At 39.6% G+C, this 57,671-nt stretch carries 50 protein-coding genes (1 of these 50 running past the window's edge); all 50 read right to left on the reverse strand.

Annotated elements, in window-relative coordinates; all coding sequences use genetic code 11:
• Positions 1-36: 36 nt before the first annotated feature.
• On the reverse strand, positions 37-759 hold the full coding sequence (ymfI, locus tag ACI48O_RS10625) for an elongation factor P 5-aminopentanone reductase (protein ID WP_435561779.1): 723 nt from the start codon (positions 757-759) through the stop codon (positions 37-39).
• A gap of 103 nt (positions 760-862) precedes the next feature.
• The gene (yfmH, locus tag ACI48O_RS10630) at positions 863-2,155 is read right to left on the reverse strand and encodes an EF-P 5-aminopentanol modification-associated protein YfmH (protein WP_435561833.1); all 1,293 of its coding nucleotides are present in this window, start codon (positions 2,153-2,155) and stop codon (positions 863-865) included.
• The gene (yfmF, locus tag ACI48O_RS10635) at positions 2,155-3,435 is read right to left on the reverse strand and encodes an EF-P 5-aminopentanol modification-associated protein YfmF (protein WP_435561780.1); all 1,281 of its coding nucleotides are present in this window, start codon (positions 3,433-3,435) and stop codon (positions 2,155-2,157) included. The genes yfmH and yfmF overlap by 1 nt, the downstream gene beginning before the upstream one ends.
• A 712-nt stretch (positions 3,436-4,147) precedes the next feature.
• A complete protein-coding gene (locus ACI48O_RS10640) occupies positions 4,148-5,101 on the reverse strand; it encodes an ABC transporter permease (RefSeq protein WP_435561781.1) in 954 nt (317 codons plus the stop codon).
• Position 5,102: 1 nt separating this feature from the next.
• Positions 5,103-6,179, reverse strand: coding sequence for an ABC transporter permease (locus ACI48O_RS10645; RefSeq protein ID WP_435561782.1), 1,077 nt, complete (start codon positions 6,177-6,179; stop codon positions 5,103-5,105).
• Positions 6,176-7,699: an ABC transporter ATP-binding protein gene (locus tag ACI48O_RS10650; RefSeq protein WP_435561783.1), complete on the reverse strand. Its 1,524-nt coding sequence runs from the start codon at positions 7,697-7,699 to the stop codon at positions 6,176-6,178. The genes ACI48O_RS10645 and ACI48O_RS10650 overlap by 4 nt, the downstream gene beginning before the upstream one ends.
• Before the next feature lie 161 nt (positions 7,700-7,860).
• A complete protein-coding gene (locus ACI48O_RS10655; protein WP_435561784.1) occupies positions 7,861-8,970 on the reverse strand; it encodes a BMP family lipoprotein in 1,110 nt (369 codons plus the stop codon).
• A 76-nt stretch (positions 8,971-9,046) separates the two neighbouring features.
• Entirely contained in the window at positions 9,047-9,772 is a 726-nt protein-coding gene (locus ACI48O_RS10660) for a GntR family transcriptional regulator (protein WP_435561785.1), read from the reverse strand.
• A 556-nt stretch (positions 9,773-10,328) separates the two neighbouring features.
• A complete protein-coding gene (locus ACI48O_RS10665; RefSeq protein ID WP_435561786.1) occupies positions 10,329-12,698 on the reverse strand; it encodes a DNA translocase FtsK in 2,370 nt (789 codons plus the stop codon).
• A 139-nt stretch (positions 12,699-12,837) separates the two neighbouring features.
• The gene (locus tag ACI48O_RS10670) at positions 12,838-13,047 is read right to left on the reverse strand and encodes a YlzJ-like family protein (RefSeq protein WP_435561787.1); all 210 of its coding nucleotides are present in this window, start codon (positions 13,045-13,047) and stop codon (positions 12,838-12,840) included.
• Positions 13,044-13,799, reverse strand: a complete 756-nt coding sequence (locus ACI48O_RS10675) for a ClpP family protease (protein WP_435561788.1) — start codon at positions 13,797-13,799, stop codon at positions 13,044-13,046. Before ACI48O_RS10675 ends, ACI48O_RS10670 begins: the two co-directional genes overlap by 4 nt.
• A gap of 138 nt (positions 13,800-13,937) precedes the next feature.
• Entirely contained in the window at positions 13,938-15,605 is a 1,668-nt protein-coding gene (locus tag ACI48O_RS10680; RefSeq protein WP_435561789.1) for a ribonuclease J, read from the reverse strand.
• Positions 15,606-15,796: 191 nt separating this feature from the next.
• Complete coding sequence (gene dapA, locus ACI48O_RS10685; protein ID WP_435561790.1) at positions 15,797-16,663, reverse strand: 4-hydroxy-tetrahydrodipicolinate synthase; 867 nt, start codon at positions 16,661-16,663, stop codon at positions 15,797-15,799.
• Positions 16,664-16,684: 21 nt separating this feature from the next.
• The gene (gene dapG, locus ACI48O_RS10690; RefSeq protein WP_435561791.1) at positions 16,685-17,917 is read right to left on the reverse strand and encodes an aspartate kinase; all 1,233 of its coding nucleotides are present in this window, start codon (positions 17,915-17,917) and stop codon (positions 16,685-16,687) included.
• 96 nt (positions 17,918-18,013) lie between these two features.
• On the reverse strand, positions 18,014-19,063 hold the full coding sequence (gene asd, locus ACI48O_RS10695) for an aspartate-semialdehyde dehydrogenase (protein ID WP_435561792.1): 1,050 nt from the start codon (positions 19,061-19,063) through the stop codon (positions 18,014-18,016).
• Positions 19,064-19,251: 188 nt separating this feature from the next.
• Positions 19,252-19,845, reverse strand: a complete 594-nt coding sequence (dpaB, locus tag ACI48O_RS10700; RefSeq protein WP_435561793.1) for a dipicolinate synthase subunit B — start codon at positions 19,843-19,845, stop codon at positions 19,252-19,254.
• Positions 19,842-20,744 (reverse strand): dipicolinic acid synthetase subunit A, encoded by a 903-nt coding sequence (gene dpaA / locus ACI48O_RS10705; RefSeq protein WP_435561794.1) that lies wholly within the window; start codon positions 20,742-20,744, stop codon positions 19,842-19,844. Before dpaA ends, dpaB begins: the two co-directional genes overlap by 4 nt.
• 839 nt (positions 20,745-21,583) lie before the next feature.
• A complete protein-coding gene (locus tag ACI48O_RS10710) occupies positions 21,584-21,832 on the reverse strand; it encodes a YlmC/YmxH family sporulation protein (protein WP_435561795.1) in 249 nt (82 codons plus the stop codon).
• 470 nt (positions 21,833-22,302) lie between these two features.
• On the reverse strand, positions 22,303-23,538 hold the full coding sequence (locus ACI48O_RS10715) for a M16 family metallopeptidase (protein ID WP_435561796.1): 1,236 nt from the start codon (positions 23,536-23,538) through the stop codon (positions 22,303-22,305).
• 205 nt (positions 23,539-23,743) lie between these two features.
• Positions 23,744-24,688 (reverse strand): polysaccharide deacetylase family protein, encoded by a 945-nt coding sequence (locus ACI48O_RS10720; RefSeq protein WP_435561797.1) that lies wholly within the window; start codon positions 24,686-24,688, stop codon positions 23,744-23,746.
• A gap of 154 nt (positions 24,689-24,842) precedes the next feature.
• On the reverse strand, positions 24,843-26,963 hold the full coding sequence (gene pnp, locus ACI48O_RS10725) for a polyribonucleotide nucleotidyltransferase (protein ID WP_435561798.1): 2,121 nt from the start codon (positions 26,961-26,963) through the stop codon (positions 24,843-24,845).
• A 319-nt stretch (positions 26,964-27,282) separates the two neighbouring features.
• Positions 27,283-27,552: a 30S ribosomal protein S15 gene (rpsO, locus tag ACI48O_RS10730; protein WP_435561799.1), complete on the reverse strand. Its 270-nt coding sequence runs from the start codon at positions 27,550-27,552 to the stop codon at positions 27,283-27,285.
• A gap of 121 nt (positions 27,553-27,673) precedes the next feature.
• Entirely contained in the window at positions 27,674-28,621 is a 948-nt protein-coding gene (gene ribF, locus ACI48O_RS10735; protein ID WP_435561800.1) for a bifunctional riboflavin kinase/FAD synthetase, read from the reverse strand.
• A gap of 27 nt (positions 28,622-28,648) precedes the next feature.
• Complete coding sequence (gene truB, locus ACI48O_RS10740) at positions 28,649-29,572, reverse strand: tRNA pseudouridine(55) synthase TruB (protein ID WP_435561801.1); 924 nt, start codon at positions 29,570-29,572, stop codon at positions 28,649-28,651.
• 86 nt (positions 29,573-29,658) lie between these two features.
• A complete protein-coding gene (gene rbfA / locus ACI48O_RS10745) occupies positions 29,659-30,030 on the reverse strand; it encodes a 30S ribosome-binding factor RbfA (protein WP_435561802.1) in 372 nt (123 codons plus the stop codon).
• A 198-nt stretch (positions 30,031-30,228) separates the two neighbouring features.
• On the reverse strand, positions 30,229-30,510 hold the full coding sequence (locus ACI48O_RS10750) for a DUF503 domain-containing protein (protein WP_435561803.1): 282 nt from the start codon (positions 30,508-30,510) through the stop codon (positions 30,229-30,231).
• Entirely contained in the window at positions 30,510-32,732 is a 2,223-nt protein-coding gene (gene infB, locus ACI48O_RS10755) for a translation initiation factor IF-2 (RefSeq protein ID WP_435561804.1), read from the reverse strand. Before infB ends, ACI48O_RS10750 begins: the two co-directional genes overlap by 1 nt.
• 19 nt (positions 32,733-32,751) lie before the next feature.
• A complete protein-coding gene (locus tag ACI48O_RS10760) occupies positions 32,752-33,051 on the reverse strand; it encodes a YlxQ family RNA-binding protein (RefSeq protein WP_435561805.1) in 300 nt (99 codons plus the stop codon).
• Entirely contained in the window at positions 33,051-33,332 is a 282-nt protein-coding gene (gene rnpM / locus ACI48O_RS10765) for an RNase P modulator RnpM (RefSeq protein ID WP_435561806.1), read from the reverse strand. The genes ACI48O_RS10760 and rnpM overlap by 1 nt, the downstream gene beginning before the upstream one ends.
• A 17-nt stretch (positions 33,333-33,349) precedes the next feature.
• The gene (nusA, locus tag ACI48O_RS10770; RefSeq protein ID WP_435561807.1) at positions 33,350-34,471 is read right to left on the reverse strand and encodes a transcription termination factor NusA; all 1,122 of its coding nucleotides are present in this window, start codon (positions 34,469-34,471) and stop codon (positions 33,350-33,352) included.
• A 103-nt stretch (positions 34,472-34,574) separates the two neighbouring features.
• Complete coding sequence (gene rimP / locus ACI48O_RS10775) at positions 34,575-35,045, reverse strand: ribosome maturation factor RimP (RefSeq protein WP_435561808.1); 471 nt, start codon at positions 35,043-35,045, stop codon at positions 34,575-34,577.
• Between the two features lie 237 nt (positions 35,046-35,282).
• Positions 35,283-39,599 carry a PolC-type DNA polymerase III gene (locus tag ACI48O_RS10780; protein WP_435561809.1) on the reverse strand — a complete coding sequence of 1,439 codons (4,317 nt, stop codon included), beginning with the start codon at positions 39,597-39,599 and terminating at the stop codon, positions 35,283-35,285.
• A gap of 152 nt (positions 39,600-39,751) precedes the next feature.
• A complete protein-coding gene (locus ACI48O_RS10785) occupies positions 39,752-41,455 on the reverse strand; it encodes a proline--tRNA ligase (RefSeq protein ID WP_435561810.1) in 1,704 nt (567 codons plus the stop codon).
• A 93-nt stretch (positions 41,456-41,548) separates the two neighbouring features.
• The gene (gene rseP / locus ACI48O_RS10790) at positions 41,549-42,808 is read right to left on the reverse strand and encodes an RIP metalloprotease RseP (protein ID WP_435561811.1); all 1,260 of its coding nucleotides are present in this window, start codon (positions 42,806-42,808) and stop codon (positions 41,549-41,551) included.
• Positions 42,809-42,825: 17 nt separating this feature from the next.
• Positions 42,826-43,968 (reverse strand): 1-deoxy-D-xylulose-5-phosphate reductoisomerase, encoded by a 1,143-nt coding sequence (locus ACI48O_RS10795; RefSeq protein WP_435561812.1) that lies wholly within the window; start codon positions 43,966-43,968, stop codon positions 42,826-42,828.
• Positions 43,969-44,011: 43 nt separating this feature from the next.
• Complete coding sequence (locus ACI48O_RS10800) at positions 44,012-44,806, reverse strand: phosphatidate cytidylyltransferase (protein WP_435561813.1); 795 nt, start codon at positions 44,804-44,806, stop codon at positions 44,012-44,014.
• Between the two features lie 35 nt (positions 44,807-44,841).
• A complete protein-coding gene (locus tag ACI48O_RS10805) occupies positions 44,842-45,618 on the reverse strand; it encodes an isoprenyl transferase (protein ID WP_435561814.1) in 777 nt (258 codons plus the stop codon).
• 239 nt (positions 45,619-45,857) lie between these two features.
• Positions 45,858-46,415 carry a ribosome recycling factor gene (gene frr / locus ACI48O_RS10810; RefSeq protein ID WP_435561815.1) on the reverse strand — a complete coding sequence of 186 codons (558 nt, stop codon included), beginning with the start codon at positions 46,413-46,415 and terminating at the stop codon, positions 45,858-45,860.
• A 2-nt stretch (positions 46,416-46,417) separates the two neighbouring features.
• Positions 46,418-47,140, reverse strand: coding sequence for a UMP kinase (pyrH, locus tag ACI48O_RS10815; protein ID WP_435561816.1), 723 nt, complete (start codon positions 47,138-47,140; stop codon positions 46,418-46,420).
• A gap of 198 nt (positions 47,141-47,338) precedes the next feature.
• Positions 47,339-48,220, reverse strand: a complete 882-nt coding sequence (gene tsf / locus ACI48O_RS10820) for a translation elongation factor Ts (protein WP_435561817.1) — start codon at positions 48,218-48,220, stop codon at positions 47,339-47,341.
• Positions 48,221-48,480: 260 nt separating this feature from the next.
• The gene (gene rpsB / locus ACI48O_RS10825) at positions 48,481-49,179 is read right to left on the reverse strand and encodes a 30S ribosomal protein S2 (RefSeq protein WP_435561818.1); all 699 of its coding nucleotides are present in this window, start codon (positions 49,177-49,179) and stop codon (positions 48,481-48,483) included.
• A gap of 212 nt (positions 49,180-49,391) precedes the next feature.
• Entirely contained in the window at positions 49,392-49,898 is a 507-nt protein-coding gene (locus ACI48O_RS10830; protein WP_435561819.1) for a chemotaxis protein CheD, read from the reverse strand.
• The gene (locus ACI48O_RS10835; protein WP_435561820.1) at positions 49,888-50,526 is read right to left on the reverse strand and encodes a chemotaxis protein CheC; all 639 of its coding nucleotides are present in this window, start codon (positions 50,524-50,526) and stop codon (positions 49,888-49,890) included. Before ACI48O_RS10835 ends, ACI48O_RS10830 begins: the two co-directional genes overlap by 11 nt.
• Positions 50,513-50,995 carry a chemotaxis protein CheW gene (locus tag ACI48O_RS10840; protein ID WP_435561821.1) on the reverse strand — a complete coding sequence of 161 codons (483 nt, stop codon included), beginning with the start codon at positions 50,993-50,995 and terminating at the stop codon, positions 50,513-50,515. The genes ACI48O_RS10835 and ACI48O_RS10840 overlap by 14 nt, the downstream gene beginning before the upstream one ends.
• Before the next feature lie 100 nt (positions 50,996-51,095).
• Positions 51,096-53,108, reverse strand: a complete 2,013-nt coding sequence (locus ACI48O_RS10845) for a chemotaxis protein CheW (RefSeq protein WP_435561822.1) — start codon at positions 53,106-53,108, stop codon at positions 51,096-51,098.
• 211 nt (positions 53,109-53,319) lie between these two features.
• On the reverse strand, positions 53,320-54,099 hold the full coding sequence (gene codY, locus ACI48O_RS10850; protein WP_435561823.1) for a GTP-sensing pleiotropic transcriptional regulator CodY: 780 nt from the start codon (positions 54,097-54,099) through the stop codon (positions 53,320-53,322).
• Between the two features lie 99 nt (positions 54,100-54,198).
• Entirely contained in the window at positions 54,199-55,608 is a 1,410-nt protein-coding gene (hslU, locus tag ACI48O_RS10855; protein WP_435561824.1) for an HslU--HslV peptidase ATPase subunit, read from the reverse strand.
• A 19-nt stretch (positions 55,609-55,627) separates the two neighbouring features.
• Positions 55,628-56,170, reverse strand: coding sequence for an ATP-dependent protease subunit HslV (gene hslV, locus ACI48O_RS10860; protein WP_435561825.1), 543 nt, complete (start codon positions 56,168-56,170; stop codon positions 55,628-55,630).
• A 22-nt stretch (positions 56,171-56,192) separates the two neighbouring features.
• The gene (gene xerC, locus ACI48O_RS10865; protein WP_435561826.1) at positions 56,193-57,098 is read right to left on the reverse strand and encodes a tyrosine recombinase XerC; all 906 of its coding nucleotides are present in this window, start codon (positions 57,096-57,098) and stop codon (positions 56,193-56,195) included.
• Between the two features lie 61 nt (positions 57,099-57,159).
• A protein-coding gene (trmFO, locus tag ACI48O_RS10870) for an FADH(2)-oxidizing methylenetetrahydrofolate--tRNA-(uracil(54)-C(5))-methyltransferase TrmFO (RefSeq protein WP_435561827.1) crosses the window boundary here: on the reverse strand, positions 57,160-57,671 show its end. It continues 793 nt past the right edge of the window; 512 of the gene's 1,305 nt are visible here — the last part of the coding sequence; the start codon falls outside the window, past its right edge — the gene reads right to left on this strand; its stop codon occupies positions 57,160-57,162.

Below are 57,671 nucleotides of genomic sequence, written 5' to 3' on the forward strand. Positions count from 1 at the left end.
TCAAAAAATCAACAATATTCTATATCACAATCATCATTATATGTACCATCCGCCATTTATTGAAAGGATTTGGCCGGTGATGTAGGAGGAATTATCGGAGAGCAGGAAAGATACGCCATCTGCGATATTTGCCGGTGTCCCGAGTTTCCCTAGCGGAATTTCTCCGCTTAGTACTTCTAGTTCCTCCTCAGTAAAGCGATTCATCATGTCCGTTTTAATAGCCCCTGGTGCAACGGCATTTACGCGGATTCCATTAAGGGATACTTCCTTGCTTAATGCTTTAACAAAAGCAATCTGTGCTCCTTTTGCAGTCGAATAAGCCACTTCACAGGCTGCACCTGTCTGCCCCCAAATTGAGGATATGACGACAATATTCCCCTGTCTTTTAGCCACTAATTTCGGCAATAACTCTTTCGTTAACAGCAGTGGAGCTTTAACGTGTAAGTTGATCAATTGCTCTAAATGGCTTTCTTCTAAATCCATGAGCAGTCCATAGTGACTTGTGCCGCTGTTGTGAACGATAGCATCAAGGGAAAAAACATTCGCTGCAACCTTTTTATAGCCTTCAGGTTCGGCCAGATTTGCCTGAATCGGTATATATTCCCCTTGAAACTCTTGTAAGCGGGCAAGAAGCTCCTGAATCGCAGCCTCGTTTTGGTAATAATGTAAATATAACGAATATCCCTCGGCAGCAAGTTTAAGCGCAGTGGCTTGGCCAATTCCCCCGCTTGCTCCGGTTATCAGTACAAATTTTTTCATTTTAAATCTCCTCTACAAAAATAGATCTGTCTAAAGGAAAAAGCGTCGAAGGCTCGACGCTTTAAGTTTATCCCACTTTTTCTGGTCAGTAAAACCGTTTCTGTTATTTCGATTTCGGAACAACCTGACAAACAGTAAAACGATCTTCGGAAATCAATTCCGCTCCAGCTTGTTTTACATCTTCAAGCGTTATTTGTTCTAGGGTCGGTACAACTGAGAATAAATCCATTTCATTAAATGCATATCTGGTAAATTGGTTGGCTATATACTCAGGTGAATTGACCGCTCTTAAAAAGGCCCCGATTTTTTTCTTTTTCGAGCGATTGAGTCCATCTTCTGTAAATGAACCCCCGTTAATCGCTTCAAAAAACATCCCTTTAATCGTTTCGGCCAGCTTATTAGGATCGCTTGTATCGCCGCCTACCATAGCAAAACCAAATCCTTTTTCAAGTGTATAATCAAATGAAAAAGTTTCGTCAATTAATCCTTCACTGTAAAGCTTATTATAGTTCTCAGAGCTTTTACTAAATAATAAATCAAGTAAAACATTGACCGTCAGCTCCGCTTTTAACATCTCTGGACCTGAAAGGTTCGTATTCAAAGCTTTTATACCCACTAAGCATTTTGAGGTTTGGACATTCATGTTTAGGATTTTCGTTTTTTCAGCAACAGAAACTGGCTCTTCATCATATTTCCGTTTAATTTCTGACTGGTCATTGTATTGCTTCTTACCTTGATTATCAATAATCTGCTTCATAATGGCATCAGGATTAACCGGTCCGACAATAAACAGCAGCATATTACTCGGATGATAGAATGTATGGTAGCATTCATAAAGCATATCTTTTGTAATTTCAGTAATGGATGGGATTGTACCCGCAATATCAATTTTAACCGGGTGCGTATGGTACATGTTTTCAATCAGTCCAAAATACAGGCGCCAATCAGGATTATCGTCGTACATCGTAATTTCCTGGCCGATGATTCCTTTTTCCTTTTCAACTGTTTGTTCGGAGAAATAAGGCTCCTGGACAAAATCCATTAATGTCTCAAGATTTTTTTCCACATCAGCTGTACTGGAAAATAAATAGGCTGTCCGTGTGAACGAAGTAAACGCATTTGCCGACGCGCCTTGACGACTAAACTGCTGAAAAACATCGCCATCTTCTTTTTCAAACAGTTTATGTTCCAGAAAATGGGCTATCCCATCTGGGACCTTCACATAATCAGATTTCCCAAGCGGAACAAAATGATTATCAATTGAACCGTACTTTGTTGTAAAAGTCGCATACGTCTTGTTGAACCCTTTTTTCGGCAGGATATATACGTCTAAACCGTTATCCATTTTTTGATAAAATAATTCTTCTTGAAGCTGGTCAAAGGTTATTTTCTCCATCAATTGCCCGCCTCCGTTCCAGTAAGAAAGTAAATGGTATCTAAGTCGATTTTTTCGGCAACCTTCACAATTTGATCTCGATTGGTTTGTTCCATTTGTTCGAGCCATTGCGTGAGGGAAATCTTTTTGTGTGAGACAACATTGTGATAAAGAATTTCTACCATGCCTCTTGCGGTATCAATGGTTTCTAGCAATTGGTTTTTAATTACCGCTTTAGTCTGTTCAAGCTCCTGATCCGTAAAATCACCGTTTTTCATTGCTTGCATCTGTTCTTTGATAATCGAAATGGCCTGATCGTAATTTTTATTATCGATTCCTGACATAACCATCATAAGACCTTTATGGCTTTCAAGTCTGCTCGCAGCGTAATAGGCTAAGCTTGCTTTTTCACGGACATTAATAAATAGTTTTGAATGAGAGAAGCCTCCATAAATTCCATTAAACACTTGCAGAGCGAAATAATCGGCATCTCCATACACAACATGGGTCCGATACCCGATATTTAGCTTTCCTTGCTTAACATCCTGAACCTCTTTGACTTCTTTTTCTTCTTTACTCTGTCTGTTTTGATTGACCTCCGCAGTCTTAGGGGTACGAGGCGTAAAGTGAAGCAATTCATCAGCAATGGATTGAACCTCGTATTCGTTTACATCCCCTATTACATAAAAGTCCAATTCATCTTCAGCAAAAGCTTGTTGATAATATTGATATAATATTTCCGGGGTAATTTTATCAACATCCTCCATTTGTCCATGAACATTCAATGCGTATGGTTCATCTTTGCACATTTCTTCCACTAATCTGAAGCTTGAGTAGCGCATTTTATCATCAAAAAGGGATTGAATGCGTTGCTTTAACGTCCTCTTTTCGCTGTCAACGGTTGTTGGATCAAACGAAGAATTTGCGACATTTGGATTGGTTAGTATTTCCGAAAAAAATTCAATCGCTTTTCGTAAAAGAGGGGTCGGATCAGATAGGAATTTTTCATTTGCCACTTCTAATGAAAAGCTGACAATATGGTATTCACCTTTTTTGGCTAAATCGACAAAGAGGGAGGCACCATATAAATCATCTAAATAGGACCGTAAAATGGTTGTAGAAGGGAACTTCTTTGAATTGCTTTGCAGAACATATGGTAATAGCGCTCTTACCGTATTGTTTTCCTTATGAAGGGGGGCTTTCATTTTCCAAACAAACGTATTGGTTTTGAATTTATCTGTTTTTACGATATGCAGGTGATAGCCTTTCATTTCTTTAACAGTTTCTGTTAGTACAGTCATTTCCATCCTCCTGACACTAAAAGCTATGTCTAATCTTATGTAATTGCATGTTCTGTTATTTTTCCCAAAATAAATTTATTCAAGCCATTTTAAAAAAATTTGCCAAAGATGACTATTCTTTTACTATACCTGCGAAAGGCACCGATGTCCAAAATGTACCTTTTCTTATACTTAGGCTGGTTGCGTTAATATCCCAGGAGTGACATTTTTTTATTGATTTTGCTTTATCTAGACCCTTCTATTAGCCATTTTTCTCTAAAATTCCTGCATTTTGGTCGATTGGACTTTTTAATTGACCACTTTGGCAGTTTCTCTTCTCTATTTTGGCCAGTTGGACCATTCTATGAACCACTTTGGCAGTTTCTCCTCTCCATTTTGGCCAATTGGACACGTCTATGAACCACTTTGGCAGTTTCTCCTCTCCATTTTGGCCAATTGGACACGTCTATGAACCACTTTGGCAGTTTCTCTTCTCCATTTTGGCCAATTGGACCCGTCTATGAACCACTTTGGCAGTTTCTCTTCTCTATTTTGGCCAATTGGACACGTCTATGAACCACTTTGACATTTTCTCTTCTCTATATTGATCAATTGAGACTAGTCAGCCAAGTTCACTCACCGCTCAAAAACCTTGACCTTTTAAGCACTCCTCTAAAAAAAACTGCCCCAACCGATTAATCGATTGGGACAGTCAATAAATGTTTTTAAAGATTTAACGTTTACCTGAATCAAACGGTTCACCAGCGGCTTTAGGAGCTTGAGAAGACTTCGAGAAAACAACTAAAGCTAGTAAAGTCACTACATAAGGGAAAATCTTAAGAATAATTGGCGGAATTACCGCAAATTCCGGGATAACTTGAGAAACGTTGGCAATCGTACTGGCAAAACCGAAAAAGAATGTAGCTGCTAATACGCCATAAGGTCTCCATTGACCGAAAATTAATGAAGCGAGAGCTAAAAAGCCCAAACCTGAAACGGTACCTGTAAATTCCCCGGCATACGTAACAATGATGAGCGCACCACCTAAGCCAGAGAATGCACCAGAAATAATGACACCGCTGTATCGGATCGCTCTAACGTTCACGCCCGCTGCTTCAGCAGCCTGTGGATACTCCCCACAAGACCGTAGGCGAAGGCCATACTTCGTTTTATATAAAATAAATGTACTTAATACGAGAACAGCTAAAATGAACCATGTTGTCGGATAGGTTTTTGTAAAAAACAAATCACCTAAAATGGGAATCGATGATAGAACAGGAATATCCATTGGTGCAAATCCACTAGTTATACGGATGTTCCCACTTCCTGTAATATTTCTAGCTAGAAATACGGTTAGGGCTGTAGCAATTAAGTTAATAGCTGTACCGCTAATAATTTGATTTGCACTTAGATTAATACTCGCAAAAGCATGTAACAACGAAAACAAAATTCCTGCAACCATTGCTGCCAATAAACCAATCCATAATACAAATGTACTATGAGGCCATGTCCCTTGAAGGTAGTAAATCGTTAGCGCTCCAGAAAAGGCACCAATGACCATTAAGCCTTCAAGTCCAATATTGACAACTCCACTTCTTTCACTAAAAAGACCGCCCAATGCTGTAATAAGAAGAGGAATAGTAAAGATAATTGCGTAAGGAAAAATTTGCTCAATGATTGTCCACATCTTATGATTCCCCTTTCTTAACATCAGGGACGACTATTTCTTTACTAGAACGTGTTTTCCAAAACCTTTTTATTAAACGTTCAATTAAAATACTTGTTGCAGCAAAATAAATGATAATGGCAATAATCGTGTTAGCCAGTTCAGGTGGAATTTCCGTCATCGCGTTCATAAAGCCTGTACCGGAATAAAGAATTCCAAAGAGGATTGCTGCAAAAAATACACCGATTGGTGTGTTCGCACCCAGTAATGAGACGGCAATTCCGTCATAGCCTGCGGTCGGTAATATCCCAATCTGAATACTTGAAGCATTTCCTGTATAAAGTGCTACTCCACCTAGGCCCGCAAGACCGCCAGAAATAAGCATGGAAAGGATAATGTTCCGGTTAACACTCATTCCTGCATACTCTGCTGCATAGCGATTGAAGCCAACTGCCTTTAACTCAAATCCTAATGTTGTCCGATTGATGATAAATGAAATGATGATGACAGCAATCACAGCAATAAATAAACCTAAATTAATATAGGAACCATCAAACATGTCCGTTAAAAACGGAACCCGTAAAGTCGCTGCTTCCGGAAGCTTACGAGATTCGGTTTCAAGGAATTCTCCTTTAAAGTAAGCCGGCACCACATAATATACAGTCCAATAGGCAATCCAGTTCATCATGATCGTGGAAACCACCTCATGAACATTAAATCTAGCCTTGAGCAATCCCGGAATAAATGCCCAAAGTGCTCCACCTACTAGACCTGCAAAAATCATAAATAAAAGTAAAACTGGTCTTGAAAAATCATAGGTTAACCCAACAGCCGAAGCAAGCAAACCGCCGATTAACATTTGACCGGACGCGCCAATATTGAACAATCCTGTTCGAAACGCAAAGGCAACAGAAAGTCCTGTAAAAATTAACGGAGTTGCAGTGGCCAAGGTATCCCCGATACGAGCAATATTTTTTAACGCCCCTTGAAATAAATATGAATATCCTTCAATAGGGTTACTTCCGATGAAGAGCATTAATATTCCGCCAGCAATCAATCCCAAAATTATGGCGATTAATGATACGATGGTATTTCTCATACGCTTCTCTCCTTACCTACGCCTGCCATCATTAGACCTACCTCATTTTGATTGGTTTCAGAAGCTTTAACAACCCCTATGAGTTCACCATTATTTACAATGGCAATCCGGTCGGAAAGCTGAAGTACTTCATCCAGTTCTAATGAGACTAATAGGACAGCGTTCCCTTTATCTCGATGTTCAATTAATCTTTTATGAATGTATTCTATCGATCCTACGTCCAATCCCCGCGTTGGCTGAACAGCTATAAGCAGCTTAGGGTCTAATTCAATTTCACGTCCAATAATCGCCTTCTGTTGATTACCTCCAGAAAGTGTTCTGGCAACGGATGCTGCCCCTTCACCCGAGCGAACGTCAAAATGATCTAATATTTTTTTTGCATAGTTGCGAATGGCAGCTCTGTTTAATAAGCCGTTTTTTGCAAAAGGTGGTTTATTATAAACTTCTAAAACCATATTTGATTCTAACGTGTAGTCTAATACTAATCCCCGCTTTTGTCTGTCTTCAGGGATATGTCCGACCCCTTTTTCAATTCTTTGACGAATCGGGATATTCGTGATTTCATCACCATTTAAAAAGATATGGCCTGATTCAACCTTACGAAGGCCGGTAATCGATTCAATCAGTTCTGATTGTCCATTTCCTTCTACCCCGGCAATCCCGACAATTTCACCTTCCCGAACTTCAAGAGAGAAATTCTTTAGTCCCATAACATTTCTGTTGCTTTTTGCAGAAACCGAATCTATTTTAAGTACAACTTCACCAGGTGCACTTTCTTTCTTATCCACTTTAAATGAAACATGACGACCTACCATCATTTCAGCAAGGCTTGCTTCACTTGCTTCCGCTACGTTTACTGTTCCGATTGATTTACCACGTCGAATAACTGTGCAACGATCTGCAACTGCTTTAATTTCCTTTAATTTATGGGTAATGATAATAATAGACTTTCCTTCTTTAATAAGATTCCGCATAATTTTCATTAATTCTTCAATTTCATTTGGAGTTAAAACCGCAGTTGGCTCGTCAAAGATGAGAACCTCTGCTTCACGATATAGCATCTTCATAATTTCGACACGCTGCTGCATACCAACTGAAATGTCTTCAATTTTGGCATATGGGTCTACATTTAATCCGTAATGTTTTGATAACTCAGCAATTCTTTTTGCAGCTTTCTCGATATCAAGGACCATTCCTTTTAAAGGTTCACTGCCTAAAATAATATTTTCTGTCACAGTAAAATTATCTACTAGTTTAAAATGTTGATGGACCATTCCAATCCCCAGGCGATTCGCGACATTAGGATTAGAGATACGAACTTCTTTACCATCTACTTTGACTATCCCTTTTTCGGGTTGGTACATACCGAACAATACACCCATTAAGGTAGATTTTCCTGCCCCGTTTTCCCCTAGAAGTGCATGGATTTCCCCTTTTTTTAATGATAGGGAAATATTATCATTCGCAACAATACCCGGGAATTCCTTCCGAATATTCAGCATTTCAACAACATAACTCATAGTAGCACTCACCTTTTTATATAGACTTGATCAATAGGGAGTCCCCTATCACTACACCAACCTGGTAGGATATGAAATTTAATCCATTTTATCTATTTATTGGGCCTAACAATATAATTTGCAAAAGAGACGGAAAAAACCGTCTCTTTTGCAATATCGTTTTACTTTAATAAACTTCCTTGTTCAGAAGAAACTTTAATCTCACCAGATTTAATTTTTGCGAATACTGCATCTACTTCACTAATTGTTGCTTCACTTAAGTTCGGGTTTTTCTCAGGTAAGCCAATACCATCGTTTTTCGCATCAAATGTTAGCGATTCTCCACCAGGGAATTTTCCATCTAGCTCACGTTGAACCATATCAAATGATACTGCATCAACCTTTTTCATTGCGGATGTTAAAACAACGGATTTGTCACCTTCGTATTTACCGTCATCATATTGGTCTACGTCAACACCGACCATCCAAACTTTTTCTCCCGCTTTAACACGAGTTTTTGCTTCATTAATTGCTCCTACACCAACGCCACCGGCTGCTGCGAAAATTACGTCAACACCACGGTCAAACATTTGAGCTGCAATTTGTCCACCAGCTGCTGCATTATCAAAAGATCCTTGATAGATTACGTTTTCAGCCTTAATGGTGATCTTCGTGCCTAAATTGTCATTGGCATATTTTAATCCTTGTTGGAAGCCCCAGTTGAACTTTTGTACCGCTGGAATTTCCATACCGCCGATAAAGCCTGCTTCACCTTCTTTTAACTGAAGTGCCGCGGCAACTCCAGCTAAGAAGCCTGATTCATGCTCGGCAAAGAAAACAGCGACTGTATTATCCTTAATTACTGGCTTAAAATCACCTTTATGTGGATTTCCGTCAATAATGACAAATTTAGCATCTTTATATTTATCCTGTGCTTGGTATACTGCAGTTTCGAATTTGAAGCCTGGTGTTACGATAAACTTATATCCAGCGTCATATAAGTTTCCAATTTCTTTTAAGTATTCTGCTTCTGTTGTTCCTGCTGGTTTGAGGTATTTTGCTTCAACCCCAAGCTCATCTTTCGCTTGAAGGATCCCTTCCCATGTACCTTGATTAAACGATTTGTCGTCAATGGTTCCTGCATCGGTAACCATACCTACTTTTAGATCTGTTTTTGCACCTTTATCACCGGCGTCATCTTTTCCTTCATCACCGCCGCCACCACAAGCTGCTAACATCGTGCTTGCTGCCAAAAGCAATGACATAACAAAACCAAATTTGCGCTTTTTCAAGGTCTTACCCCCTATTTGTTTGATTTAGTAAGAATGCTTTAAAGAATATAAGTTTAGAATGTCCTAAAAAATTTTTTTAAATTCTTTTTCTTAGAACATGAAACTTAAACTTATCTGCTTTAAAATAATTTACTGAATACAAGATTGGTTCATCAGATTCGTCAAAATGCATTTGCCGTAAAACAAGCAATGCTGCTGTAGGGTCACATTGAAGAATCGGAGAAACTTTCTCATGATAACCAATCGGCTCAATGTTGGCTACAGCGTATGTAACTCTCCGATTAGAAACAGATTCTAGGATAGAGAAAATAGATTCTTGCCCAGCCGTGTAAGACTCGGGTAATATTGCTTCAGGTATCTTATCAATGCAATACACTACTGGTTCCCCGTTTGCAGTCCTAACCCTTTCACTGACCACTATTTTTTCATCCTTGGAGAAAGAGAATCGATGAACATCTGCTTCAGTTGGTTCTACTGTCTGGGAATTTAAAAAAATGGTTCCTGGAGTCATTCCTGCTTGTTCAATCATACTAGTGACACTGCTAAGTTGCTCGATTCCTGATGTGAACAGAGGCTTCGCGTTAATAAATGTACCTACGCCATGACGCCGAATGATAACGCTTTCTTCTTCTAAGATACGTAATGCTTCTCTTAGAGTCGCCCTACTCACTCCAAGCTGTTTTGCAAGTTCGAATTCGGACGGAAGCTTTTCCTTCTCTTGATAAATTCCATTTTCGATATCTTGCTTTAATCGATCGATAACTTGTAAATATAAGTGTCGACTATCTGATTTTATTGACATGCTGGTTCCTCCAACCGTTTTTTGCTCAGACATCAGACCTCTGATGTTTAATCATTCCTACTAATCGAAAATACTATAACATACTTTTCTGGTATAAATAAATAGAGTTTTTAGTTTTAGAAAAAAAAGATTGAAAAGCTATTTTATTCCCTTTTTAAAACTTGACAAAGTCTGAATTGCTATTTTTAATTAAAGCCTTGTTTTTATTATATTTAACAAGTATTTTTATAATTCTTGGATGATTTTATGCAATGCTATTTCTACTGAATTTTGTCAATTACCCCCACACAGAAAGCGTTTTCAATAGTATGTCACATCTAAAATCAAGGCATTGTTAAATTAGGCTGTTGATTTCCGCTCCAGGTGCTCCCTTTCCGCGGGGGAGTCCAGAAGCCTCCTCGGCGCCATAGCGCCTGTGGGGTCTCCCGTGACACCTTCTCCCGCAGGAGTCTCGCACCTTCCGCTCCAATCAACAGTGTGCTCAAAGTTCTTTATACACAGCCAAAATTAAAAAAGCTAATCCTTAAATATGGTTAAGGATTAGCTTTTGATGTTATTATGCGTCTTTTTCGGTATCTGCATTCATTTTTCCAATTAGGACCGCTCGGGGTTTGCTTCCTTCATATGGGCCAACTACGCCTCGGACCTCCATCTCATCAATCAACCTTGCTGCTCTCGTATAACCAATTCTAAATCTTCGTTGAAGCATGGAAACAGATGCGGTTTGCATTTCAACAATAAGCTGCACCGCCTCATCGTACAGTTCATCCTCTACTTGCGAAAAAGTAGCTGGTTGATCATCAGGAATCATTTCCTCTTGGTACTGAGCTTTTTGTTGAGAGATAACAAAATCAACCACTTCTTCTACTTCTTCATCTGATAGAAAAGCCCCTTGCACTCGAACCGGTTTCGATGCCCCTACTGGAAGGAAAAGCATATCGCCTCGTCCTAGTAATTTCTCGGCACCACCCATGTCCAAAATAGTGCGTGAATCGGTGCTAGATGAAACAGCAAACGCAATTCGAGATGGAATATTGGCTTTAATGACTCCGGTAATTACGTCGACTGAAGGACGTTGAGTTGCAATAATAAGGTGGATTCCTGCCGCACGAGCCATTTGTGCTAAGCGCGTAATTGCATCCTCAACATCGGAAGAGGCAACCATCATCAAGTCCGCCAGCTCGTCGACGATAACGACGATATATGGCAATAACGGCTGTTTAGCCTCTTCTTCCGCATTATATCTCTTTATATAATCATTATATCCTTCAATATTTCTTGTCCCTGTATGAGAGAACAACTCGTAGCGCCGTTCCATTTCATTAACGACTTTTTTCAATGCCTGTGACGCCTTTTTTGGATCCGTTACGACAGGTGCTAATAAATGAGGAATTCCGTTGTATACGTTTAATTCCACCATCTTTGGATCGATCATCATCATTTTTACTTCATGTGGTTTGGCCCTCATTAAGATACTGGTAATAATGCCGTTGATACAAACACTCTTTCCGCTCCCTGTTGATCCCGCAACTAGTAAATGCGGCATTTTATTCAGTTCTGCGAGCTTCGCATCACCGGTTATATCTCGTCCAAGTCCAATTAATAGTTTTGCATCAGGACGATCGTTTTGCTTAGACTCTAACACCTCGCGAAGGGAAACAATTGCGACCTCTGAATTCGGTACTTCAATTCCAATGGCCGATTTCCCCGGAATGGGAGCTTCAATCCGAATATCTTTAGCAGCCAATGCTAATGCTAAATCATCACTAAGGCTAACAATTTTACTTACCTTCACCCCTACATCTGGGTGCACTTCATATTTTGTAACGGCCGGGCCTAGATGAACCTGAGTAACCCTCGCTTTTACTCCAAAACTTTGGAATGTTCTTTCAAGCTTGGCAGCATTAGCATGGATTAATTCGTACTCACCGCTTTGGTCGGTTTGCCTTGGAAATTTCAACAGTTTTAATGGAGGTAGCTCATACGCTACATTTTCAACCTCGGTAAAAGTGATAATCGGTGCAGCTTCCTCAGTTTCATCATGATTATCCGCTGCTGTTTGATGATTTTCTGAAGGAGCAGCCTTTTTTTCTTCACCAGCAGGATAAGCACGTTCTGCAAAACTTGAAATAATAGGCTCTGGCGTTGGCAGAGGCTCCAACTCCGGTATTGGAGTCGAAGAAATCGGCACAATTACCTCGTCCTCTTCCTTTTGCTCCGGCTTTGATTTTTTCTTTTCCTTCTGTTGTTTTTGTTTATCTGCTAATTTTTGTTTACGGGACTCGCCCCAGCCTTTCATGTCATTAATAAATGCAGCCCATTGGTTTTTAATGAATTCCCACAGTTTAGGCAAGAGCTTTCCTAGCACCGCACCTAGGGGCTTGCCGGTAATGAGTGTTGTCCCAATAATAATTGAAACAAAGGCCACAATCTTTGTTCCAGCCTCCGCGAATAGGAAGTTTGATAATGCGTAGAGAACAGCACCAATCATACCACCGCCCAATTCACGCGTACTGGTTTGATTCCTAACTTCACCGTTCCACCAAATATCGAATGTTTTCTCAATTACGCTAGGATTTTTAAATTGACCATTGTTTGATAGAATTTCAATAAAACTAATATGATCTAATAGTAAAATGGCCCCCATTACGATGTATAGGCCTATTAACTTTGTTCCAAACAAATATGGTAGTTCACGCTTGATCATCATGTATAAACTAAAAACAATTAGTCCAATTAAACTAACGATATACCATTCACCCATAAAGAAGCGGAAGAAGAGGATGAAGGCATCCCCAGCTTTCCCCCCCAGGTCGGCAATAGTAATAATAGAAAGGGCAATGATAATGAGCCCATATAATTCAAATTTGACCGTCTTTTTTAATTCAGTTTTTTTCTTTGTCATTCGTGTTTTTTTCTTAGCCATATAATCACCTAGGAGTATTTTATAGTAATAAGCATTCTCGTATATGTAAGAAATAAAGCAGCCTATTATTGGCTGCTCATTCATAATAATCCTTATTATACCATAATCTTAATCCAAACTGGTGTTTGTAGTAAATAGATCAAAAAGAAATTTTTGTTCCTGGACAGAGGCGGTCATTTAGATAATGCTGAGGGTCCGTGCTTACAATCCGAACGACTCGATATTGATTTTCTTCAGTCTTTTCAACTATGATTGGAACGCCTTGATATGTTATTAGTTTTGCTTGAGAGTCTTCATACGTTTCAACTGGGAAAACTAGTTCATGAGGCATCATCGTATATAAAATCATTGAACTAACCCCTTATTCTCATTTTCCTTCTTTTTCAAGTCTATTAGTTCGTTTAGTTTTTTCATCGCCTGACCGATGCCGCCGACTTCATCGATTAAACCGTAATCAACAGCGTCCGCTCCAATCACGTTTGTTCCAATATCCCTTGTTAAATTCCCTTTTGCAAACATTAAATCTTTAAACTTCTCCTCGGTAATGTGTGAATGCTTTTTCACGAAATTGACGACTCTTTCCTGCATTTTATCCAAGTATTCAAATGTTGCAGGAACACCAATTACCAGGCCTGTTAAACGGATCGGATGAATGGTCATCGTAGCTGTTTCGGCAATAAATGAATAATCGCATGATACGGCAATTGGAACACCGATAGAATGCCCGCCCCCTAATACAATCGAAACAGTTGGCTTTGATAAAGACGCAAGCATTTCTGAAATAGCCAAACCTGCCTCTACATCACCACCTACTGTATTCAATATAACGAGCAGCCCTTCAATTTTGGGATTTTGCTCAATCGCTACTATTTGTGGGATAAGGTGTTCATATTTAGTTGTTTTATTTTGTGGAGGCAATTGCAGGTGCCCTTCTATTTGACCGACAATGGTCAGACAGTGGATAGTCGAATCCTGTGATAATTGCGGTACATTGGTCTGCCCCAATTGCTGTATCTTTTCTAAAAGACCTGAAGTCTTCTCTTCGTTTGGTTGATCCGATTCTTCCTGCATACCTAAGAATTGTTTAAAGTTATGATCCATCCTGCTTTCTCCCTTCAAACATGATAGTGTTAGTATGAACAAAGGAATTTATTTCATTCTGAAAAAAAAGAAAAGCGGCTCGGTATTACAGGCAAATAAATAGAGCCTGATAAGCAGTCAACTTATCAGGCTCTATTATTAAACTTCCATAATGATTGGCAAAATCATTGGCCGTCTTTTTGTTTTCTCGAATAAATATTGATTTAACGTATCTCTCATATCCTGCTTTAAAGTTGTCCAATCAAAGGATTCCTTCGCAATACTCTTTTCAACAACCTCACGGACACGGGCTGTTGATTCCTCCATTAACTTTTCCGATTCGCGGACGTATACAAATCCACGAGAGATGATTTCTGGACCTGCGGCAATCTTTTTATCAGACTTGTTTAAGGTAACGACTACAATTAAGATACCGTCCTGTGAAAGGAGTTTACGATCTCTTAAAACGATGTTTCCAACATCTCCAACCCCAATACCATCGATCAATACATTACCTGCCGGAACCTTAGCTCCTGGCTGTAGTTTTCCATCCTTAATTTCAACAACTTCCCCTTTTTCCGGGATATAAATGTGATCATCTGGAATTCCACAAGCCTTTGCCACTTTTAGGTGAGCCTTTAACATTTTGTACTCACCATGTACTGGAATAAAGAATTGAGGCTTCATCAAATTGATCATAAGCTTTAATTCTTCCTGACTGCCGTGGCTGGATACTTGAACCGTTTCTCGCCCTGAAACTACATTGGCCCCCGCCCGATACAGCATGTCAATCGTTTTTGATAACAGTAATTCACTACCACGTAAAGGGGATGCGGCAAATAATACTGTATCTCCTGATTGAATATTAACGTATTTATGGGCTTGCTTCGCCATTTTTTGCAGTGCCTCAAGCGGCTCTCCCTGGCTTCCTGTAGTTAATACGACAATTTGTTCATCAGAGTATTTCTTCACTTCAGAAAGAGGGATGATGACATCTTCAGGAACTTGGATGTATTCAAGTTTTAATGCGATTTCAAAAACACGCTGCAAGCTTTTTCCGACAACTGCTACCTTTCGGTTTGTTAAATAAGCGGCATCGAACAAATGTTGAATCCGATTTAAATCGGAAGCAAAACAAGCGGCAATGATTCTTCCTTTTGCATTATAAAAAACATCATTCATTTCACGGACAACCTTAGCTTCTGAGGTTGTGTATCCTGGTTTTTCAGCTTCCATACTATCAGACAAGAGACAAAGAACACCTTGATCTCCGATCGTAGCCATTTTTCCTATCTCCGGTTTGTATAGTTCAGCCGCTGCTTGGTCAAACTTAAAATCCCCTGTATGGACGATTGCACCTTGAGAGGTATGAAAGCAAATTCCTACAGAATCCGGAATACTGTGATTAGTCTTAAAGAAAGACACTTTTGTCGTTGGAAACGACAAGATCGTGTTAGAATTTACTTCGCGAAAATCTGCCTCACCAACAAATTCCTGTTCTTTTAATTTTGCTTCTGCCAATGCTAATGTTAATTTTGTCCCATACACTGGAATCGGTATGCTTTTTAATACATAAGAAAGTGCTCCAATATGATCCTCATGACCATGTGTTAAGAAACACGCTTTCACTCTCTCCTTATTAGTTAACAAATAAGTGATTTCCGGAATAACGATATCTATCCCTAACATTTCATCCTCAGGGAACATTAACCCTGCATCAACGATATAAATATCCTCGTCTATTTCAACTAGATACATATTCTTGCCAATTTCTCCTACTCCTCCGAGAGCAATGAGCTTAATACTTTCTTTTTTGCTTTTATTCAAGATTGTTTCCTCCTAAAGTCTTTCGCCCGACCGTAATATATTAACGTTATTATACTTGAAGAAAGAAAGCCTTTACAACATTTATTCATTAGGGAAACTTTTAGGATCCTACTTGACAATCCGCTCATTTCAAGCATTCAAAAACATGGCAAAGAAAAAGAGACTGCTTAGAACAGTCTCTTCGTTGAAAATTATAAGATTAATTTTGCCAATGTTACTCGTTCTTGTTCGGATAATGGAACAAGTGGGAGCCTTACCGAACCTACATCAAGCCCTTTTAACTGCAACGCTGTTTTGACAGGGACTGGATTTGGTGCGGCAAACAGGCCTTGCATAATTGGGAGCAACTCCTGATGAAGCTTTGCTGCTCGTTTACTGTCACCGTTCAGGAATGAGTGTACCATTTCCTGCAACTGATTTCCGATCACATGGGAAGATACGGATATGACTCCCGCACCACCAATCGCCAAGACTGGCAGGGCTAAGCTGTCATCCCCACTGTACAATACAAAATCTTCATCCGTCCCGGAAATGATTTTGGTCATTGCACTAAGGTCCCCGCTTGCTTCTTTAACTGCTACGATATTAGGAATGGCTGATAGGCGTATAATCGTTTCCGGCAGAATATTTACAACTGACCGGCCAGGGATATTATAAAGCATGACAGGTAGCTTTGTACTTTCCGCAATTGCCTTAAAATGCTGAAACAACCCTTCTTGGTTCGGCTTATTATAGTACGGCCCAACAAGCATTACAGCATCTACACCAAGTTGTTCTGCCTTTTTGGTTAAATCAATTGATTCATAAGTATTATAGCTTCCTGTTCCAGCAATTACAGGGACTCTGTTTTTGACAACTTGAACAACGTGTTGAAATAAAGCCAATTTCTCTTCTTTTGAAAGGGTTGGCGATTCACCAGTTGTTCCAGCAACTACTAGCGAATCCGTTCCATTATCAATTAAATAATTAACAAGTTGTGTCGTTTTTGCAAAATCAATATGTCCGTTCTTATCAAATGGGGTTACCATTGCTGTGGAAACCCGACCGAAAATAGTCATCTTGCCACTCCTTTTAAATACCTATTCAAAATCAACCAATTCTTTTTCCAATTGAAACGCATCATGCAATGAATTTACTGCCTTCACCAAATCGTCTTGCTTTACGAGGACCCAAATGGTGGTATGACTATCGGCTGATTGTAAGATGCGAATTTCCCGCTCCGACAGCGCTGTGACAATTTTTGCTGTAATACCGGGAACTCCGGCCATTCCAGCCCCAACAACGGATACCTTCGCGCATTGACGTTCAATCGTTGGCTCATGGCCTAACCCCTTCAATACTGAAACAGCTCGATCGGCCATTTCATCTATGACGGTGTACACTACACCATTAGGAGAGATATTAATAAAATCCACGCTGATGTTTTCATTTGCCATCGCCTTAAACACTTCAGCTTGAAGATTATACTGATCCTTTTTAGCAAAAACTTTAATTTGAGTTACATTTGTAACGTGAGCAATTCCGGTTACTGGACGTTCCCTTAAGTCACTGCCGTGTTTATCTCGATTCGCCGATGTAACCAGCGTCCCTGTCCCATCGCTGTAGGTTGACCGAATCCGAATCGGAACTTTTGCTTGCATGGCAATTTCAACTGCACGCGGATGAATCACTTTAGCCCCCTGATAAGCCATGTTGCAAACCTCGGTATAGGTTACAACAGATAATGGACGAGCATTTTCAGCGACGCGGGGATCGGCTGTCATAATCCCTTCAACATCAGTGAAAATATCGATCATTTCAGCATTTAAAGCCGCCCCAAGTGCCGCTGCAGACGTATCACTTCCGCCGCGGCCGATCGTTGTAACGTCTCCATTTTTAGCTGTCCCTTGGAAACCAGCTACAACTACAACATCAACATCCTGAAGCTCTCGCAACAGGCGGTCACATTTCATTTCTGCGATTTTGGCATTCGTATGGTCGTTGTTTGTTCTAAATCCTGCCTGGGCTCCGGTTAGGGCCACAGCTTTAATACCATGTTCTAAAAGCATGTTGGTGAAAACAACACTTGAGATTGTTTCCCCGCAGGATAACAGCAAGTCTTGCTCTCTCTTCGAAATTTTACTTGAACTTCCACCAATTAACGAAAGGAGTGTATCTGTAGCATAAGGTTCACCAGAGCGACCCATTGCCGAGACTACAACAATGACCTTATACCCTTCAGATAGAGCTTTTTCGATATGGCGTTTGGCATTTTGGCGGGATTCGTCATCACGGACGGATGTGCCCCCAAATTTTTGGACGATCATCTTCATCGTAACACCTTCTAGGTTGAATTAATCAAACCAAACCTTTAGCGCCTTAATCTATGAAAAAGGTTTTCATGCTAGTGGTTTGGTTTTAAACATTGATTATTTTACTAATCCTAATTTAATTAAGCTTTCGGCAATTTGGACTGAGTTCCATGCTGCACCTTTTAATAAGTTATCAGAAACTACCCACATATGGAAGCCTTTTTCATTATCTAAATCGTTGCGAATACGGCCAACAAATACATCGTTTTTGCCAACACAGTCTGCAGGCATTGGGTAAACTTGCTCACTTGGATCGTCTTGAAGAACTACACCTGGGGCATTTTCTAGCAATGCTTTAATCTCAGAAGCATTAACACCTGGTTGGTCAATCTCGAAATAAACGGATTCAGAGTGTCCAGTTGCTACTGGAATACGAACACAAGTTGCGGCAACGGATAGCTCAGGCAAATGCATAATTTTCTTTGTTTCGTTAATCATTTTCATTTCTTCATATGTGAACCCATTGTCTTGGAATTTATCGATTTGCGGAATCGCATTAAACGCAATTTGATAATGCTTTTTATCTGATTTAACTGGAAGAATCTTTGGTTCAAAATTCTCTCCATTAACGATTGCTTTTGTTTGCTCAGCTAATTCTTCGATTGCAACCGCACCTGAACCTGAAACAGCCTGATAAGTGGAGACAATCACTTTGTTTAAACCGTATTTTTGTCTAACCGGTTCTAAAGCAACCACCATTTGAATGGTTGAACAGTTTGGATTGGCAATAATACCATTGTGCTGATGAAGATCTGCTTCGTTTACTTCAGGAACCACTAGAGGTACATTAGGATCCATACGGAACGCACTAGTGTTATCAACACAAATAGCACCACGCTTAGCAGCTTCTGGAGCTAATTCTAATGATACACTGCCCCCAGCACTAAATAACGCAATGTCAATGCCTTCGAAGCTTTCTGGTTTAGCTTCTTGAATGGTAATTTCTTCCCCTTTATAGGTAACAGTTTTACCTGCAGATCTAGCTGAAGATAATAATGTTAATTTTGCGATTGGAAAATTTCTGTTTTCTAATGTTTGGATCATTTGCTGCCCTACGGCACCTGTCGCGCCAACAACCGCGACATTAAAACCTTTTGCTTGGCCCATGGATAGAGTCCCCTTCCGTGTCAATAAGTATGTTTTCTCTAGCATTTAACTGCATAATAGTAAGACGGCACCTTTTATTCCCTTAATGTGGAGCCGTCATATTGTATATTATCATTTATTTTAACATAATGAGTTCATTAAGGAATCATCTTTTTTATAGGTTTACTAGAAAAAGCATGAAGATTCAGTTAATCACGGAATCTTTCTACTAAAACGGGTTGAAGTTGACGGCCATCCATAGCTGCTAAAATCGTTGAATCGAGCATCGACATCCGAGCCACCATTGAGTTGGGTTTTTTGACCGGGTCATCTTGACCGAATGGGATAAAATAGATATTTTTCGTTGTCATTAATCTCATTAAATTTACCCCATTTAATCCTAGTGCATCATTGGTCGAAATCCCTAATACAACCGGTTTTCCATTTCTTAACGTTGCTTTCGCCGCCATAAGCACCGGTGAATCTGTCATCGCGTTGGCAAATTTACTCATTGAATTTCCCGTTAAAGGAGCAATAACCATGCAATCCAACGGGATTTTCGGACCAAGTGGTTCAGCTTTCACAATTGAATCGATCACTTTGTTTCCGGTTAAGGTTTCAATTTTGGAGATCCAATCTTCTCCTTTCCCAAACCGTGTATCTGTATTTTTCACAGTAAAGGTAACAACCGGAAGCACCTCTGCACCTGCATTAACAAGCTTTTCTAACTCCGGAAAGATTTCTTCATATGTGCAATGTGAGCCAGTTATCCCAAAGCCGATCCTTTTTCCTTTCAAACTCATTGTGTTTTCCCCTTCCGTTTCATAAGGTCATCTTTTAGAAGTTGGGTAAGAACGTTGGCCAAGATTTGTCCAGCTGATTTCGGAGCGACAATTCCTGGTAAGCCTGGGGCAAGAATGGCTTTAATTCCCCTTTTCTCTGCATAACGAAAATCGGTTCCGCCTGGTTTGGATGCCAGATCGATAATTAATGTATGAGCAGGCATCTTCGAAATAACAGAGGCGGTTACGATAGGATAAGGGATGGTATTGATGCAAATATCTGTATCCTTTACTGATTGTTCTAAATCATTTAATAAAAAAGGGGTTAAGCCCATTTCGGTAATTCGAGCAATATGCTCACTTCTTCTTGCACCTACTTTTACTTTTGCTCCAAGGGCATGGAATGTTCGTGCGACACTCATTCCAACCCTGCCCAATCCTAAAACGACAATATTTGAACCATGAATCGTAAAATCAGTGTGTTGAATCGCTAACATAATCGTTCCCTCAACAGTGGGAATCGAATTATAAATCGCCACATCATCCCGTTCAAACAATAGAACTAAGCGGCGGTTTGCCTTCTTTGTTATTCCTGTAAGATAGTTATTTGAGATCCCTGAATAAATGGTGCAATGACTAGGTGTGTTGGATATCATTTCCTCCGTCAAGACTACTTTTTCATTTGAGAAAATTGTTTCTACTTTGCCTTCTAAGCTGGTCCCGGGAACCGGGAGAATAATCGCGTCTACGAGTGAGAAGTCTAAGTCTTCGATTTTTTCTTTTATTGCTCCTGTGAAGGCATGGTCTAGCTGTTCGAAACCAACTAACGAGAGCTTCGCATCCATCTCAGTAAGCTTTCTGATGATCTCGAGCTGTCTTGCATCGCCGCCCATGACTGCGATTTGCAACCCTGTCAGCATGAGAATAATCACCTTCTTTTTCTGAAAATCAAACGGGAATTGGTTTAGCTTCAGTATTTTATGATAAAAGGAGCCATTCGGTGATTTATCCTTGCAAAGACATTGAAAAATCATTTCTTTGCAAAAAAAAATGGCCTGAACGGCCATTTATGCTGTCGAAAAACTTTCGGTAGCCATTTTTAATTTACACCTCTTAATAATTCCCCGCTTTTTATTATTAATATAGCCTGTTAAATAGGTCTGTTGATTTCCGTTCTAGGCGCTTCGCTTTCCGCGGGGCGGGCGGTGAGCCTCCTCGTCGCTAACGCTCCTGCGGGGTCTCACCTGTCCCGCTGCTCCCGCAGGAGTCTTCACGCCTTCCACTCCAATCAACAGGCGGTATCAATAAAAACCTTCATTTCAAAATATAAATGATAAAAACAATGGTAATATCAATGTTTAAACCAAATAAGGCCAGCCAAAGTGAATATGAATTTGTTTCTAGTGATATGTTAGTACCGCCTAACAAAATAACAAGATTGCAACACATTTATGGGGCTGAAAAGAGTGTGTTGCAATACTCTTGTTGATTTCCCTTCCAGTTGATTGTAGCGGAGGGCACTTGACTCCTGCGGGATGGAGAGGTCACCGGAGACCCCGCAGGCGCTACAAGCGCCGAGGAGGCTCCGGGAGCTCCCCTAAGGTGCGCGAGTGCCCGGAGTGGAAATCAACAGGCCCATTTGCAGGGACAATCCCTAAATTAGGTATTTTCATTCTCTCAAATAAAAAAATGCCGAGAAAATGCCACTTCTCGACAATCTAAATGGCCCGCTTTGGCCATTTTTCATTTTGTTCCTTATTTAATCCATTTCATTTTCTGGTATATCTATAATGATCATATCGTTGCCGATTTTTTTTATATGCCGCCATGGAACCCTTACTTCATTACCTTGTTTTCGTAAACCAAACCATTTTAAGGTTGGGATTAGAAGGGCTTCAATTTGACCGGTGTGCTCGTTTATTTCCAAATCTGTCTGACCTAGTACTCCTAGGCGTTCAGCACGCTTAACATCAACGATTTCTTTTCCGCTTAACTCGCTTAGTTTCATCCTTCTAGCCTCCGTTTCATTGTCCTCTTTATATATGTATCGAAAATGAAACGGTTTTAGAATCAAGAAAAACTGAGAGTCGTTTTGCTAGGTCGATAATCGAAAAGCATGGGTATTACTTACTAATAGTATCGTATTGTTGATTTCCGCTCCAGGCGCTCGCGCACCTTAGGGGGAGTCCGGGAGCCTGTCTAGCTGCAGCGGCTAGGGGCTCGGGGTCATAAGCCAATCCGTCAAGAAGGTCAAAGAACGACCTTCATGCCGGCTCGACTTATGCCTGTCGCCCCTGGGCAAGCCACTTCTGCTTTTCCTTCTCCTCGGCGCCGTAGCGCCTGTGGGGTCTCCCGTGACACCTTCTCCCGCAGGAGTCTCGCACCTTTCTCTCCAATCAACAATACGAGTGAGCATATACCTATGCCTGCCAATAAAATAAGGCTGTCGTGACGATTCACGACAGCCTGGATGTGTTTTTATTTACTTTTCGGCAACTCGCCATCTGGACTGACTAATGCTAATGAATATTGATCAGAGAAAATAGAAGTAGCCATAGAATCTACACTTCGCTTTGTTACTTGGTCAATTTGCTCCACTATTTCATCAAGAGAGCGGTGACGTCCTAACATTAGCTCGTTTTTCCCATTTCTGCTCATTCGGCTATTTGTACTTTCTAAACTCAACATTAAGCTGCCTTTTAATTGTTCCTTACTATTCGTTAGTTCTTTTTCGGTGATTCCATTTTGTTTAAGTTTTTTAAGTGTTTCTTGAATCGTCTCAAACAGGACATCAAGCTGACTTGCGCCCGTTCCCCCGTAAATAGTAACCATTCCACTATCTTGATAAGCGGAGTGATAGGAAAATACAGAGTAAGCTAAACCACGCTGCTCTCTGACCTCTTGGAATAAGCGGCTGCTCATGCTTCCGCCCAAAATATTATTTAAGACAATTAAATTATATATATCATCATGGCCTACTTTTAATCCGTTATATCCAATACATAAATGCGCCTGTTCGGTTTCTTTTTTTCTAGATATTTGATTGGAATTAAATTCCGGCTTTTGATTTTCTCTTACCGCTTGTTGTCCTTGGTAAGATCCAAAAAAGGCTTCAACTTCTTTAATGAAGGATTCAGAAATATTTCCCGCGATTGAAACAACAACATTTTCAGGAGTATAAGCATCTTTCATATATTGCCTTAACGTTTCTCCATTAAAGGTCTTTAATGTATGTTCTGTCCCTAAAATAGGGTATCCAAGCGGATGACTCTCATAAACCGCTTTACTCAGAAGATCGTGAACGATATCATCCGGTGTATCTTCGTACATTTTAATTTCTTCATAAACAACGTTTTTCTCTTTAATCAACTCTTCTTCATCGAAAGTTGAGTTGAAAAACATATCTGCTAAAACTTCTAATGCAAAAGGGGCATGGGTATCCAACACCTTTGCATAGTAACAGGTATATTCTTTAGAGGTAAACGCATTCACCTGACCGCCGATGCTATCAAAAGATTCAGCGATTTCTCTTGCGGTTCTTGTTTTAGTCCCTTTGAAGAACATATGCTCTAAAAAATGGGATATCCCGTTTAATTCTGGGGTTTCATTTCTTGATCCTGTACCGATCCAAATTCCAATCGCAACGGAACGAACCGTAGGGATATTTTCTAATACAACTCTTACTCCATTTTGACAAGTATATTTAATAATCAAAGAAACTCCTCCAGTTCTCGAAAAGCATAAGCAGTCCACGCAGCCCCGACGAGCTTCTAACCCGGTATAGTTAGAAAGCTGTACCTTAACGTTCTTGACGGATTGTCGAGAGGCTAACTGCTGATGCTAGAGCTCCAACTAATGATTGCTTAATAAGTATAACTTATTATTGATTATTTTTCCAAAATGATGTTTTTCAGGTAAATTAATCAATCCGTTGTTCACCGAGTGTATCTGAAACCGTGCCAATTTTTAAATTCTTTTGTTCGATTTTCGTAATCATTCGGTCCAGTGCTTTTGCGGTAGAGTCTGTAGGATGCATTAATATTAGAGCACCCGGGTGGACCTTTGCTTCCACTCGGTGAATAATTGTTTCCGGTGCTGGTTTTTGCCAATCAATCGTATCCACGCTCCAAAGAATCGTCCCTAGACCCAGTACATCGGCAATTTTAACCACCTCATCACGATAGCTGCCACTCGGTGGTCCAAACCATTTACAAACCCGTCCCGTTGTTGCCTCAATGACGGCATTGGTCTTTTCAATTTGACTTTTTATTTCTGCGGCTGATAATTTTTTCATATCAGGGTGTGTGAACGAATGGTTTCCAATTTCATGTCCTGATTCTGAAATCATTTTAGCAAGATCAGGATTTTCCTTGACCCATCTTCCTTCAAGAAAAAAGCTCGCCTTTAGATTGTGTTTTTTTAATGTCGCAAGCATATCTGGTAAATATTCATTACCCCAGGCCACATTAATGATAAATCCAACCATAGGTTTGTCCGGATTTCCACGATAAATAGGCGAGGCTGGTAAATTTTCAAGGTGAACCTTTGGTTGGACCTGCTTATAAATTAGTTTTTCTTCATTAAAGGCATTTTCACCCTTCATATTTTCAAAGGAAGCTTTTACATCGACTTCAAGCCCATTATATCCCGGTGTAGCTTTCCAGATAGGATCAATACGAGCATCCACCGCTTCCACTTTATATAATTTACTTTTTCTTAGTATTTCCTCATATATGGGATTACTATGTTTACCAACCGATACGGTTTCAGCTTTTAAGTAGGACACATATTGTTCGGAAATAGGATTTATTATAATGCACAATACCGTCACTCCAATGACGGCGAACAGTTTAATTTTTTGCATGTCTCTGCCCCCTCCTCTAAAGATTATGAAAAGGGGGGACAAGGTAGAACATGCGAATTTACTTAGATTTTTATGTTTGTTCAATAGAAAAAGTCAGGGTGATTACCCTGACTTTTTCATGAATGCCTTAATCTGAGGCACTCTAGCTTTTGGGTTATTGCTGTGCTTTTTCCTGTTGTTCACGCTGTTCTTTTAATACGGCTTTGCGAGAAAGGTTAACACGACCCTGTTTATCAATTTCAGTTACCTTTACAAGGATCTCATCGCCGATTGAAAGTACGTCCTCCACTTTTCCAACACGCTCTTCAGCAAGTTCGGAAATATGAACAAGACCGTCTTTTCCTGCAAAGATTTCTACAAACGCACCAAATTTCTCAATACGTTTTACTTTACCTAAGTACATTTGCCCGACCTCTACTTCACGGACAATATCTTCGATAATTTTCTTTGCCTTTTGATTCATTTCTTCATTAACAGAGGAAATGAAAATTGTTCCATCTTGCTCTATATCGATTTTAACGCCAGTTTCTTCAATAATTTTATTAATTTGCTTTCCGCTTGGTCCAATTACATCGCGGATCTTGTCAGGATTGATAGCCATTGTTAAGATTTTTGGAGCATATTTTGAAAGCTCTGCCTTCGGCTCAGCAATTGTGCTAAGCATGGATTCCAAAATGTGCATCCGGCCTTTTTTGGCTTGTTGCAAGGCTTCTTCTAAAATTTGACGGGAAAGTCCGTCAATTTTGATGTCCATTTGTAAAGCTGTTACACCTTTAGCAGTTCCTGCAACTTTAAAGTCCATATCCCCTAAATGGTCTTCCATACCTTGAATGTCAGTCAAAATCGTATAATGTTCACCTGATTTAACAAGACCCATTGCAATACCAGCAACTGGAGCTTTAATTGGAACACCGGCATCCATCATCGCCAAGGTACTTGCACAAATACTTGCTTGTGATGTCGAGCCATTTGATTCTAATACTTCTGAAACAAGACGAACTGTATAAGGGAAATCTTTTTCATTTGGAATAATTGGTTCTAATGCACGTTCACCTAATGCACCGTGTCCAATTTCACGACGACCTGGTCCACGCATCGGTCCAGTTTCACCAACGCTGAAGTTAGGGAAATTATAATGGTGCATAAAACGTTTTTCTTCTTCAATTCCAAGGCCATCAAGAATTTGTACATCTCCTAACGCCCCAAGCGTACAAATACTTAATGCCTGAGTTTGTCCACGTGTAAACAAACCAGAACCATGTGTACGCGGCAATAAGCCAACTTCTGAAGATAGAGGACGAATCTCATCCGGCTTACGACCATCTGGACGAACCTTTTCAACTGTAATTAAACGGCGAACTTCACCTTTAACCATTTTATCAAGGATTTGTTTCACCTGTTTAAGGTCATCAGCTTCAGCTTCTTCTTCCTCAAATTTAGCGATGACTTTGTCTTTAACTTCTTTTATAGCAGCTTCACGAGCATGTTTTTCCTGAACTTGAATCGCTGCAACCATGTCAGTCTCACACAACTCACGAATTTCTGTTTCAAGATCTTTATCTAATTCGAATAAAGTAATTTCGGTTTTTGCCTTACCAATCTTCGCTACGATTTCCTCTTGGAAAGCGATTAAGCGCTTGATTTCCTCATGACCGAACATAATTGCTTCCAGCATTACTTCTTCTGGAACCTCTTTCGCGCCAGCTTCAACCATGTTGATCGCATCTTTTGTTCCGGCAACAGATAAGTGCATATCACTTTTTTCTGCTTCTTCAACTGTTGGGTTAATCACAAATTTCCCATCAACACGTCCAACAACAACACCAGCGATTGGTCCTTCAAATGGAATATCCGACACACTAAGTGCTAATGATGATCCAAACATAGCTGCCATTTCAGAAGAACAATCTTGATCCACACTCATGACAATACTAACAACTTGTACTTCATTACGGAAACCATCAGCAAACAATGGACGAATTGGACGGTCGATTAAACGGCTTGCTAAAATCGCCTTTTCACTAGGACGTCCCTCCCGTTTAATAAAACCTCCAGGAATTTTCCCTACTGCATATAAACGTTCTTCATAGTTAACGGTTAATGGAAAGAAATCCAGTGGTTTTGGTTCTTTTGATGCTGTTGCAGTACTTAATACTACTGTGTCACCATAACGAACTAAAGCTGCACCATTTGCTTGTTTTGCTAATTGACCAATTTCAACCGATAATTTTCGGCCAGCCCAATCGAAGGAAAAGATTTGTTTCTCTTGATCCATTCTTTTTAAACCCCTCTCTACCTGAATTCATTCTCAGGCATTACCTTTTACTTTTATTAAAAACCTACGACCTATTTCGTAAAGTTGTTTAGCTTCAAAATATATTGTTTTTATGTTAACCAAGGCGTAGTGCTTGGATGGTTATGAGAAAGCCAAGAAAAAAAGCTTTTCTTTTATTATGACCATTTGTATTCTTTCTTAAAATAACGACAAAATTATGTATTATTTAAAGGTATTGCTTTTGTAAAAATTCGTATGATATCGGTAAATAAATCATTCAAATATAATAAAAAAGCGGGAAAAATCCCGCTTCTGTTGACTATCGACGTAAACCAAGCTTGTTGATTAACACACGGTAACGTTGAACGTCTTTATTACGTAGGTATGTTAGTAGGTTACGACGCTTACCTACCATTTTCAATAGACCGCGACGTGAGTGGTGGTCTTTCTTGTGCGTACGTAAATGACCGTTCAAGTTGTTAATCTGTTCTGTAAGGACAGCGATTTGAACTTCTGGAGAACCAGTGTCAGATTCGTGCGTTTTGAACTCATTAATAAGTTCATTTTTGCGCTCTTGTGTGATTGCCATCCTGTTCACCTCCTATTTTATAATCCCCAATTACTGAGCAAGCGTCGGTGACTCGTCTTGCCAAGCAATGGTTCTTTTCATACGTTAATTAGAATACAACTTTTTTTGACAAAATGCAAGTTCAAATATTATTTCGCTCAAAATATAAATAGGCATTTTGCTTATCTTTTTCGATTTGAGTAACAAGTTGGTCAATTCCTGCAAATTTTTGCTCTGAGCGCAGTCGAAGGTGCCACTCTACTGTTACAGTTTTTCCGTAAATATCGTTCGAAAAGTCAAAAATATGAACCTCGATCGTTTGCTTGTCCTTTTCTTGGTAAAACGTTGGCTTATAGCCACGATTGCATACACCATTATACCAAGTTTGATCGATCTTAATTCTAACAGCATAAACCCCTGAAGGCGGAAGAAGGTAATCCTCGGTCATTTCAATATTAGCTGTTGGGAACCCAAGGGTTCGTCCTCGCTTATCACCATGACTAACAATCCCAGAAGTGGTATAGTAGCCACCTAATAAGGACGGCAGACTGCTCACATTCCCGGTTTGGATTTCAGTACGAATAAGAGTCGAACTAACTTTTTGATCACCATGTACATATTTCGGTACAGTCGTAAAATCAAACTGGTCTCTTGAATGGAAAGGTAGAGTTTCCATATTACCCTTACCCATTCTTCCATAACTGAAATCAAATCCAGCCACCACATGCTTCACATTGAGATCTATAATATAATGATCAATAAATTCTTGCGGAAGTAAATTTGCAAAATCAACGGTAAAATTGACAATAAATAAATAATCAATTCCAAGCTTTTCAATGAGATCAATCTTGGTACTAATGGGGGTAATATACTCTGCGTGTTGGACACTTTTTCCCAATACTACCGATGGATGTGGATCAAATGTCATCACTGCACTTTTCCACCCATTTTGATCTGCCTTCATTTTTGCCACACTAATAACACTCTGATGCCCTAAATGTACCCCATCAAAATATCCAAGTGCCATTGCCATTTCTGGAAAATCGGATTTTCGGTATTGATGAGGATGATTAATCTTTATTACTTTCACCTAGTACTCACCTTTTCCTAAACTTGCCTAATCGATAGCATCATTTCGCAAAACTTTATCAGGCTTCATTAAACCAGCCTTTGTTGGATGGGGTTGATAAATAGCTAATGCTAGCCCTTGTTCCGTTTCAACTACAATCGGTCCGGATTGATCCTGCAAATATGATGGGATCGGCAAAACAGCTCCATTTTTTACTTTCTCTGCTAATTTATCATTAATTGCTAGTTTCGGCAAATAGAAAAGTGCTTCTTCTATCGGTCTTAAAGCTTGAGAAAACCTACCTTCCTCAACCATTTCTTCTATTTGCGAGAACGTGTAACAATCCTCTAAAGAAAAGGAAGCGGATTGAATTCTTGACAGACTGGACATATGGGATGGATATCCCAGTCTCTCCCCGATCATAACCGCCAATGTCCGGATATACGTTCCTTTACTGCAGGATACCCGAAACCGAAATTGGATCGTGTCTCCCTCAAAAATATCTCGATCATCCAGCAGTTCAATAGAATAGATCGTTACCTGTCTTGATGGACGTTCAACCTCGATGCCCTGCCTGGCATACTCATACAGTCGCTTTCCATTTACCTTTACCGCAGAGTACATTGGAGGTGTCTGAGTAATCTCCCCAGTTAGTGATTGAAGTATTTCGATAATTTCCTGACGGGTAATCGGCGCTTCTATTTTTTTGCTATCAACCACTTCTCCGGTTGCATCCTCTGTTGTTGTGGAAAAGCCTAGCGTGACTTCACCCTCATATGACTTTCCGGCATTGGTTATGTATTCTGCGACCTTCGTTGCTCGACCAAGACAAATTGGTAAAACACCATCCACTTCCGGATCAAGAGTCCCCGTATGGCCAATTCGTTTCATTCTTAAAATTTTGCGTAATTTAAAGACACAATCATGTGAGGTTAATCCCTTTGGTTTAAAAAGCGGCAAGATTCCTTCCAATATACTTCACCTCAGTTCTCAAAATTCTATAGAAAAGGCTGACTTAAAAGAAGTCAGCCTTTTCCTAATAGCAAAAGCAAAACAGGTTATTCCTGATCATCGGTTTGCTTATGTTTGTCTTCTGCATGTATTTCATGTAATAATGTTTCGATTCGATTTCCGTAATCGATCGATTCATCAAATTCAAAAATAATTTCCGGAGTTTTACGGAGACGAATTCGTTGGCCAATTTCAGTTCGAATGAACCCTTTTGCTTTTGCAAGGCCTTTTAACGTATTCTCTCTTTGCGCTTCATCTCCTAAAACGGAAATAAATACTTTTGCTTGCTGGAGATCCCCGGACACCTCGACATCTGTTACGGTTACAAATCCAATTCTTGGATCCTTGATTTTTCTCCCGATAATATCGCCGAGTTCTTTCTTCATTTGTTCCCCAACCCGATTTGCTCTAAGGCTCATATCAGTAACACCTCTTTATAAGAAAAGCGTAAGGCGCCGCTCTTATCGGCGACAAGCACAAGACGAGCCGGCCTGAAGGTCGTTTTTTGACCTTCTGGACGGATTGACTTGTGACCTCGAGCCGATGGCGCCTGGAGCTAGACACTCATCTGAATGCCACTAGCATCTAATTATATAAGAAAAGCGTAAGCGGCTGTTTTATAGCCACTCAATATCCGTAATTGTTCGTTCAATTTCGGGAAACGAATCAATTAACTTTAGTGCATTTTGAAGCTCTTTTTCTGCGGGTACTTTTGCTGAAGCGACGGATGTTATCGCAATGGCTGTTCTTTGCCAAACATCCTGAAAATCAACTTCAGCAGCAGAAACATTAAATCTTTGCTTTAACCTTGTAAGAATTCTTTGAAGTACAGCTCTTTTTTCCTTTAAAGAATGCACATCATAAATAATACATTCAATTCTTGCAAGGCCAACTATCATTAACGTTCCACTTCTTCCATAATGTATGCTTCAATCACATCTTCTTCTTTAAGATCGTTGAAGTTTTTAATGGTAATTCCGCATTCGTAACCTTGATTAACCTCTTTTACATCATCTTTGAAGCGTTTTAAGTCATCAATTTGTCCTTCGAATACGACTACCCCGTTTCGAATTACGCGGACACCACTGTCTCTTGTAATCTTACCATCCGTTACATAAGAACCAGCAATTGTACCAATCTTTGATACTTTAAACGTTTGACGTACAGTTGCTTGACCAATCACTTTTTCTTGGTATTCAGGATCAAGCATACCTTTCATCGCAGCTTCAATTTCTTCGATTACTTTATAAATAATGCGATGTAGGCGAACGTCAACCTTTTCCTCATCCGCAGCACGCTTTGCATTTACATCAGGGCGGACGTTAAATCCGATTACAATGGCATTCGATGCAGCAGCTAAGGAAATATCTGATTCATTAATCGCTCCGACAGCGGAGTGGATGATCTTGATATTAACGCCTTCTACATCAATTTTCATTAAGGAAGCAGCTAACGCTTCAGCAGAACCTTGTACGTCTGCTTTAATGATGACATTTAGATCCTTCATTTCGCCTTGCTTCATATGTTCAAACAAGGACTCAAGACTTACCCGAGACTTTTCACCTCGAGAAGCTTGAAGAGCTAAAGAAGCACGAGCTTCCCCGATTTGACGAGCTGTCTTCTCATCATCGAAGACTACGAAACGATCCCCGGCTTGTGGTACATCATTTAATCCGGTAATTTCAACAGGTGTTGAAGGTCCAGCATCTTTCACGCGGCGGCCTTTATCATTTACCATTGCACGAACGCGACCAAAAGTGTTACCTACAACAATCGGATCTCCGATTTTTAGTGTTCCGTTCTGTACTAATAAAGTAGCAACTGATCCACGGCCTTTGTCAAGCTGAGCTTCAATTACTGTTCCGATTGCATTGCGATTTGGGTTTGCTTTCCACTCTTCGACTTCACCCACAAGCAAAATCATTTCAAGTAGGTTATCGATCCCTTCGCCTGTTTTCGCAGACAGTTGTACGAAAATGGTATCGCCACCCCAAGCTTCAGGGACAAGACCATGTTCTGTTAACTCCTGCATTACACGATCAGGATTAGCTGCCGGCTTATCCATTTTGTTAACAGCAACAATGATAGGAACTTCTGCTGCTTTCGCATGGTTGATCGCTTCAACCGTTTGTGGCATTACACCATCATCCGCCGCTACAACAAGAATGGTAATATCGGTGATTTTCGCACCACGAGCCCGCATTGTTGTGAAGGCTGCGTGTCCTGGTGTGTCAAGGAAAGTGATTTTTTTACCGTTCTCCACTACCTGGTAAGCACCAATATGCTGAGTAATTCCTCCTGCTTCTCCTTCAGTCACCTTTGTATGACGAATGGAATCTAGGAGCGTTGTTTTACCGTGGTCAACGTGACCCATGATCGTAACAACAGAAGGTCTTTCAACTAAACTAGCTTGATCATCCTCTGTGAAGTAAACCTCTAGGTCAGTCGTATCGATTTTGATTTCCTCTTCCACTTCAACACCATAATCGCTACAGATTAATTCAATTGAATCTTTATCAAGCTCAACATTGATCGTAGCCATTACCCCTAACATGAATAGCTTTTTAATGATTTCAGAAGGCTCACGATGAAGCTTTTTCGCAAGTTCAGCAACCGTTAACGATTCAGTAAAAGTAATCTTTGCAGGAAGCTCTTTTTTCTTTGGTGGCTGAGCAGGTTGATGGGAATGGTTTTGCTGATGTCTACCTTTGTTTTGAAACTTTGATTTCCCTTTGTTTGCAGCAGCCGCCTTATTTTTTTGAACTTCTTCGCGTGCTTGAGCTGCAGTCTTAACCTTTACCTTTGCTGGTGCAACATTTTTGTCATCATCTTCAAAAGCATCTGCTTTTGATTTTGAAACTACTTGTGGCACTGGCTTCTTCCCTTGCTGTGAAGCAGGTTGTTTATTCCCCATTTGTACAGATTGCTGCTTCGGATTTTTTTGCGGTTGTTTTGCTTCTTTATTTTTATTATAAATTCCTTCTAGCTTTTGAATCGTATCGTCCTCAATTGTTGCCATATGGTTTGTTACCTCGATATTCATATCTTTTAGTTTTGCGATTACGTCCTTACTGGACACATTATGCTTTTTCGCATATTCATAAACGCGTATTTTACTCATTCTTTCACCCCCGCTAATATTAATCGAGCAACGTCAGCAGTTTTTTTGCAAAACCATCGTCTAAAACAGCTACCACTACGCGGGCATCTTTCCCGATTGACTTCCCGAGCAAATACCGATTATCAATTATTTTTAATGGAACATGATAGGATTTACATTTATCAGTAATCTTCTTGGTTGTATTAGCAGACGAATCCGCTGCTAATAAGACGAGTTTTGCTTTTCCACTCCGAATTTCTTTGACGGATAATTCTTCACCAGAAATAATTTTCCGCGCCCGATTTGCTAAGCCAAGTAATGACATCCACTGAGTGTTCATTAGGATAGTCGTTTCTCCTTCTCGATAAGCTCTAATAGCTCGTCATATAAAGATTCATCTATGGAAACTTCTAAATGATTTGCTAATGTATTCTTTTTTTTGGCTATTAAAACTGCTTCTTTTTCTTTAGAAAGATACGCACCACGACCCGATTTCTTTCCAGTTAGGTCGATGGAAACCTCTCCTTCTTTGGAGCGAACGATGCGAACGAGTTCTTTTTTCGGCTTCATTTCACCGGTTGCAATGCATTTTCGCATCGGAACTTTTTTAGGTTTGTTCACGATCATTCACCTCTTTATTAATCAAGATCATCTTCAAAGTCAAAGTCAGAATCGTCATCACCTACGAAAGTAAGTAATGCTTCTTCGCGAGGGAAAATTCCCTTTTCTCTTGCTTCTGATTCTGATTTGATATCGATTTTCCAGCCCGTTAATTTTGCAGCAAGGCGTGCATTTTGTCCTCTTTTTCCAATTGCCAATGAAAGCTGGTAGTCAGGAACAACAACAGTTGTTGCCTTTTCCGCCTCATTTACAATGACATCAAGAACTTTAGATGGACTAAGAGCATTTGCAACAAAAACAACTGGATCATTAGACCATTTGACAATGTCGATTTTTTCCCCTTTAAGTTCGTTCACAATTGCTTGTACACGAGTTCCTTTTGGTCCAACACATGAACCGACAGGATCGACTTCAGGGTTTTCGGAATGGACAGAGATTTTTGAACGGTCACCCGCTTCTCGTGCCACCGATTTAATCTCAACTGTTCCATCATAAATTTCAGGTACTTCAATTTCGAAAAGTCTTTTCAACAACCCTGGATGGGTCCGGGATACAAATATTTGTGGTCCCTTTGTTGTTTTTTCAACCTTAGTAATGAAAACTTTAATTCGATCATGCGGTTTATAATGTTCATTTGGCATTTGTTCATTTGCCGGTAGAATCGCTTCGATTTTCCCTAAACTTACATAAATAAATTTAGAATCCTGGCGCTGAACGATACCAGTCATAATATCTTCTTCACGATCAATGAATTCAGAATAAATAATTCCACGTTCTGCTTCGCGAACACGCTGTGTTACGACCTGTTTAGCAGTTTGGGCAGCAATCCGGCCAAAATCCTTCGGAGTTACTTCCATTTCAACTACATCTTCTTCTTGATAGTTAGGATTAATTTTACGCGCATCCTCGATCGAGATTTCCAATCTAGGATCAAACACTTCCTCAACGACTTCTTTTCTAGCAAAAACCCGCATCGAGCCGTTTTCAAGATTTAAATCAATCCGAACATTTTGTGCTTGGTTAAAGTTCCGTCGATAAGCTGATACTAGAGCTGCCTCAATGGCATCAATCAGCACATCTCGAGAAATGCCTTTCTCTCTTTCAAGCAAGTTCAGAGCATCTAACAATTCACTGCTCATTTGAGCGAATCCCCCTTTAATTTAAATAAAAGATCTCTTTTTTTGTCATTTATACCTAATCATTCTTAACGAAATAATCTGCTTGCTAGTTTCCAGTTAATTTCTATGAGAAGGTTACCGCTAATCTTGCGTTAGCTATTTTTGCATAAGGTATTTCGATGCTTTTCTTTCTAGTTTTTATCTTTACTTCAACTGTGACGGTTTCTCCATCAAATTGACTTAAGATCCCTTCAAAGGTTTTTTCACCGTCAATTGGTTCATACGTCTTAATAAAGACGTTTTTGCCAATTGCTTTTTCAAAATCTTTATCTTTTTTTAGGGGACGTTCAGCGCCAGGAGACGATACCTCTAAGAAATAATTGTGTGGAATTGGATCAACTTCATCGAGCTTTTCGCTTAATTTTTCACTGACAATTCCGCATTCCTCTATATCTACACCGGCTTCTTTATCGATATATACACGAAGAAAATAATCTCTGCCTTCTTTAACAAACTCAATATCAACTAATTCTAAACCAATTTCATTTAAGATTGGTGTTACCATGCCTTCCACCACTTCAGCCACTTTGCTCATATGATCCCTATCCCTCCTTTAACATGGTTGGTTTTTCTTTACAAAACCTTAAAATGGTGAGAAATCCCATTCAAAAACACGTTGACACAACGAAAGAGTGGGTTGCCCCACTCTTGTTTGCGAAAGTATATCTTTAGTATTTCCAATAAAACTATACCATAACCATATATTTTATGCAAATGGAAAGATTGCTAAATCAGCGTTTGTCAAGTCATTTTATGCTATTTTCGACACGAATTAGAACAATGAAAGCTGATTTTGGTCTGGTAATGCTTCAAGACAGCCGTGATTATCTAGAAATTCAATAATCGTTTTCGATACTTTCCCTCGCTGCTGCAAATCTTCTTTTGAGAGGAACTCTCCTTCAGCGCGGGCTTTAACGATATTGAAGGCAACATTCGTTCCAAGTCCTGGAATGGCATTAAATGGCGGAATAAGCGTATTGCCATCAATAATAAATTCACTGGCGCTAGAGCGGTATAAATCAATTTTGCCAAACGAAAATCCACGTTCACACATTTCAAGAGCTAATTCCATAACGGTCAAAAGGTTTTTCTCTTTCGTAGAGGCTTCTAAGCCCTTAATATTGATTTCTTCAATTTTTGCTTTGATCGATTGAGAGCCTCGCACCATTGCGTCGATATCAAAATCCTCAGCACGAACAGTGAAATATGCTGCGTAATAAAGAAGCGGATGATGAACCTTAAAGTAAGCAATCCGTACCGCCATTAATACGTATGCAGAAGCATGGGCTTTCGGGAACATATACTTTATCTTTTTACAAGAATCAATATACCATTCAGGCACCTTGTTTTTCCGCATTTCTTCTTCCATTTCATCGGACAAGCCTTTTCCTTTACGGACTGACTCCATAATTTTAAAAGCAAATGACGGTTCAAGCCCTTGATAGATAAGGTATACCATGATATCGTCACGACAGCCAATAACTTCTTTTAGCGTACAAATCTTGTTATGAATGAGCTCTTGGGCGTTGCCGAGCCAAACGTCTGTACCGTGGGACAGACCAGAAATTTGCACAAGTTCTGAAAATGTTGTCGGTTTGGTATCCTCTAACATCTGTCTTACGAAACGGGTTCCAAACTCAGGAATACCAAGGGTTCCTGTTTTACACATGATTTGTTCTTCCGTTACCCCAAGCGATTCGGTGTTACTAAAGATCTTCATCACTTCGGGGTCATCGGTCGGAATCGTTTTCGGATCGATTCCGCTTAAGTCTTGAAGCATCCTGATTACGGTTGGATCGTCGTGTCCAAGTATATCAAGCTTTAACACATTATCATGAATGGAATGGAAGTCGAAATGGGTCGTTTTCCATTCCGAGTTACGATCATCCGCCGGGAATTGAATCGGCGTAAAATCATAAACATCCATATAATCAGGAATAACGATAATTCCGCCCGGGTGCTGACCTGTTGTTCTTTTAACACCCGTACATCCCGAAGCAAGCCGTTCTACCTCAGCTCCACGGATTTGCAAATTTTTATCCTGTTGATACGCTTTAACATATCCAAACGCCGTTTTGTCGGCAACCGTTCCGATGGTTCCGGCACGGTATACATATTCTTCACCGAACAAAACTTTTGTATAGTTGTGGGCGCGCGGTTGATACTCACCCGAGAAGTTCAAATCGATATCGGGAACTTTATCCCCTTTAAAGCCAAGGAATGTTTCAAACGGGATATCTTGTCCATCCTTACGGTATTTGGAGCCACAATTAGGACAATCTTTATCAGGTAAATCATATCCGGATCCAACCGAACCATCATTGAAAAACTCTGAGTGCTTGCACGATGGGCATACATAATGCGGCGGCAATGGATTCACTTCGGTAATTTCGGTCATTGTTGCAACAAAGGACGAACCAACCGAACCCCGTGATCCAACGAGATAACCATCATCCAATGATTTCTTCACCAGCTTATGGGAAATCAAATAAATAACCGCAAAGCCATGGCCGATGATACTTTTTAATTCTTTTTCAAGACGGGCTTCAACGATTTCTGGAAGTGTGTCGCCATAGATTTTCCGGGCCATCGAGTAACTCATCTCACGCATTTCCTCGTCGGCACCTTCAATTTTTGGTGTATACAGATCATCTTTTATCGGTTTGATTACATCAATCATATCGGCAATTTTATTCGTATTGGTGACAACAATTTCCTTTGCCTTTTCCTTGCCTAAAAACGAGAATGCCTCAAGCATTTCATTCGTCGTTCTAAAATGAACATCCGGAAGCTGATGCCGGTTTAACGGATTAGCCCCGCCCTGCGAGTTGACCAAAATTTTGCGATAGATTTTATCATTTTCATTCAAATAATGCACGTTTCCGGTGGCGACAACCGGGATCCCAAGTTTATCACCGAGTGAAACAATGTTTGTGATAATTTGTTCAAGTGATTTTTCATCACGAACAAGTTCCATTTCGATTAAAGGAGCATATACTTGTTTCGGCATTACCTCCAAATAATCATAAAAATGAGCGGCCGCTTCCACTTCTTCAGGAGATTTTTGCATCATCCCTTCAAATACTTCACCTTTATCACAAGCAGAACCAACAAGAATTCCTTCGCGATATTTTTGCAGAATCGAACGCGGTATTCTCGGTACTCTGTAAAAATAGTTAATATGAGCAATCGAAATAAGCTTAAATAAGTTTTTTAAGCCAAGCTCGGTCTGCGCTAAAAGAATACAATGGTATGGACGGGCTCGCTGATAAGCATTTCCCTTCCCCATGTTATCGTTGAATTGATCATGATATTCAATCCCCTTCTCCATGGCATCCTTCAGCATTTTTAAAAGTAAATATCCAGTCGCTTCGGCATCATAGATTGCTCTGTGATGCTGGGTTAACTCAACATCGAATTTTTTCGCAAGCGTGTTAAGTCTGTGATTTTTCATGTCTGGATATAGAAAACGTGCCAATTCGAGCGTATCGATGACCGGATTAGCCGCTTTGTCCAGACCAATTTTTTTATAGCCAACATTTAAAAAGCCCATATCAAAAGAGGCATTATGCGCTACTAAAATTCCATCTTCTGCCCAGGCGTAAAATCTTTGCAGCACTTCTGCTACCTCTGGCGCATTTTCAACCATATCATCGGTAATGCCAGTCAGGTTTATTGTGGTAGCAGAAAGCTTATGGTGTGGGTTCGCAAATGATTCAAATCGGTCAATAATTTCTCCGCCACGAATTTTGACAGCTGCCAGCTCAATGATTGTGTCATAGACTGCTGATAGTCCTGTTGTCTCAACGTCAAATACAATATACGTATCATCCACAAGAAGACGATGCGCATCATTATAGGCAATTGGTACACCATCATTTACTAAGTTCGCTTCCACTCCGTAAAGGATTTTGATATCGTTTTTCTTACCAGCACCAAAGGCTTCCGGGAATGATTGGGCAACAGCGTGGTCGGTAACAGCGATCGCTTTATGTCCCCATTTTTTTGCTTGTGCGATTAACGTACTGACAGAAGTCACGGCATCCATTTGACTCATAGGGGTGTGCAAATGTAGCTCAACCCGTTTTTCATCTTCCGGGGCCGTATCCTTACGTCCTGGTGGTTTTATTTCATTTAGATCATTTCCGATCATAACAAGGTCACGGACAAATGTATCATTTTGTACACTGCCTCGAACTTTAAGCCACATGCCTTTCTTTACACGCTCATACAGGGCAGCATCCTCTTTATCGCGGGAAAACATTTTAACGATAATCGAGCTTGTGTAATCGGTAATTTTAAAGGTTAATAATGTTCGTCCACTTCGCAATTCCTTTGTTTCGGCACTAAATACATAACCTTCAATTGCGACACGTCGTTCTTCTTCGTTTATCTCCTCTAGCTTACGGAAATCAGCATCGTCTTTAATGGTGAGACCAACCATGAGTGGACCTTGCGGCTCACTGTCTCCACCCTGTGCCTTTTCAGTATCCTTTTTCTGCATTTCAACCATCGCAAGCATGGCTTTTTCTTGGTCTTCTTTTTCTTTTTGCTTGATGAAGTTTTCTACTTCTGTTGTATCATTCGATACCTCTGTATCGATTATGATTAGCGGAAAACCAAAGGACTGGTAAACTTCAGAAATCGTACCTGAATGCTTGTTTTTTATACTTTGTCCCTCAGGCTCATTACGAACACTTATGATTATTTTATTGCCGATTACTTTCGGAACCTGCTCGTTGAGAAGTTTTTGAGTTGGAGGAGACATTCCATCGATTTCTTGAAGACAAAGCCTCCAATAGTCCTGTGCTGTCTCGGGTTCAAAGTGTGGATCGTTTACTTTTGTTGAAAAAGTGGTATTCGCTATATGCGAAAATTCCGTCTGTAACCGCGCAGCTAATAATGTGTAGATATTACTTGGCAGAATATTTTCTATCAAAAAATGAAAATGCCATTTTTTATTTTGCTTATCGACCACTACTTTTTCGATTTGTGCATTTTCAAAGTACTTAAATATCGTGTCTTCAGTCATTTGAAGCTGCTGAAGCAAGAGTTGGAATCGCTCTTTTTTGCCTTGGGCATCACTCAAAAGTTCCCACCCCTATCTATTAAAAATCAAAAGGTTTTGTTAATCATTAAAGAATAAATCATAGAACAAAGGCTATTATATCATATCTGAACAAAGTTAAACTCAAGGATTTTTTGACAATAAGAAAACTCGCCTTAAGGCGAGTTTCTTTTTTATAGAGTATTTAATAGCTCTGTTAAGCGTTCGACTAGTTCCGCTGAAGTTAATTCAAGCACTTCACCCGTTTTACGGATTTTCACTTCAACAATTCCTTCAGCTGCTTTTTTACCAACCGTCACTCGGACTGGTAACCCGATTAAATCAGAATCAGCAAATTTCACGCCTGGACGTTCGATCCGATCATCCATTAACACATCGAAACGGTTTTGTTTTAGTACCGTATAAAGCTCTTGTGCTAATGCAGCTTGCGTTTCATCCTTCATATTGACCGGAATGAGATGGACATCAAAAGGAGAAATCTTGACTGGCCACACTAATCCTTTTTCGTCATTAAATTGTTCCGCTACTGCGGCCATCGTACGAGATACTCCGATTCCATAACAGCCCATGATCATCGGTTGGGTCTTTCCGTTTTCATCCAAATAGGTAGCGTTCATCGCTTCACTATAGCGAGTTCCTAATTTAAAGACATGACCAACCTCAATTCCTTTTGCAAAAAGGATGGTGCCTTGTCCATCTGGAGAAGGGTCTCCCTCCTGTATAAAGCGCAGGTCAGCATATCGGGTAACTGAAAAATCACGACCAGGGTTCACATTTATATAGTGATAGTGTTCTTCATTAGCGCCACATACACCGTTAACAACCGCTTCAACTGCAAGGTCAGCAACAATTTCTACCTTCTCAACCCCAATGGGACCTAATGATCCAACAGGACAACCAAGGATTGATGCTGTCTCTTCAGCGTCAGCAAGTTCAACTGAGCTTGCTTCAAACATATTTTTCAACTTAATATCATTAATCTCATGGTCCCCACGAGCAAGGACAAGGACGCAGCGATCATCGATTTTGAACATTAACGACTTAATGCACTGCTCTGGTTTAACTTGCAAATATGCAGCTACCTCATCAATAGTTCGTTGATTTTCTGTTTTAACTTTTTCAAGGCCCTTTGCAGCTTCAGCTGAATTTCCATATTTAGTTACAACAGGAGCCATTTCGATATTAGCTGCGTAATCAGACGTGTCAGAATATGCAATCGTATCCTCACCTACATCTGACAACACCATAAATTCGTGCGTGTCTTTACCTCCCATTGCACCTGAGTCAGCGATAACAGCACGGAAATTTAAACCGCAGCGGGAAAAAATGTTTGAGTAAGCAGTAAAGAGCTTATCATATACCTCATCAAGACTTTCCTTTGTAGAGTGGAAAGAATAGGCATCCTTCATGATAAATTCACGACCGCGCAGTAATCCGAATCGCGGACGTTTTTCATCACGGAATTTTGTTTGAATTTGATATAAAGTTAACGGCAGCCGTTTATATGATTTAACCTCATCACGAACTAGGCTAGTAATAACTTCTTCATGAGTCGCTCCGAGGGCAAATTCGCGATCGTGGCGATCTTTCATCCGCATTAGCTCTGGCCCATATGAGTACCAGCGACCTGATTCTTGCCATAATTCAGCTTGCTGCAGGGCAGGCATTAATAATTCAACTGCACCGGCATTATCCATTTCTTCACGGACAATCGTTTCGATTTTTTGCAATACCTTGTTTGCCAACGGAAGATAACTATAAATTCCACTGGCATTTTGCCGCATGAATCCAGCTCTTAATAATAATTGATGGCTCTTAATTTCTGCATCTGCTGGTACTTCACGAAGCGTTGGAATAAGCGTCATACTTTGTTTCATCTATTAGCACCTCTAAACAAATTTTTAAGAAAAACAGAAGCGTCAGTTCAGCAAGATTCATTAATTGGTAATACCGCTTGCACTTAACACTTTTTATAGGAAAAACCGTTGGATATCATTCCATGTCACTACTAACATCAACAGCATGAGTAATGCAAACCCGATAAAGTGAACCATGCCCTCTTTATGGCGATCGATTGGTTTCCCTCTTAGCGCTTCAACTGCAAAAAACATTAATCTTCCACCATCAAGTGCAGGGATTGGCAGCAAGTTCATGATTCCTAAGTTAATACTTAAAATTCCGGCCCATTTCATTAAATAATAAATGCCGGATTTGGCAACGGTATCCGTCGATTTATAAATCCCAACCGGTCCAGATAAAGCATCAATGGTAAACTCACCTGTAACAAGCTTCCCTAACATTAAGAAGATCTGTTTTGTCCAATCATAGGTTTCTTGAAATCCGTAACTAATCGATTTGAGTGGAGATTTTTCAATTGGGCCATAAACACCAATCAGGCCAATTTTTCCTCCCTCTACTTCCTTTTCCTCAGGTGTAACGGGTATTTCAAGAGTTTCTCCGTCCCGTTGGATGGTAAACTCTAACTCTTTATTTGGGTTTTTTCGAATCATTTCTACAACATCGGTCCATGTCGTGATTTCTGCACCTTCAATGCTTTGGACGATATCCCCTTCTTTTAGTCCAGCCTGTAACGCGGTCCCGTCAGAGGTAAGTTTCCCTAACACCGGTTCTTCAGAAGGTACACCTTGTAATAAGGCAATCGTGATAAAAATAAGCAATGCCAGAACAAAATTCATCATCGGTCCTGCAAAGATAGCCATGGTTCTTTGCCCTAGAGTTTTAGAGGCAAACTGCCGATCATAAGGGGCAATTTGCGTTTCATTTCCGTCTTCAACTAAAACGGCATCCCGATTAATCGAGAATTTTTGCAGCTGCTCTTCTTCTCCTTCAACATAACCCTTTATCAGTAAATCTCGTTCGATATCTGCACTTTCCACTTCTACGATCCGCGCCTCAGGAAATTTATCCTTATTATTTAAAATAATTTTGGTTGCATTTCCTAAATGATCGAGAATAAGGCCAATTCTATGCCCAGGTTTAATTTCAACCATCTCAGGGTCTTCCCCAGCCATCCGAACAAATCCACCGATTGGAAGAAGACGAATCGTATAAGTGGTTTCATTCTTTTTATGGGAAAAGATTTTTGGACCGAAGCCAATTGCAAATTCTCGACAAAGAATTCCGGCTCGTTTTGCAAAGATGAGATGTCCTAATTCATGAAAGAATACGAGAGCGCCGAAAATAACTATAAAGGCTATGACTGTACTCAAACTTAAAAACCACCTTTTTATAAAAGATTCTGGACAAAGAGCCTTGTTTCTTTATCGATTTCCTGAATTTCATCAAGACTTGGATTCAAAATGACTTGATGAGCTGAAAGAGCTTTCTCTATTAAATCCTCAATTTGTAAAAACTTTATTCTACCCTCTAAGAATGCTGAAACAGCAATCTCATTCGCTGCGTTTAACGCGGTAGGCATTGTTCCACCGATTTTCCCAGCCTCATAGGCATACTTTAAGCAACGAAAACGTTCAAGATCCATTTCGTTAAAATGAAGCTTGCCAATCTGAGCCAAGTTTAATCGTTTCCCACTCGGGTGTGGAAGCCGGTCAGGGTAGGTTAATGCATATTGAATTGGGACTCTCATATCCGGAGTACCCAATTGAGCAATAATACTGCTGTCATGGAACTCTACCATCGAATGAATAATGCTCTCCTTATGAAGAAGTACATCAATATTCTCGTAAGGGATTGAAAACAACCAATGGGCTTCAATTACTTCAAGCCCCTTATTCATCATTGTAGCCGAATCAATGGTAATTTTTGCACCCATTGCCCAGTTTGGATGGGCTAACGCTTCCTTTACGGTGACATTTTCTAGTTCATCTCGCGTGCGATGGCGGAAGCTTCCACCTGAAGCCGTCAGAATCAAGCGCTCGATATTTTTGCTGTTTTCTCCTTGTAGCGCCTGGAATATCGCAGAATGTTCACTATCAACAGGCAGCAAGCTTACGCCATGTCTCTTGGCTGCTTCCATTACTAAATGCCCTGCCGTAACAAGCGTTTCTTTATTGGCAATTGCGATCGTTTTTTTCGCTTCAATTGCCTGGAGCGTTGGAAGAAGTCCGACACTTCCTAAAACGGCATTGACAAGGATATCTGCCTCTTCATAAACAGCCACTTCGATTAGTCCGTCTGCACCGTATGTAAAAGTTGTATTAGGAAATTCTTGTCTCAATGTTACACATGCTGATTGGTCTTGAACCGAAACAAGTTTTGGACTAAATTGAGAGATAATCTTCCTCGCAGAATCGATGTTCCTTCCAACGGAAAGGGCAACCAAAGAAAATTCATCTTGATGCTCTTTGATTACATCGAGCGTTTGTAATCCAATTGAACCGGTAGCACCTAACAAACTAATATATTTCACAAAGTCCCACTCCCACAAAAACTAAAAAATGATCAATCGTAAACTATAACAAATGGAAAAAATGCATTAACGGCAAAACAAATAATAAACTATCAAAGCGGTCTAAGATTCCTCCATGACCAGGCAGGATGCGGCCCGAATCTTTGATATTGTAATGACGTTTAATAGCTGATTCAACCAAATCTCCAATTTGTCCAAAAATAGATAAAAAAGTTGTTGCCAATAACAGCTTCCATAAAGTGGTGTTCATTTCAGCAAACAGGATAAAAAGAACGGCTACGATTAATGCAGAGACAATCCCGCCGAAGAACCCTTCCACCGTTTTTTTAGGACTGATCTCAGGCCAGAGCTTGTTTTTCCCTATTGCTCTTCCGATGAAATACGCTCCTGAATCTGTTGCCCAAATAATAAATAAGGCGTAAAAAATATATGTTAAGCCTGCTTCCGCTTCTCGTGTTTCAATAAAATAATGAAATCCAATTCCAATGTAGATGGTCGATAAAGTTGCGAAGGCAACATCATCAAAAGTAAATCGATTTTTTGTTATTACTGTATACGTCATAAACAACAAAACAGCTAATAAGGCCAGCTCAATTTTTGTATAATCCGCACTTTCAAGGATACTTTGAAATTGATCTGGCAGCAAAAATAGCCATAAAAGAATGAGTGAAATCAATCCTGGCACGGAAATGACACTTATTTTCCGCATTTTTAACAGCTCATATAAAGCGATTGATGCCAAGAGGTATGTTAATAAAATAAACGGAGTACCTCCATAAATAACAATCGGTAAAAAAATGGCTGCTGCAATAACCGCTGTTACGATTCGTTGCTTCATTTAGTTTTTCAACACCTTTTCATGATGAGAGTGTATTACACTCCTCCAAATCTTCTTTGACGATTTTGATATGCTTCGATCGCTTCAATAAAATGTTGTTCTCCAAAATCTGGCCAAAGTACATCTGTAAACCAAAACTCGGAGTAGGCAAGCTGCCAAAGCATAAAATTGCTAAGTCGAATCTCCCCACTTGTACGAATTAACAAATCTGGATCAGCCAGTGTTGCGGACATTAAATAGGATGAAAAGACATCTTCTGTAAGTCCGTTTTCATCTATTATACCATTTTGGCAATCATTTAAGACATGCTTAACAGCGTCAACGATCTCAGCCCTGCTTCCATAATTCAAGGCAAAATTCAACGTTAAGCCTGTATTATCCTTTGTATCATCCATTGCTTTCTCGATCGCTCTTAGCGTATGATCAGGTAAGTTTTCCTTATATCCCATCATCGTAACTTTCACATTTTCCTGAATAAGCTCTGGTAAAAACGTTCCTAAAAATTCTTCAGGGAGTTTCAATAAATAATCCACTTCCATCTTTGGCCGTTTCCAATTCTCTGTTGAGAACGCATATAAGGTTAGTGTATGAAGCCCCAGATCACTTGCTAATCTAGTGATTTTCCGAACTACCTTCATTCCTTCATGATGTCCGGCAACGCGTGGTAATGCTCTTTTCTTGGCCCATCTTCCATTACCATCCATAATAATTGCAACATGTGAAGGAACTTGCTGTCCTTTAATTTGAATTATTCGGTCTCGGAGACTGGAAGAATGTTGCTGATTCTTCCACAGCTTTATTTTGTTTAACATAATTTAGCTCCTCCAAAAAAAGTTAATCTGACTCTCCCGATAATATAGCAAATACCAATTATATGTAAACTTGTATATATCGAAGAAATTCACCATTTTATTCACATGCTCTTATCATACCAAAAATGGAATAAGATATCTCTATAAAAGACTATGTATATGGACCATTTTTAAGAATTATTAATCGTAAAAAAACCCCCGATAAAAAGAGGGTCTTTTTTTCGGAGGTCTATTTAGTCTTAAACTTCCATTACTTCTTTTTCTTTATCCTTCGTAATTTGATCAATTTTTGCAATATGATCATCTGTTAATTTTTGAATGTCATCGGAGTAACCACGATGTTCGTCCTCGGTAATTTCCCCGTTCTTTTCAAGTTTCTTAAGATCATCATTTGCATCACGACGAATGTTACGAACCGCAACTTTTGCTTCTTCTGAATCTTTTTTAATAACCTTTACCAATTCCTTACGACGTTCTTCTGTTAATTGAGGAATCGTTAAACGAATAATATTTCCATCATTTGTTGGTGTTAAACCAAGATCTGATTTTAATATTGCTTTTTCAATATCACCTAACACAGATTTATCATAAGGCTGGATCACCAACAGGCGCGCTTCTGGAACAGAAATTCCAGCCAATTGGTTAACAGGAGTTGGTGCACCGTAATAATCAATGGAAAGCCGATCAAGTAAAGAAGCATTAGCTCGGCCCGCACGAATACTTGCAAGTTCACGTGTGTAAGCAGAAATGGCTTTAGTCATTTTTTCTTTAGCAGTAGCAATAACTTGTTTTGGCATGATTATTTCCCCCTAACAATTGTTCCGATTGTTTCACCCATAACGACTCGTTTAATATTTCCTTGCTCCATAATAGAGAAGACAATTAACGGAATATCGTTATCCATACAAAGTGAAGATGCAGTAGAATCCATTACCGCTAATCCTTCTTTAAGAACATCGAGATACGATAATTGATCGTATTTTTTTGCGTTTTTATCAATGCGAGGGTCTGCTGAATAAACTCCATCGACATTGTTTTTCGCCATCAAAATAACATCTGCTTCAATTTCAGCAGCTCTTAATGCCGCTGTTGTATCAGTGGAGAAATATGGATTCCCAGTACCAGCGGCAAATATGACAACGCGCTTCTTTTCTAAATGACGGATAGCCCGGCGACGAATATAGGGTTCCGCAACTTGTCGCATTTCAATAGATGTTTGCACACGCGTTTCAATCCCACCTTGCTCTAAACTATCTTGAAGAGCAAGAGAATTCATAACCGTGGCAAGCATCCCCATATAATCAGCTGTTGCCCGATCCATTCCCATCTCGCTGCCAATCTTACCGCGCCAAATGTTTCCGCCTCCAACAACTACAGCAACTTCCACACCTAATTCGGCAATCTCTTTTACTTGATCCGCAATTGACTTGATTACAGCAGGATTAATTCCAAAACCAGCATCACCTGCTAATGCTTCACCACTTAATTTTAAAACGACGCGTTTATATTTAGGGCTGCTCATAAGAACCTTTGAACCTCCAATAGTATGTTTCAAAAAAATAGTTTGAAGTAAAGCTCAGGCACTTAAGAATCGCTTTCAACCGCAATTCAATAGCACCAAGAGCTTAGACCTCTTAAAAATAGGGAACACTTCGTGTCCCCTATAACAATCATCAAAAGCGAGTATTTATCGGGATATCCCCGAAGTATTCACGCTTAATTATTTTTTGATTTGATTCATTACTTCTTCAGCGAAGTTTTCTTCACGCTTCTCAATACCTTCGCCTACTTCATAACGAACAAACTCACGAAGAGTTGCACCTTTAGATTCAACAAATTGACGAACCTTTTGGTCTGGGTTTTTAACGAATGTTTGATCAAGGACACAAACGTCTTCGAAATATTTGCCAAGGCGACCTTCAACCATTTTGGCAACGATATTTTCTGGCTTACCTTCGTTAAGAGCTTGTTGAGTTAATACTTGACGTTCACGCTCAACTTCTTCTGCAGAAACTTGATCACGAGAAACGTATTTAGGGTTTAAAGCAGCGATATGCATAGAAACATCTTTTGCAGCTGCCTCTTCAGTTGTTCCTTCAAGAACTGTTAATACACCAATACGACCGCCTGCATGTAAGTATGCACCAAATGCATCAGCATCAGTTTTTGTTTTTACTTCAAAGCGACGAAGGCTGATTTTCTCACCAATTTTTGCAATCGCAGCATTGATATGGTCAGCAACTGTTGCGCCATTATCCATAGTTTGAGCTTCAGCTTCTTCCACTGTAGCTGGTTTGTTTTTAAGAAGGTGGCTAGATAATTCTTTAACAAGAACTTGGAAACCTTCATTTTTTGCAACGAAGTCAGTTTCAGAGTTAACTTCTAAAATAACTGCGTCGTTTCCTTCTGTAGCAATAGCAGTAATACCTTCTGCAGCAATACGGTCAGATTTCTTAGCTGCTTTTGCAATTCCTTTTTCACGTAAGTAATCAATCGCTTTTTCCATATCACCGTTTGTTTCTGTAAGGGCCTTTTTGCAATCCATCATGCCGGCACCTGTTTTTTCACGAAGTTCTTTTACCATTTGAGCGGTAATTGCCATAATGAAATTCCTCCTTATAATAACTATGTATTATTTTTTACACATTTTAGCAAAGCTAAACACGAAAAGCGGAAGCGGCTTGCTCAGGGGTGACAGGCATAAGACGAGCCGGGCTGAAGGTCGTTTTTTGACCTTCTGACCGGATTGGCTGTAGACCTGTGAACCCCTAGCCGCTGGAGCTAGACATTTTACTATTTCTTTAAAAAAAGGTGATAAAGGGTGCTCCCTCTTATCACCTTTTATTGTCTTGCTAAACAAAATTATGCAGTAACTTCTTCACCTTGTTTAGCTTCAAGGATTGCATCTGCCATTTTACCAGTTAATAATTTAACTGCGCGGATTGCATCATCGTTAGCTGGGATAACATAATCGATTTCATCTGGATCACAGTTAGTATCAACGATACCAACGATCGGGATGTTCAATTTGTGTGCTTCAGCAACAGCAATACGCTCTTTGCGTGGGTCGATGATAAATAATGCATCTGGAAGACCCTTCATATCCTTGATACCGCCTAGGAATTTTTCTAAACGCTCTTGCTCTTTTCTTAATTGAACAACTTCTTTTTTAGGAAGAACATCAAATGTTCCATCTTCAGACATTCTTTCGATATCTTTAAGGCGTGCAATACGCTTTTGGATTGTTTCGAAGTTTGTTAAAGTACCACCTAACCAACGTTGGTTAACGAAGTACATACCAGAACGAGCTGCTTCTTCTTTAACAGAATCTTGAGCTTGTTTCTTAGTACCAACGAAAAGGATTTTACCGCCGTTACCAGCTAGCTCCTTAACGAAGTTGTAAGCTTCTTCAACCTTTTTAACTGTTTTTTGAAGGTCGATGATGTAGATACCGTTACGCTCCGTGAAGATATACTTCTTCATTTTTGGGTTCCAACGGCGAGTTTGGTGTCCGAAGTGTACACCAGCTTCAAGCAATTGCTTCATAGAAATAACTGACATGTTTTTTTCCTCCTAAAGGTTTTAGTTTTCCTCCGCTAAGTTCATCTTTAACCGGAAACTTAAATTAAGCACCTGCCGATTAAATCCGTTAGCGTGTGTATTAACACCATGAACTAATATAGCATATGTGATTTAGACAATCAAGTTATTCCTGTTTATCTAAGTTAGAAAAAAAATGATTATTCCGTACGATCGGTAATTGGATTCATCATTTATATTAGATACATCCTATTATGTGCGGTCCGAATAGCAAGGTCATATGTTTTTGTATTAAATTCAATCGACCTTCCGCTACTCCCACCCACCTCTTCTGCTATCACCTCAATCGAACGAATGGCTAATTCCTGTCTGACCGCCTCAATATTTCTCAGTCCCACTTTCATTAATGAAGAAGAAGCTAAACCTGGAAACATTTCTGCTCCTCCAGCTAGTTTTGCTTTTAAATTAGGAAGGCGAGCCCCTTTACTAATTAAACTAGTCACTAAAGCTTGAATCGCTATGTCAGCAAACTTTCCTTTTTTGTGAGACTCTGCTTTTGCTAGTTTAGAATTAGGAAGCATAACATGAGCAAGACCGGAAACTTCCTCAGCTTGATCAAATAATACCACCCCGACACATGATCCCAATCCAGATGTTTTCAAGATAGCAGCACCAGTAACCGTTTCGATTCCAGCAATTCCGACACGAATAGAAGGGAGTTCCCTATCCTTAATCATCATTAGAAATACCTAGAGCGTTAAAAATAATCGTAAAGAAATTGGGATCCGGTATTAAGAAAAAGTATCCCTTAATGCTTTCTGTGTTTGTTCCAGCATCTTCCTTTAATGCAGTATCAATCACGATTCCAACATCACTTTCTTTTGACAGTTCAATAAAACCGTAGCTTATGATTGCACCAAACAGATCAATGGACAGAGTAGGAACAGTCGAAACTAACGAAAGGTTGGTAAAATTTGCCAACGATGATATATAAGAACCTGTTAATATATTTCCCAGTTCCTGCAATGCTGAAGCTGCAATGTCTTGATCTAATTCATCATAAGGGAGACTCGAGCTTCCAAAAAGCTGCTGAATGGAATGTTCCACTTGATGGAGCGGAAGAATGAAAAACATGCTCCCAGTTGCATCCCCCTCAATTCTTAAGTATACACTTGCAACAGTTTGATCGCTTCCTCCTGCCATTTCCATCATTTCTTCAAAGGACAGTACTCTAGCACTTGGTATCTTCATTTCAATTTTCTTATTTAATAGCTTTGATAAAGCCGTTGCTGCATTGCCAGCACCGATATTGCCGATCTCTTTAAGAACATCTAATTGCATCTCTGTAATTTGATTAATGAACGACATTCTTTCCACCTTCATTTCTATGCTGTGAAATATCTGACTCTATCATTTTTTCAATATCCAGTACCGTGACTAATTGTGAATCGATGATGGAAATTCCCTTCACCCACTGTGCTTGAAGGAATTCATTTTTGGCAGGAGCAGCTTTGATTGAATTTAGGTCTAGTGTATATACATCCGTTACAGCATCTACTAGTAGACCGACCACTGATTCGGAAATTGACACTAAAATAATCCTTGTTTGATTGGTCAGCTCATGCTTAGGAATAATCTTTAATTTTTCACGGAGATCTAATATTGGAATAACCTCTCCCCTTAAATAGATAATCCCCTTAATATAGGGAGGTGTAAAAGGAACTCTTGTGATGGCTTGAGCCTTCTCGATAGATCGGACCGAACTAATCCCGATAGCATAAGCATGGTAATTTAATTCAAAAACAATGACTTTAAACTCATTAAGAAGTTCCTTCAAATTTACTCACTCCCTTCTTCTTCATTCATTAGCTAGTTTCGCCGGGGGCTTCTCCTGTTTTTTGGCTCTATAAATTCCTTATCACTAGACAAGATAACGATTAAATCAGTGTATGACAATCAACAATTAAAGCCAATTGTCCATCGCCTAACACCGCAGCACCAGAGATCCCCCTAATAGGTGGCAAATAGTTACCTAGAGGTTTCAGCACTACTTCCTGGTGTCCAATAAAGGAATCTACAACAAAGGCGATGGTTTTATTTCCTATTTGAACCATTACGATTTTTAGAGAATCCTCTTCATATGCCCCCCCGGGGACTTCTAATAATTCTTGAAGGTAAACGAGCGGAATGGTCTTATCACGAAAACTAATACTCTTTTGACCTTCTATACTCATTACTTCTTCTTGTTTCTTAATTACTGTCTCGATAATGAATGAAATGGGAATGGCATAAATCTCTGATTGAATTTTGGTTAATAATACTGATTGGATTGATAAAGTGAGCGGTAACTTGATTAAAAAAACGGTGCCCCTCCCAAGCTGAGAATTAATTGTCAATGTCCCCCCCAGCGATTCAATCGTATATTTCGCAACATCTAATCCGACGCCTCTCCCGGATATGTTTGAAATTTCCGAAGAGGTCGAAAAACCTGACATAAATAAAAGATCATACACCTCTTGATCCGAAAGTCCTTGTTCGTCATTTTCGGCCAGAAGTCCCTTGGTTATTGCTGACTGGATAACCTTTTCACGATTAATTCCGCCACCATCATCACTTACCTCGATAAAGACGTGATTCCCGCTATGGAAAGCCTTTAAGGTGATCTTTCCCTCAGTCGGTTTGCCCAGTGTTTTTCTTATATCAGGGTATTCAATTCCATGATCTACACAATTGCGCAGTATATGAATAAGGGAATCACCAATTTCATCAACGACGGAGCGTTCTAGCTCGGTTTCTGCACCAATTATTTCGATGCTGATTTGCTTATTTAATTCTCTTGCTAATTGGCGGATCATTCTTGGGAATCGATTAAACACAGTACTGATTGGCAACATGCGCATATTTAGTAAGACACTTTGCATTTGACTTGATAAAACAGCCATACCATCAACCGATTCCCGTAACTCTGGATGATCTAATTCCCGGGAAATTTGTTCTAATCTACCACGGTGAATAACAAACTCTTGAAATAAGTTCATTAATGTATCAAGCCGTTCAATTTGGACTCGTATTGTTTTATTAATAGCTGGGATGGCTGTGAAGGTTGCGAATGGTTCTAAAGAACCGACTTCTTGGGGATTTTTAACAATCCCATCAAGTCTCTCTTGATTCCAATTAGGATTAATAATAGGCAGGCTATTTAATTCTGCATTCTCAACCTCTGAAATGTTAATAAGATGCTGATAAATGCTTTCTGAGGTACTCTTTGTTGAAAATGTAATGGTAAAAGTTAAATCAAACTGTTCCTCTTCAAGTTGATCAAAGGAAGGAACCGATTTGATGATCTCCCCTAACTTTTCTAATGTATGAAAAATCAGGGCCACCCTTGCTGCTTTTAATAAGCAATCTTGAGCAAGCGTAATCATTATTTCAAAGACACGGCTCCCCTGTTCCATTGCTTGTTGAATAATCGTGATCTCTAAAGGATCATAGACGATTTCATGGATGGAATGAGGTTCCGTGTTCGGACTATATTGATACCCATTCTCTTTTTTCTGTTCTGTCCTTTCCGGATTCTTTTCCAACTCCATTAATCTTTGCAGAGCGTCCGAAATGTTTCTCGTTCCATTTCCTCCCGTAATTATGGATTGCAGGATTAAATCCAATTCGTCTACTCCAAAAAACAATCCATCTAGTACCGCTTTCGTTACACCGATTCGACCATCTCGGATTGCATCAAGAAGATTCTCTAACTGATGTGTCAAATTGGTCAAATCTCCATATTCCATCGTTGCTGCCATTCCCTTTAATGTATGTACTGAACGGAAAATTTCATTAATAACCGCTATATTTTCCGGGTCTTTTTCAAGCTTGATAAGATGTTCATTACAGGCTTGCAAATGCTCTTTGCTTTCATCGATAAATACTTGTAAGAAGTCGATTAACTCCATGCCTATCCCTCCTTTTAAACAGGATGAAAAACTTTTTTCGGTTGTGTTTTTCTGGGATGATTGACAAAAAACACCTTTATATGTATATCAGTCTTATTTTACTATAAGCTTTGTCGAAAAAAAGCGAATTTTTTTTCGAACAAAGGAACTTTTCGAAAGCAAAAGCAAAAAAAACCAAGCAATGGCTGCTTGGTTTTTTGTATTTAAACAATTAGTTAGATTTTAACTTCTCAAGTTCAACAAGGAATTTATCGTTAAGAACTTTAATGTACGTCCCTTTCATTCCAAGAGAACGTGATTCAATTACGCCAGCACTTTCAAGTTTACGAAGTGCGTTAACGATAACAGAACGAGTGATTCCAACACGGTCTGCAATTTTTGAAGCTACTAATAGGCCTTCATTTCCATTAAGCTCTTCAAAAATATGCTCAATTGCTTCTAACTCACTGTATGATAATGAGCTAATAGCCATCTGAACAACTGCTTTGCTGCGTGCTTCTTCTTCGATCTCTTCTGATTTTTCACGAAGAATTTCCATCCCAACTACAGTAGCACCGTACTCAGCTAAGATAAGATCATCATCATGAAACTGTTCTTCAATACGGGATAAAATAAGTGTTCCTAAGCGCTCTCCGCCACCGATAATCGGAACAATTGTGGTTAATCCAGCATTGAAAAGTGATTTATTTTCATAAGGAAACGCTGAATACTCACTTTCAATATCAATGTTTGAAGATGTTTCTTGAATATTAAAAAGGTTCTTTGAATATTCTTCAGGGAATTGACGATCTTCAAGCATTTTCTTAATGCGTTCATTTTCAATTGATTGCTTAATTGCAAAACCTAATAATTTACCACGACGGCTTACAACGAAAACGTTAGCTTCGATAACATCACGTAGAGTTTCAGCCATTTCTTTGAAGTTAACAGGTTTCCCTGCTGCTCTTTGTAGCATCGCGTTGATCGTTCTAGTTCTTGTTAATAAGTCCATTAATTCTTCCTCCTATGTGCTTCAAACGAACATTATGTTATTGTATTTTTCTCTTTATATAAAACCATTAGGTTGTTACACCCAAAATTTAATCCTTCATTAGAGGATAAATTGACTTAAATCTTTGTCTCTAGAAATGGCTCCGAGCTTTTCTTCTACGTATTGAGGAGTTATCGTAATTTTTTCTAACGTAATATCTGGTGCCTCAAATGATAAATCTTCGAGAAGCTTTTCAAGAATCGTGTGTAAACGTCTTGCTCCAATATTATCCGTATCCTGATTCACTTCAAATGCCACTTCTGCAATCTTACGAATAGCATCGTCAGAAAATTCAATTTGTATACCTTCTGTTTCCAATAATGCTTGATATTGTTTTATTAATGCATTATCTGGCTCAATTAGTATTTTTACAAAATCATCAACAGTTAACTTTGTCAGTTCAACCCTAATCGGAAAACGGCCTTGTAATTCCGGGATTAAATCAGATGGTTTTGCCATGTGAAAAGCCCCAGCGGCAATAAATAAGATATAGTCGGTCTTGACCGATCCGTATTTAGTCACGACTGTTGAACCTTCCACTACCGGTAAAATGTCTCGTTGAACGCCTTCCCTCGAAACATCAGCAGATGAGCCTCCGGAATTTTTGCTGGCAATCTTATCAATTTCGTCGATAAAGATGATCCCGGTTTGTTCAGCCCTTCTAACTGCTTCCATCGTTACTTCATCCATATCAATTAATTTCTGCGCTTCTTCATTGGTTAGAACTTTTCTCGCTTCACTTACTGTCAGCTTGCGTTTTTTACGGCGCTTAGGCATCAAACTGCTTAATGCATCCTGCATATTCATTCCCATTTGTTCCATACCAGATCCTTGAAGCATGTCAAACATGGAAGGTTGCTGTTCCTCGACCTCGACCGTTACAATTTCATTTTCTAATTGTCCGGACGCAAGCTTTTCTTGAACTACTTTTCGCTTTTCTGAATTAGCGGATTCTTCTGTAGCTTGATTATCATATTGGTCCGACTGAGGCGCATTGCCTCCGAACAACATTTCGAGTGGATTCTTGTAGGTCGTTGATTTTTTGTTACTCGGAACAAGCAAGTCTACTAACCGGCGGTTGGCGTTTTCCTCGGCCCGGTCCTTTACATTAATCATCTTTTCTTCTTTGACAAGTCGTACCGAAGTTTCTACTAAATCTCTAACCATAGATTCAACATCGCGGCCAACGTAACCAACTTCGGTAAATTTAGTTGCTTCCACTTTGATAAACGGGGCACCAACTAATTTTGCCATCCTTCTAGCAATTTCCGTTTTACCTACCCCTGTTGGGCCGATCATTAAAATGTTCTTAGGAACGATTTCATCTCGGATCTCCTCGGTTAGCAGGCTTCGGCGATAACGGTTTCTAAGGGCTACTGCAACAGCTTTTTTTGCGTCTTTTTGACCGACGATATATTGATCAAGTCTCTCAACGATTTGACGAGGGGTTAAATTTGTTGTTTTTCCCATTTCTTATGTCTCCTTTCGTTTAAAGCTCTTCAACAATAATATTGTCATTCGTAAAGACACATATGTCTGCTGCAATCTCAAGAGCCGAGCGGGCAATTTCACTAGCAGTTAAGTGTTCACCTGTGTATTTTTTCAATGCACGTCCTGCTGCCAGCGCATAATTACCGCCAGAACCAATTGCTAGGATCCCATCGTCAGGCTCGATCACTTCACCTGTACCTGAGATCAGAAGTAAATCCTGTTCATTCATAACGATTAACATCGCTTCCAAGCGGCGAAGAACTTTATCACTTCGCCATTGTTTTGCAAGTTCAACCGCAGCTCTTTGGAGATTTCCGTTGTATTCTTCCAGCTTCCCTTCAAACATTTCAAATAATGTAAAGGCATCTGCCACGGAACCGGCAAAACCGGCGATTACTTTTCCATTAAACAATTTTCTAACTTTTCTTGCTGTGTGTTTCATCACAACTGCATTACCAAATGTAACTTGACCATCACCAGCCATTGCACATTTGCCATTATGATGAACAGCAAAAATAGTAGTAGCATGTATTTGAGACATGTAACCAATCCCCTTTCGAGAGTTAAGCCCTAGGATGATGTGACATATACGTATTACGCAAATAATCCTTCGTAACATGTGTATATACTTGGGTTGATGATAGTAGAGAATGCCCAAGTAGCTCTTGAACCGTACGCATATCAGCTCCATTGTTAAGAAGATGAGTCGCAAAGGTATGACGTAGCATATGCGGATGAATTTTACCATTTAATGCTGATTTCTCAATAATTGAGTTTAAGATTGTTCGAACTCCTCTTGCAGTCAGAGGACCCCCTCGAAAATTAACAAACAAAAAATCGTGATCTTTTTTTGTGTTTGTAAGAATTTCCTGTCTCCCATGTTGTATGTATAGTTCAAGGGCATCTTGTGCAAAGCTTCCAAACGGTACGTATCTTTGCTTCTTTCCTTTTCCATAAACAAGGACAGTGGAGACAAACATATCTAAGTCGCTCATTTTGACTTGGCAAATTTCACTAACACGCATTCCAGTTGCATACAAAAGCTCCAATAACGCTTTATTTCTCTGCCCTAGTGGTGTAGTAAGATCACATGCTTTAAAAAGTTCGTCCATTTCTGATTCGTAAAAAAAAGCAGGCAGACGCTTTTCAATTTTAGGTATCGAAACTAAGGAAAATGGATTATCCTCAACTAATTCTTCTCTTAACATAAACCGATAAAAGCTACGCAAACTTGAGATTTTGCGTGCCACTGTCTTTCTGGCAAGTTTTTTCTCATACAGCTTCGTTAAGTAAAGCCGTACATCCAAATAGTTAACTTGGTTTACGCTTTCAATTGCTTGCTCAGACATGAACATAAGGAAATCTCTAATATCATGTTGATAATGTTCAATTGTATATTGTGAAGAATTTTTTTCAATTTGTAAATATTCGATAAATAACTTTAAAGAAACGTTCACATTTTCCTTCATTTTAGCCACCTCACAAGGGCTACTAAATATTATCATATTTAATAGGGCAACACAAGGAACTTTACAAATTTTTCACAAAGTTCTGAATTATCTGTAAAGCTCTTCCAGCTAATGCTTCATACCGCTCTTTTTTTCCTCTAATTCTTTCCGGCAGCTCAGGGAATAATCCAAAATTGGCATTCATCGGCTGAAATCTTTTTGGGTTTGCAGTTGTAATGTAACTAGCCATACTTCCCATTGCCGTTTCCTTCGGAAATTCTACTGGCTCTTTTCCTAAAACGAATCGTGCTGCATTAATTCCGGCAATCAAACCACTTGCTGCTGATTCCACATACCCTTCAACCCCTGTCATTTGACCGGCAAAGAATAAATCACTTCTTGAATTAAATTGATAGGTAGCTTTTAAAACTTTAGGTGAATTAATAAAGGTATTGCGGTGCATGACCCCGTAGCGAACAATTTCTGCTTGTTCGAGACCAGGAATTAATTGGATTACTTCCTTTTGCGGGCCCCATTTTAGATGGGTTTGAAAACCGACAATATTATAAAGCGTCCCTGCTGCATCATCTTGAC

It is taken from the genome of Neobacillus terrisolis (assembly GCF_051233475.1).
Lineage (GTDB): Bacteria > Bacillota > Bacilli > Bacillales > Cytobacillaceae > Bacillus_BU.

Bases quoted from the DNA above. Each gene is read 5' to 3' on its own strand.
- ymfI (WP_435561779.1), bottom strand. From the start codon at position 759: ATGAAAAAATTTGTACTGATAACCGGAGCAAGCGGGGGAATTGGCCAA.
- yfmH (WP_435561833.1), bottom strand. From the start codon at position 2,155: ATGGAGAAAATAACCTTTGACCAGCTTCAAGAAGAATTATTTTATCAA.
- yfmF (WP_435561780.1), bottom strand. From the start codon at position 3,435: ATGACTGTACTAACAGAAACTGTTAAAGAAATGAAAGGCTATCACCTG.
- ACI48O_RS10640 (WP_435561781.1), bottom strand. From the start codon at position 5,101: ATGTGGACAATCATTGAGCAAATTTTTCCTTACGCAATTATCTTTACT.
- ACI48O_RS10645 (WP_435561782.1), bottom strand. From the start codon at position 6,179: ATGAGAAATACCATCGTATCATTAATCGCCATAATTTTGGGATTGATT.
- ACI48O_RS10650 (WP_435561783.1), bottom strand. From the start codon at position 7,699: ATGAGTTATGTTGTTGAAATGCTGAATATTCGGAAGGAATTCCCGGGT.
- ACI48O_RS10660 (WP_435561785.1), bottom strand. From the start codon at position 9,772: ATGTCAATAAAATCAGATAGTCGACACTTATATTTACAAGTTATCGAT.
- ACI48O_RS10665 (WP_435561786.1), bottom strand. From the start codon at position 12,698: ATGGCTAAGAAAAAAACACGAATGACAAAGAAAAAAACTGAATTAAAA.
- ACI48O_RS10670 (WP_435561787.1), bottom strand. From the start codon at position 13,047: ATGATTTTATATACGATGATGCCTCATGAACTAGTTTTCCCAGTTGAA.
- ACI48O_RS10675 (WP_435561788.1), bottom strand. From the start codon at position 13,799: ATGGATCATAACTTTAAACAATTCTTAGGTATGCAGGAAGAATCGGAT.
- dapA (WP_435561790.1), bottom strand. From the start codon at position 16,663: ATGACTATTTTCGGTCGGGTTTCCACAGCAATGGTAACCCCATTTGAT.
- dapG (WP_435561791.1), bottom strand. From the start codon at position 17,917: ATGAAGATGATCGTCCAAAAATTTGGGGGCACATCCGTCCGTGATGAC.
- asd (WP_435561792.1), bottom strand. From the start codon at position 19,063: ATGGGCCAAGCAAAAGGTTTTAATGTCGCGGTTGTTGGCGCGACAGGT.
- dpaB (WP_435561793.1), bottom strand. From the start codon at position 19,845: ATGAGTTTGAAAGGAAAAAGGATCGGCTTTGGGATAACTGGCTCACAT.
- dpaA (WP_435561794.1), bottom strand. From the start codon at position 20,744: ATGCTGACAGGGTTGCAAATCGCAGTCATGGGCGGCGATGCAAGACAG.
- ACI48O_RS10710 (WP_435561795.1), bottom strand. From the start codon at position 21,832: ATGAAACTAAGCGAGTTAAGCGGAAAAGAAATCGTTGATGTTAAGCGT.
- ACI48O_RS10720 (WP_435561797.1), bottom strand. From the start codon at position 24,688: ATGCAAAAAATTAAACTGTTCGCCGTCATTGGAGTGACGGTATTGTGC.
- pnp (WP_435561798.1), bottom strand. From the start codon at position 26,963: ATGGATCAAGAGAAACAAATCTTTTCCTTCGATTGGGCTGGCCGAAAA.
- rpsO (WP_435561799.1), bottom strand. From the start codon at position 27,552: ATGGCAATCACACAAGAGCGCAAAAATGAACTTATTAATGAGTTCAAA.
- rbfA (WP_435561802.1), bottom strand. From the start codon at position 30,030: ATGAGCCTTAGAGCAAATCGGGTTGGGGAACAAATGAAGAAAGAACTC.
- ACI48O_RS10750 (WP_435561803.1), bottom strand. From the start codon at position 30,510: ATGATAGTTGGCCTTGCAAGAATTGAATGTATTATTTATGATGTGCAT.
- infB (WP_435561804.1), bottom strand. From the start codon at position 32,732: ATGAGTAAAATACGCGTTTATGAATATGCGAAAAAGCATAATGTGTCC.
- ACI48O_RS10760 (WP_435561805.1), bottom strand. From the start codon at position 33,051: ATGAACACTCAGTGGATGTCATTACTTGGCTTAGCAAATCGGGCGCGG.
- nusA (WP_435561807.1), bottom strand. From the start codon at position 34,471: ATGAGCAGTGAATTGTTAGATGCTCTGAACTTGCTTGAAAGAGAGAAA.
- rimP (WP_435561808.1), bottom strand. From the start codon at position 35,045: ATGAGCAAAGTGGCTGAAGTGGTGGAAGGCATGGTAACACCAATCTTA.
- ACI48O_RS10785 (WP_435561810.1), bottom strand. From the start codon at position 41,455: ATGAAACAAAGTATGACGCTTATTCCAACGCTTCGTGAAGTACCAGCA.
- ACI48O_RS10800 (WP_435561813.1), bottom strand. From the start codon at position 44,806: ATGAAGCAACGAATCGTAACAGCGGTTATTGCAGCAGCCATTTTTTTA.
- ACI48O_RS10805 (WP_435561814.1), bottom strand. From the start codon at position 45,618: ATGTTAAACAAAATAAAGCTGTGGAAGAATCAGCAACATTCTTCCAGT.
- frr (WP_435561815.1), bottom strand. From the start codon at position 46,415: ATGCCAAAACAAGTTATTGCTACTGCTAAAGAAAAAATGACTAAAGCC.
- pyrH (WP_435561816.1), bottom strand. From the start codon at position 47,140: ATGAGCAGCCCTAAATATAAACGCGTCGTTTTAAAATTAAGTGGTGAA.
- tsf (WP_435561817.1), bottom strand. From the start codon at position 48,220: ATGGCAATTACCGCTCAAATGGTAAAAGAACTTCGTGAAAAAACAGGT.
- rpsB (WP_435561818.1), bottom strand. From the start codon at position 49,179: ATGTCAGTTATTTCTATGAAGCAATTGCTTGAAGCTGGTGTACACTTC.
- ACI48O_RS10830 (WP_435561819.1), bottom strand. From the start codon at position 49,898: ATGATGATTAAGGATAGGGAACTCCCTTCTATTCGTGTCGGAATTGCT.
- ACI48O_RS10835 (WP_435561820.1), bottom strand. From the start codon at position 50,526: ATGTCGTTCATTAATCAAATTACAGAGATGCAATTAGATGTTCTTAAA.
- ACI48O_RS10845 (WP_435561822.1), bottom strand. From the start codon at position 53,108: ATGGAGTTAATCGACTTCTTACAAGTATTTATCGATGAAAGCAAAGAG.
- codY (WP_435561823.1), bottom strand. From the start codon at position 54,099: ATGGACTTATTAACAAGAACTAGAACGATCAACGCGATGCTACAAAGA.
- hslU (WP_435561824.1), bottom strand. From the start codon at position 55,608: ATGGGAAAAACAACAAATTTAACCCCTCGTCAAATCGTTGAGAGACTT.
- hslV (WP_435561825.1), bottom strand. From the start codon at position 56,170: ATGTCTCAAATACATGCTACTACTATTTTTGCTGTTCATCATAATGGC.
- xerC (WP_435561826.1), bottom strand. From the start codon at position 57,098: ATGAAGGAAAATGTGAACGTTTCTTTAAAGTTATTTATCGAATATTTA.